This is a genomic window from Allokutzneria multivorans, from assembly GCF_039537405.1.
Taxonomy (GTDB): Bacteria; Actinomycetota; Actinomycetes; order Mycobacteriales; family Pseudonocardiaceae; genus Allokutzneria; species Allokutzneria multivorans.
In genome coordinates this window covers 57672-113382 of record NZ_BAABAL010000019.1, presented here as the reverse complement: position 1 = coordinate 113382, position 55711 = coordinate 57672, and the positions used below count along the sequence as shown (strand labels likewise).

Here is a 55711-nt window from a genome sequence, read left to right as displayed (position 1 = left end):
GTGATGTGCGTCAACCTCGACCGGGGCCCGTTCGAGCAGGCCGCCGCGTTGCTCTCCGCCTTCGCCGCCCCCGTGGTGTCCCGGCCGGAGCCGTTGTTCGAGCACGACTGGTTCGACCGCGTGAACACAGTCGTCGGTTCGGCGGTGCGGCATCGCGGACCCGTGCGGCGGTGGGGAAAACCCGAACGGCTCGCAGTTCTGTCCGAATTGGACAGTGCTGGCGTGTTCGCCGTTCGCCGTGCCGCGCCCGAGGTCGCGCGAGCGCTCCAAGTGTCACGCTCAACCGTCTACGCCTTGCTGACCGAACTCCGTGGGGAGAAGTCATGACCGCGCTGCCCGCCTTCAAGCTGGAGGCGTTCTTCTCGCGGTGGGAGTTCACCGCCCGCTTCCACCTCAGCGCCTCCGACGCGCAGACCACGTCGATGGCAGAGCTGGTCGCGATGGCCGATGACGAGGACCGCGTGGCGTGGGAGAGCCTGGACCTCGGCTACACGCAGACCTACGGAGACCCGTTGCTGCGCAAGGCGATCGCAGAAACCTTCGAGCACGCTGACGCGGAGCACGTGATCACCTTCGCCGGAGCGCAGGAGGGCGTGCTGCTTGGCCTTCAAGTGCTCCTGGGGCCAGAGGACCACGCCGTCGTCGTCACGCCGTGCTACCAGTCGGCTGAGACGATCGCGCTGTCGCTGTGCGAGGTCACCGGCGTGGCGCTGCGCCCGGAGCGGGACTGGGTGCTCGACCTCGACGAGCTGACTGCCGCGCTCCGGCCGAACACGCGCGTCCTGTACATCAACTTCCCGAACAATCCCACTGGGAAGATGTTGTCCCACAATGACTTCGCTGCGGTGGCCGAGCTGTGCGACTCGCGCGGGATCGTGCTGTTCAGTGACGAGGTCCACAGGGGACTGGAACTCGACCCCGCGCGAACCTTGACGCAGGCGGCGGATCTGTCGACCAGTGCGATGTCTCTCGGTGTGACGTCGAAGGCGCTCGGCCTCCCAGGGCTTCGAGTCGGCTGGATCGTGTGCCGGGACAAGGAGATCCTCGCCCGGCTCGAACGCGCGAAGCACTACACGACGATCTGCACGAGCGCGCCGAGCGAGGTCCTTGCCCGCATCGCCATCAAGGCGCGCGAGCAGCTGCTGTCCAGAAATCGTGAGCTGGTCGCGAAGAACCTCCAGATCTTCGGCGACTTCTTCGCGGGCTTCGACGACCTCTTCGAGTGGGCCGCGCCGGAGGGCGGGTGTGTCGCTTTCCCGCGTTACCTTGGTGGACAAGGGATCGAGGAGTTCTGCGGTCGGCTCGTCGAGGAAACCGGTGTGCTGCTCGTACCGTCGACGATCTTCACATCGGAGCTGACCCCGGTCCCGGTCGACCGCTTCCGCATCGGCGTCGGCAGGTCGGACCCCGAGCCCGCGCTGGCCGCGTTCTCCGGCTGGCTGCGCCACGAGTAGCGCTGTGCGCTGTCCCCCGCGGGCGTGAACCTCGGTCGGGTGAGCCCGGTTGCCGTGCTCCCCGGCGCCCTCCAGGCTTCCCGCCATGATCAAGAAGATGAGCCGGACCCTGCTGGCCGGGGCGCTCGGACTCGCCCTCGCCGGTGCCGCCGCGCCGGTCGCCGCCGCGAACCCGCCCGCCTCGATCGAGGTGAACAAGGAAGCCAAGCTGGTCAAGAACGGTGCCGCCGCGATGATCGAGGGCACTTACGACTGCGCGGGCGGCCCGGTCGACCTGCTGGTCGACGTCGACCAGAAGGGGAACGCCCAGGGCAAGGGCAAGAGCGGCAAGCTGGAGTGCTCCAAGGCCGAGCGCGCCGCTGGCAAGGCCAAGAAGTGGAAGGTCACCGTGCCGGTGCAGAGCCGCGGCGGCCTGTTCCTGGCGGCCTCCGCCTACGTCTCGGTGCGCCTGTGCGGGACCGGCACGCTGAACGTCTTCGCCAGCCTCAACCTCTGGGTCAACCTTCGCCTCTGAGCGCGAGCGGCTCCGCCGGGTTGCTGAGATAAGCCCGGCGGAGCAAGGAGTTCAGCTCATCGTCCACAGTGAACTCCACCTCGTCGACCGACGAGATGGGTTGCGTGGCGATGGCCTCGTTGGTGGCGAAGGCGGACCGGAACGACGGCAGGTCCGCCAACGTCAGCCTGCGCATCTCCACGGGGATGCCCATGCGGCGCAAACCCTTGCAAGTCAAGTGGATCGTCACTCCCGGCAGCGCGGGCGCCGTCGGAAGCACGACGCGCGAGCCGTCGTAGAAGCCGACGTTCCACACGGTGCCCTCGGAGATGTGACCGGAGCGGTTGACGAACAGTGCGTCGTCGTAGCCCGCGAGCCGCGCCAACCTCCGCTGCAACAACAACCCGAAGGTGCCGACGTGTTTCACCTGCGGCAGATCTCGTTCGTACACAACGGATCTGACGTGCATCGCCGAGTCCGGCCACGGCGCCGCAGGGCGAACCGTGACCAACGTCGTCGGTGTCACGATGTTGTCCAAAGTGGACATCGAGACCTCGGGTGAGAACACGTTCACCCTGACGTTCATCGCTTCCGTGCGCTCGCCCAGCTCCGCCCGGATCGCGGCCTTCACCGCCTCCGCGTCCACGCCCTCTCCGAACACCAGCCGCGCGTCGCGGTCCAGCCGCTCCAGGTGCAGCCCCAGCCCGCGAACCCGGCCGTCCTCCGCGCGCATCGCCGTGAAGTGGCCGTAGTTGAAGACCGCGACCGTCCGCGCCGCATCCACGTCGCCGAAGATCAGTACAGCTTGGAGAGGTCGACCGACACGGCGAACGGGGCCGCGACGCCCAAGTTGCCCACGTGCGCCCCGGTCGACTGGTACGTCCTGGTCGTCAGGTCGAGTTGATAGGTGAACACCGTCAGCGCGCTCCGGTGATACTCGAGGCGCCAGAAGTGCTCGATCCCCGATGCCGCGTACTCAGCGGGCTTGTCGATCTGGTCGGCGGTCACCGAGCCCGGAGACATGATCTCGACGAGCAACAGGCAGTGCTCAGGTCGCAGCACCACGTCGTAGGGCAGGTGGGCGTCGTAGACCACGATGTCGGGGCGTCGATTGAGCAGTGGAACATCTCGTAGGCGCAGGTCCACGTCAGTGTCCACCGCACAGGTCTCGCCACACGCCTCTTCCAGCAGGTTCGCCAGGCGGCGGGCGATCGTTTGGTGCGGGCGGCGAGGGGCGGGGTTCACGACGATGGCTCCGTCAACGATCTCGATCCGGCGGCAGACCTCCTCAGGGAGCGCCTCGTAGTCGGCAACGGTCAGCCCATCGGAGTGCTGGACCAACCAGTCGGACAGCGCGGTCATCGAGACCCCCTCTCACGGAGCACCACCCAGCGTAGCGGAGCCGCCTTCGCACGATATCGCCCCGAGCAGCGAAAAGCCCGGTCCGAACGGGCGGACCGGGCTTTCGCGCGGGGGACGAGACGGGGACTACACCGGGACGCTGGCCACGCCGGGGGCGAGGAAGCGCGATCCGGTGACCTTCTCCGAAATGCCGGAGCGGTCCAGGTACGGCGTGATGCCGCCGAGCCAGAACGGCCAGCCGGCGCCGAGGATCATGCACAGGTCGATGTCCTGCGCCTCGGCGACGACGCCCTCGTCGAGCATGATCTTGATTTCCTCGGCGAGCGCCTCCAGCGCACGGGCCTTGACCTGCTCGCCGGTGAGCGGGCTGTCACCGAGCTTCCACAGCGCGGCGACCTCGGGGTCCACGCTCTGCTTGCCCTGCGCGTCCCACTGCCACACGGCGGTCTTGCCCGCGGCCACGAACGCCTTCATGTTCTCGCTGACGGTGAAGCGGTCGGGGAACGCGGCGTGCATCGTCTCCGACACGTGCAGCGCCACCGCGGAACCGACCAGCTGCAACAGGATCAGCGGGCTCATCGGCAGGCCGAGCGGCTCGGTGGAGCGGTCGGCTACCTCGAACGGGGTGCCCTCGTCGACGGAGGCGAGCACCTCGCCCATGAAGCGGGTGAGCAGCCGGTTGACCACGAACGACGGCGCGTCCTTGACCAGCACGCAGGACTTCTTCAGCTGCTTGCCGGTGGCGAAGGCCGTGGCGAGCGTGGCGTCGTCGGTCTGGTCGGCGCGCACGATCTCCAGCAGCGGCATCACCGCGACGGGGTTGAAGAAGTGGAAACCCACGACCCGCTCGGGGTGCGCCAGCTTCGAGGCCATCTCGGTGATCGACAGCGAGGAGGTGTTGGTCGCCAGCACGCACTCGGCGGAGACGTGTTCCTCCAGCTCGGCGAACACCTGCTGCTTCACGCCGAGGTCCTCGAACACGGCCTCGATCACGAAGTCCGCGTCGGCGAAGGCCGCCTTGTCCAGCGAGCCGCTGACCAGCGCCTTGAGCCGGTTGGCCTCGTCGGGCGACACGCGGCCCTTGCCGAGCAGCTTGTCCACCTCGCCGTGCACGTAGCCGACGCCCTTGTCCAGGCGCGCCTGGTCGATGTCGGTGAGCACAACGGGCACGTGCAGGCGGCGGGCGAACAGCAGCGCCATCTGCCCGGCCATCAGGCCCGCGCCGACGACGCCGACCTTGGTGACCTTGCGGGCCAGCGCCTTGTCCGGCGCGCCGACCGGGCGCTTGGCCCGCTTCTGCACGAGGTTGAACGAGTACAGCCCGGCGCGCAGCTCATCGCTGAGCAGCAGGTCGGCCAGCGCCTCGTCCTCGGCGGCGAAACCGCGGTCGAGGTCGTTCTCGCGAGCCAGCTCCAGCAGCTCCAGCGCCTTGCGCGGGCCGGGAGCGGCACCCCGGGTCTTGCCGTCCACGATCGCCCTGCCGCGCGCCAGAGCGGCGTCCCAGCCCGCGCCGCGGTCGATCTCCGCGCGCTCGGGCGTGACGGTTCCGGACGCCACGCGGGCCGCCCAGAGCAGCGACTGCTCCAGGTAGTCGGCGGAGTCGAACAGCTCGTCGAAGATGCCGAGGTCCTTGGCCTGCTTCGGCTTGAGCATCCGGTTCTGGTTGAGCGCGTTCTCCAGGATCACCGTCACGGCCTTGTCCGGGCCGATCAGGTTGGGCAGCAGCTGCGTGCCGCCCCATGCCGGGACCAGCCCGAGGAAGCACTCGGGCAGCGAGATCGCCGCCGCGTTGGAGGACACGGTCCGGTAGTGGCAGTGCAGCGCCACCTCGAGACCGCCGCCCATGGCCGCGCCGTTGACGAAGGCGAAGGTCGGCACCGAGGACTCGCGCAGGCGGCGGAACACCGCGTGCCCGAGCTGCCCGACGCCGAGCGCCTGCTCGCGACCCTCGACCTTCACGACGCCCGTCAGGTCCGCGCCGACGGCGAAGACGAAGGGCTTGCCGGTGATCGCGATCGCGGCGGGCGAGCCCGCGAACGCCGCGTCCAGCGCCTCGTTCAGGCTGGCCAGCCCGCCGGGGCCGAACGTGGACGGCTTGGTGTGGTCGAAGCCGTTGTCCAGGGTGATCAGCGCCAGCCTGCCGTCGAGGCCCGGCACGTCGACGAACTGGGTGACCGCCTTCGTCACGACCTCGTTCGGGTCGGCGACCGCCGTGACCCCGGCCGCGGTGACCGTGGTTGCCTCGCTCACTTCGACTCCCCCTGCCAGTGCGGGTTCTCCCAGATGACGGTCCCGCCCATGCCGATGCCGATGCACATGGTGGTGATGCCGTAGCGCACGTCGGGGCGCTCGGCGAAGTGCCGCGAGAGCTGCGTCATCAACCGCACGCCCGAGGACGCCAGCGGGTGGCCGCAGGCGATCGCGCCGCCCCACGGGTTGACCCTGGGGTCGTCGTCGGCGATGCCGAAGTGGTCGAGGAAGGCCAGCACCTGGACCGCGAACGCCTCGTTGACCTCGAACAGGCCGATGTCGGAGATGGACAGCCCGGTGCGCTCCAGCGCCTTCTCCGTCGCCGGGACCGGCCCGACGCCCATGACCTCGGGGTCCACGCCCGCGAAGGCGTAGCCCACCAGGCGCATGCCGACCGGCAGTCCCAGCTCGCGCGCGGTGGCCTCGTCGGCCAGCACGCACGCGGTCGCCCCGTCGTTGAGCCCGGCCGCGTTGCCCGCGGTCACGCGCCCGTGCGGGCGGAACGGGGTCTTGAGCGCGGCCAGGGTCTCCACGGTGGTGCCGGGGCGCGGCGGCTCGTCGGCGCCCGCGAGGCCCCAACCCCGCTCGGCGGAGCGCGTGGCGACCGGGACCAGGTTCTCCGCGATCTTGCCCGCCTTGTGCGCCTCGTCGTAGCGCGCCTGCGACAGGGCTGCGTAGCGGTCGGCCCGCGCCTTGTCGATGTGCGGGAAGCGGTCGTGCAGGTTCTCCGCGGTCTGGCCCATGACCAGCGCGGAGGTGTCCACGATCTTGTCGGCCAGGAAGCGCGGGTTCGGGTCGACGCCCTCGCCCATCGGGTGGCGGCCCATGTGCTCGACGCCGCCCGCGATCGCCACGTCGTAGGCGCCGAAGGCGATGCCACCGGCGACCGAGGTCACGGCGGTCATGGCGCCCGCGCACATGCGGTCGATCGAGTAGCCCGGCACCGAGCGCGGCAGCCCGGCGAGCAGCGCGGCGGTGCGGCCCAGCGTCAGGCCCTGGTCGCCGATCTGCGTGGTGGCGGCGATGGCCACCTCGTCGACGCGCTCCGGCGGCAGCTCCGGGTGCCGCCGCAGCAGTTCGCGAATGACCTTGACGACGAGGTCGTCGGCGCGGGTCTCGGCGTACATGCCCTTCGGACCGGCCTTGCCGAACGGCGTGCGCACGCCGTCGACGAAGACCACGTCCCGAACGGCGCGCCCCGCGGTGGCAGGTGCAGCCACGGCGTGCTCCTCACTCGGTGTGGAACTTCGGAGAAACTCTTCGGAAGACTGCCAGGCCGTATTACCGGCCGGTAACCACCACTCTAGCGGGCGCTACCGACCGGTAACCACTGGTGTGCGCCTGTCTGCTCGATCACAGCTCAGGAGCTGGCGGGCGTGGCCTGCAACGCGGTCACGAGCAGGCCCGAGGTCAGCCCGATCTGCCAGTTCCGCGCGCCGCCCTTGGCCAGCGCCTCGCGCACCGCGTCCTCGGTCGCGTCCGCGGGCGGCTGCCAGCACAGCCTGCGCACCAGCTCGGGCTGGAGCATGTTCTCCACCGGCATCCGCAGTTCCTTGGAGCGTTCGGTCAGCGCCCCGCGCGCCGCCTGCAACCGCGCCGCCGCGGCCGGGTCGCGCTCGGCCCAGCGGTTGGGCGGGGGCGGGCCGTCGTGCGGGGGAGAGGGGTCGGGCAGCTCGCTCTTGGGCAGCTCGCGTGCTTCACGCAGCGCGCCCGCCCAGATGTCCACCTGGCGCCGCTGGGCGCGTCCCCGGAACACGGGCAGCCCCAACAGCTCCCGCTCGCTCGGCGGGTCGTTCAGGGCCGCTTCCACGATCGCGGCGTCCGGCAGCACACGGCCCGGGGCGATGTCGCGCTGCCGCGCCAGTCCGTCGCGCGCCTGCCACAGCGACCTCGCCGCCGCGTACTGCCGGGGCGAGCGCAGCTTGTGGATGCCGGAGGTGCGGCGCCACGGCTCGGCGCGCGGACCGGGTGGGGGCGCCGTGCGCACCGCCTCGAACTCCTCCAGCGCCCAGTCCAGCTTGTCCTGGGCGATGAGCTCCTTCTCCAGACGATTGCGCAGCTCGACGAGCAGCTCCACGTCCAGCGCCGCGTAGGAGAGCCACTCCTCCGGCAGCGGTCGGCGCGACCAGTCCGCCGCGCCGTGGCCCTTCTCCAGCCGGTAGCCCAGCAGCCGCTCGACCAGCGCGCCCAGCGCGACCCGCTCGAAGCCGCACAGCCGTCCGGCCAGCTCGGTGTCGAAGAGCCCGCCGGGGCGCAGGTCCAGCTCGGCCAGGCAGGGCAGGTCCTGCGAGGCGGCGTGCAGCACCCAGTCGGCGCCGTTGATCAGCTCGCCCAGCAGGTCGATGTCCTTGCCCAGCGGGATGGGGTCCACCAGGACCGACCCGGCGCCCTCGCGTCGCAGCTGCACCAGGTACGCCCGTTGGGAGTAGCGGTAGCCGGAGGCGCGTTCGGTGTCCACGGCGTACGGGCCGTGCCCGGCGGCGAGCTTGGCGACCGCCGCACGCAGCGCGGGCAGCGTTTCGACCACCGGGGGCACCCCCTCCGCCGGCCGGGTCAACGGCACCGGTTCGGCGGCGGGCGATGCGGGGTCTGAGGAGAGCGCGGGTGAGCCTGAATCCACGCCGTAAGACCTTATGCGCCCGACCGGTCGGTCAGCAGCGGGAGACTCAAAGCTCTGAGGTGTTTCCGGGCAGGAATCATCCACAGATGTCCTTCACCCCGGTCACCCCGGCGGGTTCCGGACCCCGCCGGGGGTGTGCGGCCCCCGTGCGGAGTTACCCGAAAACCCCAGGTGAAGTGGTGCGGGCATGACGAAGAGCGGGACCTCGCACGCACCGCGCGTACGGTACGAGGTCACGCCGTCGTCCGACCTGTACCGGGCACGTGAAGATCGGTGAATCACGTGCCCGGCCAGGCGTGTCTTGCCCTCCCCCTCACCGAGGGGTTCAGCGGATCACGCCGGCCCGCATGGCCAGCGCAACCATCTGTGCTCTGTCACCGGTGCCCAGCTTGCGCCCTATCCGCGACAGGTGAGACTTCACCGTGAGCGCCGACAGGTTGAGTGCCTCGCCGATCTCCTTGTTCGATCGGCCATCGGCGACCAGCTGGAGAACCTCGACCTCACGCGCGGAGAGTTCCCGCGGCGTGTTGTCCGTACCGGGAACCCGGGTTCCGGCCGCGAGGACCGGAGCCACACTGGGATCGGCGTAGACGCCGCCCTCGAGGACCCTGCGCACCCCGTCGGTGACCACCATCGGCGAGGCCGACTTCAGCAGGTAGGCCTGTGCGCCTGCCTGGAAGGCGGCCCGTACCGCGTACGGGTCGTCGGAGGATGCCAGGACCACGATTCGAGGCCAGCCCTGGGCACGGAGCTCCGTGACCAGGTCGATGCCACTCCCGTCCGGGAGTCCGAGGTCGAGGATCGCGAGGTCGCACGGACCCGTGGCGAGAGCGCGCGCCCTCGCCTCGGCCACCGATGCGGCCTCGTGCACCGTGCCGGCTCCCATCTGCATGAGTCGGGCCGCGATGGCCTCCCTCAGCAGTGGGTGGTCATCGACCACCAGCACCGAAAACAGCTCTTCCCGCGGGTGCGGGACCATGTTCGCCGGCATGGTGCCGGCTGGCGTGGTACGAACGGCCTGTCCTAAGCCGACGGCAGCCACGTCACTACCTCCCTGGAGTCGGTCGTGCCCCCCGACCGGCACCGGGACTTTCGACCGATCGGCCGCGCCACCGATCCACCGAAAGTGGTGTCGTCGGAGGCAGCGTAGCCGCCCGAGAGGGTAAGCGGGACGATCAATTGGGTATCTGTCCCGATCGGGGTGTGACTTTGCTGCACTCTGATCACACGATCGGGGGTTCCCGGCGGGGGTGGTTAACGTCTCGCCGCGATCGAGCGAATACAAGGAGTTGTGGTGCTAGCAGAGCAGGCCCTGACCACGTCCAGAGAGCTCCTGCGGGCCGCTCCGGTCCTCGACGGGCACAACGATCTCCCCTGGGCCCTGCGCAAGATCGCCGACGGCGACACGATCGCCGCGGCGGCGGTCCTGGACCTCTCGGCGGAGCAGACCGCGACTCACACTGATCTTGTGCGGCTGCGCCGAGGAGGCGTCGGCGGGCAGTTCTGGTCGGTCTACGTCCCGTGCGGCTACACAGGTCACAGTGCGGTCACGGCCGTGCTGGAACAGATCGAACTCGTGCACGACCTCGCCGGCCGCTACCCGGAGGACCTCCGCCTCGCGCTCACCGCCCACGAGGTGGAGACGGCGATGGCCGACGGGAAGGTTGCATCCCTTCTCGGCGCGGAGGGCGGGCACTGCATCGCCGAGTCCCTCGGGGCGCTGCGCGCGCTGTACCGCCTGGGCGTTCGCTACATGACGCTCACCCACAACGACAACGTCCCGTGGGCCGACTCGGCCACCGACGAGCCCGCGGTGGGCGGGCTGAGCGACTTCGGCCGCGAGGTGGTCCGCGAGATGAACCGCCTCGGCATGCTCGTCGACCTCTCCCACGTGGCGCCGTCGACCATGCGCGACGCCCTGGACACCTCGGTCGCCCCGGTGATCTTCAGCCACTCCTCCTGCCGCGCGGTCGCCGACCACGTGCGCAACGTGCCCGACGACGTGCTGTCCCGGCTCGCGGGCAACGGCGGCCTCTGCATGGTGACCTTCGTGCCGAAGTTCGTCTCCGAGGAGCGGGCCGCCTGGGACGACGCCCTGCGCGAGGAGCTGTCGGCGGCGGGACAGGACCCGGCCGACGACGCGGTCTGGGCGTCCGGCCTGCGCTCGCGCGCTGCCCGCGTGCCCCGGCCCGAGGTCACCATCGACACGATCGTCAAGCACGTCGAGCACGCCCGCGAGGTCGCTGGCATCGACCACATCGGTCTCGGTGGCGACTACGACGGCGTCAGCGAACTGCCCGTCGGCCTTGAGGACGTTTCCGGTTACCCGGCACTGATCGCCGCACTGCTCGAACGCGGCTGGAGCACCCAGGACTGCGCCAAGCTCACCTCCGGCAACGCCCTCCGCGTCCTCCGCGACGCCGAACACATCGCCGCCAAGCTCTGACCCACCGCCCCGCCAATGCCCCGTTCAGTCCGTTGAAGGAGCTGAATGACTCATTGAGGTACTTGAGCGCCCTCAATGACTCATTCAGCACCCTCAACCACATGAACGGGTCATTGGCGCGCGTGGTGGGGAGCCCTGAACGACCCGTTTGGTGCGTTGAGCGCGCTGAACGGGTCGTTTGGTGCGTTAGGAGCCCTGAACGGGTCGTTTGGTGCACTGGGGGCGCTGAACGGGTCGTTTGGTGCGGTGGAGGACCTGAAGGGGTCGTTCGGGGCTTGAGGGGCTTGAGGGCGGGTCAGCAGTTGGCCTTGCGTTGGCCGAAGAGGGTCACGCCTGCTGGGGGGAGGCCGGCGGCGCTGGCGAGGAGCTCGCAGAAGGCTTGGCCGTGGGAGGCCAGGCGGGTGTCGAGCGCGGTCCACGAACCGCGCAGCTCCAGGTCGTGGGTGTGCGTGGGCCCGGCGATGTCGCCGAAGCGGGCGGAGGAGGTCTGGGTGACCGTGCCGCCGAGCGCGGTCCACTCCGCGCCGGAGGTCTCCAGGGCGTCGGTCAGCCAGGACCAGCCGACTTCGGGGAGCAGGGGATCGCCCGCGAGCTCGGTGTCGAGCTCCGCGCGGACCAGCACCACGAGCCGGAGGACCCCGTCCCACGCCTGGGCGCCGTCGGGGTCGTGCAGCAGCACCAGCCTGCCGGTCGCCAGCTCGCCAGCGGGACCGTCCACCTCGGCGCTGAGCGCGTACGCCCAGGGAGCCAGGCGTTGCGGCGCCTTGACCTCGCTGACGTCCATCTCGGGCCGCGGCTGCACCGACCGCAGTGCGGCCACCGCCTCCCGGAAAACCTCGGGCTCCGCCGATATCCCGGTCACGAGATCGACTCTAGGGCGAGAGCGAGCACGACGGCCGTAGGCCACGCCGGGGACCGGGCGTGGGACCATAACGGGGCGATGACAACTCCCAGTGCGGTCTCCGCCCGCCGAGACCTTTCCCAGGCCCCACTCCTGGTCGCCGCGCGTGGCGGCGCGCCGGCGCACACGCCCGTCTGGTTCATGCGCCAGGCCGGCCGCTCACTCCCGGAGTACCGCGAGGTCCGCAAGGGCACCGCGATGCTGGAGGCGTGCATGACGCCGGACCTGGTCTGCGAGATCACCATGCAGCCGATCCGCAGGCACGGCGTCGACGCGGCGATCCTGTTCAGCGACATCGTTGTGCCGCTCGCGGCTGCGGGCATCGGCGTGGAGATCGTCGCCGGGGTCGGCCCGGTCGTGGCTGACCCGGTGCGCACGGTCGCCGACGTCGCGGCGCTGCCGAAGCTCGCGCTCGACCAGGTCGCGCCGGTCGCGGACGCGGTGCGCCTGCTGACCGCCGAGCTGGGCGAGACGCCGTTGATCGGCTTCTCCGGCGCGCCGTTCACGCTGGCCTCCTACCTCATCGAGGGCGGGCCGAGCCGCAACCACGAGCGCACCAAGGCCCTGATGCACTCCGACCCCGAGACCTGGCACGCGCTGCTGGGCGCGCTGGCGGACATCGCGGCGACCTTCCTGCGCGCGCAGCTGGACGCCGGGGTGGACGCGGTGCAGCTGTTCGACTCGTGGGCGGGCGCGCTGTCGGAGCGGGACTACCGCGAGTTCGTGCTGCCGCACTCGAAGCGCGTGCTCAGCGAGCTGGTCGACGCGGGCGTGCCGCGCGTGCACTTCGGCGTGGGCACCGGCGAGCTGCTGCCCGCGATGCGCGAGGCCGGGGCCGACGTGGTCGGTGTCGACTGGCGCATCCCGCTCGACGAGGCGGTCCGCCGCCTGGTCGCCGCCGCGCCGGAGCAGCCGGCTCCGATCGTGCAGGGCAACCTCGACCCCGCGCTGCTCACCGCCGAGTGGGACGCGCTGGAGCGCGAGGTCCGCCGCATCCACGCCGAGGGCAAGGCGGCGCGCGGGCACATCTTCAACCTGGGCCACGGCGTGCTGCCGGACACCGACCCCACGGTGATCACCCGGGTCGTCGAGCTGATCCACTCGCTGTAGGCCGCAGATGCGCGTCGGGGTTGTCGGAGGTGGCGTTGCGGGGCTGACCGCCGCCTACGAGGTGCGGCGCCAGCTCGGCGACGCGGTGTCGATCACCGTGTTCGAGCAGGCTGACCGCGTCGGCGGCAAGCTGCGCACGGTGGAGCTGGCTGGGCGTCGCGTCGACGTCGGCGCCGAGGCTTTCGTGAGCCGTCGACCGGAGGCGTTCGACCTGGTCGCGGAGCTGGCGCTCGGCGCGGAGCTGGTGCACCCGACGACCGGTGTCGCGCCCGCTGTGCACGCCGGTGGCCGAACGGTCGGGCTCCCGCCAAGGACGTTCCTCGGCGTACCGGCTGATCCGGCGAAGCTGTCTTCGGTGCTCTCGGCCGAAGGAGCCGCCCTGGCCGCCGCCGAGGCCGAGCTGCCGCCGGTGGAGTGGGGTGACGGGGACGCGTCCGTGGGGCGGTTGTTGTCCGAGCGGTTCGGGCGCGAGGTCGTCCAGCGGCTGGTCGAGCCCCTGCTCGGCGGGGTCTACGCGGGCCGCGCTGACGATCTTGGTGTGCGGGCGACGATGACGCCGCTCGCCGACGCGCTCGACCGGGGAGCGACCTCGCTGACCGCCGCGGCGAACGCCGCCGTCGGACCTCCGCCCGCGCCAGGGACGACGCGTCCGCCGGTGTTCGGCACGCTGAGCGGCGGACTTGGCGGGCTGACCGATGCGCTTGCCGCGCACGCCGGCGCTGAGCTCCGCGACCGCACGACTGTGCGCGCGCTGCACCGCACTCCGACCGGCTGGCGCGTGGAGACCGGCCCCGCGCCTTCGCCGGAGTTCTTCGAGTTCGACGCGGTGGTGGTCGCGGTGCCGAGCCCTGCCGCGCGCAAGCTGTTCGAGCCCATCTCGCCTGGAGCCGCAGCGGCCTTCGCGCGGATCGACGTCGCGTCCATGGCGGTGATCTCGCTCGCGCTGCCGCCGGGCACCGAGCTGCCGCAGACCTCCGGGAACCTGATCGCGCTGGGGGAGCGGCACTCCGACGGCACGCCCTTCACCGCGAAGGCGTTCACGTACTCCAGCCGCAAGTGGTCGCACCTCGCGGGCGAGGCGGTGCTCCTGCGGGCCTCGGTCGGGCGCTACGGCGAGGTCGAGACCTTGCAACGGGAGGACTCCGAGCTGGTCACAGCGGTGCTCGCCGATCTTGCCGAGCTGTCCGGCGTCACGGTGAAGCCGGTCGACGTGGTGGTCCAGCGGTGGGGCGGCGGGCTGCCCCAGTACGGCGTCGGGCACCTGGGCGCGGTCGCGGAGATCCGTCGCGCGGTGGCCGAGCTGCCCGGCTTGGCGGTGGCCGGGGCCGCGCTGGCGGGGGTGGGTGTGCCCGCGTGCGTGCTCACCGGCAGGCAAGCCGCGACCCGGGTGGTGGAGCACCTCCGGGCCGGTGCGACCATGGATGCATGGCGCGCCTGAACTACAACGAGCTGAACAACACGATTCGCTACACGATGTGGTCGGTGTTCTCCTTCCCGGCCGGGCAGCTGTCAGGTCACGAGAAGGCAGCCGAGGAAGCGCAGCACTTCTTCGAGGCCCTGGAGGACAAGGGCGACGTGGTGGTGCGCGGCGTCTACGACCTCGCGGGCCTGCGCGCCGACGCGGACTTCATGATCTGGTGGCACGCCGAGGAGATCGAGCCGCTCCAGGCCGCTTACACCGACTTCCGCCGCACCATGGTCGGGCGCGTCGCCAAGCCGGTGTGGAGCAACGTGGCGCTGCACCGCCCCGCGGAGTTCAACAAGAGCCACATCCCGGCCTTCCTCGCCGGTGAGGACCCGCGTCGCTACGTGTGCGTGTACCCGTTCGTCCGCTCCTACGACTGGTACCTGCTGCCGGACGAGGACCGCCGCAAGATGCTCGCCGACCACGGCAAGGCCGCCCGCGACTACCCGGACGTCCGCGCGAACACCGTTGCGTCCTTCGCGCTCGGCGACTACGAGTGGATCTTGGCTTTCGAGGCGGACGAGCTGCACCGCATCGTCGACCTGATGTGGCACATGCGGTCCACCGAGGCTCGCCGCCACGTGCGCGAGGAGATCCCGTTCTACACCGGCACCCGGACGCCGGTGCAGGAGCTCGTCCGCAACCTGCCCTGACGGTGAAGCGCTCCCCGCTCCAACGTGTGCCCGTCGTCGGGCTGGCCCTCGCCGCCCTGACGGGATGGTGCGCCCGTCGCAGCCGCCGCGCCCTGCCGCGCGTGCTGTTATGGGTGCTGAGCGTGGTTTTCTGCTGGTTCGGCGCGGCCGGGCTGGTCGCGTCCTGGTGGGTCCACGAGGCGTCGGAGCTGCGGCGCTGGCGGTGGCTGTCCGAGCTGCTTCCCTTGCGGCTGCGGCGTTATCTCGTCGTCGCGCCACGCGACATGGAGTTCGGCCCCGAGCTGCGCGAGGTCACCGGCAGCGCCCACGTCACCGTCGTGCCACCGGAGTCCGAGCGCGAGTGGACTGTCCACAAAGGACTCGACGCGGTGCTCGTCGTGTTCGCCGCCGATGACCTGCCCGAGCCCGCCGATCGTGAGCGCTTCTTCGAGCAGGCCCGCCGGACGCTGCGCGAGGACGGCCGGATCGTGTTGGTGGAACAGCACCGCGGCCCCGCCACGACCGCCGTCTTCGGCCCCGTCGCGTGGCGCCTGCCCCCGCGCACCGAGTGGGAGCGCGCCGCCACCGCCGCCGGCCTGCGCCTCGTCGCCGCGCGCCGTGTGACCCCCTTCGTCACCGGCCTCGCCTTCACGCCGCTCACCCACCCCCGCCGCTGACGCATCCCTTCGGCTGACGCACCCCTTCGGCCGACCGCGGCACTCCGCCCGCCACCAATGCCGCGTTTGGTCCGTTGTAAGTAGCTGAATGACTTATTGAGGACGCTGAAGTACCTCAATGAGTCATTCAGCGCGCTCAACCACATGAACGGGTCATTGGCGCGCGTGGTGGGGAGCCCTGAACGACCCGTTTGGTGCGTTGAGCGCGCTGAACGGGTCGTTTGGTGCGTTGGGGGCACTGAACGGGTCGTTTGGTGCACTGGGGGCCCTGGACGGGTCGTTTGGTGCGGTGGAGGACCTGAAGGGGTCGTTCAGGGCTTAAGGGGTGCGGGGGGTGGAGAAGGGCCAGCGCCAGCGGGGGCGGCGGGGGGTGCGGGGGAGGTGGTGGTGGGTGTGGAGCCAGGTGGTGAAGGACTCGGAGTCGGCGCGGTAGCCGGTGCCGGTGGGGCGCGGGTTTTCCTTGGCGTACAGGTGGAAGAGGTCGCGGAAGCGCTCGCCGAGGGCCTCGGCCAGGTCGGGGCGGACGGCGGCCATGACGCGGGTTCGCTTGGCGAGCAGTGATCGTGACTGGAGGGCCAGGCGGTCGGGGTCGAAGCCGGAGGGGGCGGTGCCGTCGGCCACGAGTGCGCGCAGGAGTTCGGCCTGGGCCAGCGCGACGCGCTCACGAGGGGAGCCAGGGGAGCCGGGGGAGTGAGCGGGAGTCATCGGGAGGCCTCGACGACGGCGCGGATGCTGGCGAGTTCTCCGGACAGCTCGGCGTCGGTGGGGTAGGCGTCGTCGCGTTCGAGCAGCACGCCGGGCGGGCGCACGCGCGAGCACAGTTCGCCGAGCAGCTCCAGGACGGGCGCGGGCACGGCGTGGGCGTGCGTGTCGTGGTAGACGCCGTGCTCGTCAGCTCCGCCGGCCACGTGCACGTACGCCAAGCGCTCCAAGGGGATCACGTCGAGGAAGGCCTGCGCGTCGGTGCCGAGGTTGAGGGAGTTGGCGTGCAGGTTGGCCACGTCGATGAGCAGCCAGCAGTCGGTGCGCTCGACGAGTTCGGCCAGGAACTCGCCCTCGGTGAGGTCGGCGCCCGGCCACTCCAGGAGCGCGGCGACGTTCTCCAGCGCGAGCGGGACGCTCAACGCCGCCTGGGCCTGCTTCACGTTGGCGCACAACACCTCGAGCGCGTCGCGGGTGCGCGGGACGGGCATCAGGTGCCCGGCCTCCAGGCCGCCCGCGCGGACGAAGGCCACGTGGTCGCTGACCAGCGGCGCTCCGACGATGTCGGCGATCGCGCCGAGGTGTTCGACCCTGGACATCTCCAACGGGTCGGCCCCGCCGAGCGACAGCGACACCGCGTGCGGGATCACCGGAGTGCCGCGTTCGCGCAGCAGCCGAAGGGATTCGGGCAGGTCGTGCGCGTGCAGGTTCTCCGCGACGACCTCGACGAAGTCCACGCCGGGCAGTCGCTCCACGGTCAGGTCGATCTCCTCGCGCCAACCGATGCCGACGCCGAGCTCCGGGATCGTGCTCACGAACCGCCTCCTCCGCCACCACAACCGCCGCCACCGCCGCCGCAGGACGAGGACGAACTCCCGCAGGAGGACGACGAGCTCCCGCACGACGACGATGAAGAGCTCCCGCAGGAGCTACCGCAGGAGTATCCACCGGCGACGGCGCACGTGGAGGAGACGAGACCGGCGCCGGACTCCGTCGACGGCACGGAGCCCTTGCGGATCGCGCGCCGCGTCTCGACGACCGGATGCGCTCCGATGCCGCCGTAGATCACGGCGTTGACGGTCAGCGGCTCGACGGCGGGGCTGGAGTGCAACGCGCGCTTACCGGCGGAGGTTCGCAGCGGCAGCTTCCACGACAGCAGGATCATCGACATCGCCAGGCCGAAGAACGGCAGGAAGATCAGGTCGGTCTCGCCGAGGAACAGCATGACGAACGCGAGCAGGTGCACCACGATCGCGGGGTAGACGGCCCGGCGCGCTCGCGCCGACTGGGCGGGGCCGTTGGCGAGCCCTTCCTCGACGAGGCGGTCGCGGACCGCCTTCACCTTGTCGGAGCGGTAGATCCAGTTGCTCAGCCCCCGCAAGGAGATCGCGCTCTTCGAGCGGTCGAGCACCAGCTCTTCGACCGGGTCGGCCCAGAGCGATCCTGAGATCGACTTGAACTGTCCGGTCGTCCTGGGCAGCCTCAGCGCGTTGACCTCGTGCAGGCGAACCACGCACACCTCGACCACCCGACGCGGACCGCCCGCGAGGTAGGCCAGATCCGTCGGCGTCAGCACCCGTTGCGCGTACTGGCTGGTCGAACGGATCTGGATCAGGAAGCGGGTCAGGAAGGCCCAGCCGAGCGATCCGACCAGGACTGTCGACCACAGCATGGCGTCCATCAGTACCCCCCTCCACCGCCGGTGCAGGCGGAGTAGCTCCCGCCGCCGTGACCGGTCGAGCACGTGTGGGTGTCGCGACCCGACTGCTTGCCCCGCCCCTTCGGGCGATCGGGCAGGTGCGGCACCTTGGCCGGACGCAGCTCCTGCGCGTACTGCCGCAGGGTCTCGTCCGGGAAGTGCTGGAATCCTTGCAGAGCAACAGGACCAGCCGCCGGGTGGGTCAGCGCGGAGCCCGCTTCCTGGGCGCGCCGCGCTCCGAGGGCGGTCGCCGTGCCGAGCGGACGGCAGGCCAGCACGAAGATGCCGATCGGTAGCGCTGCCAGCGGGATCGAGACGACGAGCAGCCATGGCTGGAGGAGTACGGCGACCACGCCGAGCGCGGCGAAGGCGAACAGGGGAAGACCTGCGCGGCGCAGCTTCGTCCGGTCCCGCTCGCTGATCGCCAGGCCGCTCGTGATCAGCTCTTCCGCCGAGAAGAGCACCGCATCGCGCTTGAGCACCCGCGTGGTGAACGCGGAGACCGTCACAGCGCTGCTCAGCGGAGCCGCTGCCAGCACTGCCTCTTCGATCTCGTTGTCCCCCAGGGCGTTTTCCACGCGCACGAGGCCGCCGAGCCTGGTCGTGCGGAGTTGCCCGTCGTGCAGCAGCCGAGCGATCGCGGCCTCGGCGACGCGCTGCTGACCGCCCCGCAGATAGGCGACGTCGAAGCAGCTCAGCTCAATGTCCACAGTGGACTTCGCGGGCGCGGGTCGGCGTGCCCACGCCGTCAGGAAGATCAGACCGAGCAAGGAAGAACCGTACGCGACAACGAAAAACGTGCTCATGCTCCGCCCCCAGCTTCCTCAGTGGACACAGCGCCCCACTCGTGGTCTTCCCACGAGTGGGGCGCGTGCTCAGTACGACCGCGGTCGAGTCAGTGGGCGAGTGCCACCCGATATCCACCCCCAGCAGGGGACATCGAGCTCACCCGCCTCCGCCTCCACCGCAGCCGCCCCCGCCACCACAACCGCCCCCGCCGCCTCCGGAGCTGCTGCCACAGCTGCTCCCGCCACCCGCCACGAACACGGCGCCACCCGCCGCGTACGAGCTGTGGTCGGTGTAGCCGGAGGAACGGTTGCGTCCACGGCGGGTCAGACGTTGCGAACCGCCGTTCGGTTCACCCTTGATCGAGGCAGTTCTGACTTCCAGGTCGGGGTGGGCGTCGAACCCGCGCACCGCGACCCTGCCGAGCCGGGGATCGCGCAGCGCCGCCGTGTCCAGTCCTGGCACGTCGACCACCGTCCCTGGCTGCTCGACGTAGCTGTACGCGGCGTCGGCCAGCCGCTTGCCCGCCGAGGTCAGCGGGGGCAGCTTCCACGCGCGCAGCACCACGACGAACAGCGTCGTCAGCGCGAGCAGCGTGGCGAGGTAGCCGACGGGGTAGCCGCCCGCGATCCCGGTGAAGAGGCGCACCACGCCGATCACGCCCAGCACGATCATCGGGACGACACCGGCGCGTGCGCGTGCCGTGGCGGGCGCGTCGGTGACGAGACCGGCCTTGACGAGGCGCTCCCGCACCGCACGGACGCTCTTGTGGCTGTGCAGCGTGCGATTCAACCGCCCGATCGGCGCCGCGGTGCGCGAGGTCGCGTTGAGCACGGCCTTGTCGACCGGGTGCTCGGAGGTCGCGTCCTTCGCCGCCTTCACCCCGCCCGTCGTGCGCGAGGTGTGCAGTTTGCCCGCCAGCAGCAGGCGGGAGGCGGACAGTTCGACGACGCGGTCCTCGGCGCCGGTCAGGTACGCGACCTCGTCCAGCCCCAGCGGCGCGCTCGCCCAGTCCTTCGCCCGGCGCGCGCGGCCGCGGGCCAGCAGCGCCCAGAGGAGGGTGATCGCGAGCGCGGTGCCGTACAGCGCTAGGAAACCCGGCCCGGAGATGCCCCACGGTTCGTTCATCGCATCCTCCAACCACGCGAAGGAAGCCATATCGTGGGAGCTGGGTCACACCAGGTCAAAGTCTTTTGAGCAAAGCTTAGGAGAGCTTTAGGGCACTCTTGAGCTTGCTTCAGCTCTCGTCCGGCACCAAGCGCAGGCTGATCGAGTTGATGCAGTAGCGCTGGTCGGTCGGCGTCGCGAAGCCCTCGCCCTCGAAAACGTGCCCGAGGTGGCTGTGGCACCGGGCGCACAGTACCTCCACGCGGACCATGCCCATGGTCCGGTCCTCGCGCAGGATCACCCGGTCCCCGGCGAGCGGGGAGAAGAACGACGGCCACCCGCAGTGCGACTCGAACTTGGTCTCACTGCGGAACAGCTCGGCGCCACAGGCCCGGCAGTCGTAGACGCCCTGGGTCTTGGTGTCGGTGTACTCGCCGCGCCACGCGGGTTCGGTGCCCGCCTGGCGCAGCACCGCGTACTCGGCGGCAGTCAGCTGCTCCCGCCACTCCTGCTCGGACTTGACCACCTCGGGGCGCTCCATGACGCCACGGTAACCCCGTTCCGGCTCAGAGGAGTCCCAGCACGTCGACGAGGGTGATCAACGCGACGACCGCCGCGCTCGCCAGCGCCAGGATCACCGTCCAGCTGATGACGACCGCGGAGAGCCTGCGGTGGCCCTCGCGCCGGTTCGCGGCCTCGGCGAAGTCGCCGAACTGCGTCAGGTAGCCCTCGACGGTGTACGGCTTGGGCACCGACTCGACGCGGTCCAGGTGCGCGGCGAAGGCCTGCGCCTCCGGGTCGTCGGGGTCGAGCCCGACCAGGTCGTCGCCGAAGCGCCCCGGCGGCTGGGCGGGGGCCCCGTCCTTGTCCCCGTCCCCACCACTGTCCTTGTCCCTGTCACGAGCGCGGTCACCGTGCTCCTCGCGGCGCATGCTGCCACGGTAGCGGGCCGCGTCCGCCGGAAGCTTGACACCGCGAAGGGCGCGGGTTGAACTGTCAACAATTGTCGGGTCGGCCAGGAGCGGAGCGCCCAAGGTGACCAATGAGGCCAGCCCGGTGCACGTCAGCCTCGCCGAGCGCACGCTCCAGGTCCTGCGCGAGTTGGTGCTCACCGGTGAGATCCCGCCGGGCGCCCGGGTCAACGAGGTCGAGCTGGCCACCCGCTTCGGCATCAGCCGCGGCCCCGTCCGCGAGGCGATCCGGCACCTGACGAGCGAGGGACTGCTGGTGCTGCGGACCAACCGCGGCGCCTACGTGCCCAAGGCGGACGCCGAGCAGGTGCACGCGCTCTTCGAACTGCGCGTCGCGCTGGAGGGCGAGGCGTCGAGGTTCGCGGCGCTGCGGCGCACTGAAGCCGACGTGCGGGAGCTGCGCAGGCGCAGCGCCAACGCCCGTGCGGGCTTCGAGTCCGGGCGGCGCTTCCCCTACCGGCTCGATCTGGACTTCCACGGCGGGCTGCTCCAGGCCGCGCGCAGTCCGTTGATCACCTCGCAGGTCCACCTCGTGCAGCAGCAGGTGATCCTGCTGCGCACCACGACCCCGGTGGACCCGGCGCACTCCTCGGCCTCGCTGGACGATCACGACCGGCTCGTCGAGGCGATCGAGGCGGGCGACCCGGAGCTGGCCGCCGAGACGATGCGGGTGCACCTGCACCGCGTCCGCGACCAGCTGTTGACCTACCTTGACCTGCCGGAACGTGCGTTCTTGGGCTGAGTGGGTGGTGACGGCCGCTTCGCCGAGCGCACCGGCCACAGTGGACCAACACTGAATCTCCCTGTCCTGGGAGGTCCCCATGCGCCGCCTGGTCGCTCTGCTGTCCGCCTGTGCCGTCGCTCTGCTCGTCCCCGTGCCCGCCGGCGCTGCCGAGCCGCACTGCCAGCCGTTCCAGCGCTCGGTCCCGGTGCTGTTGGGCAAAGCGTTGATGAGCGGGACCCTGTGCCGCCCGGACTTCGCGCACACCGTCGTCGTGCTGATCCCCGGGGGCACCTACAACCGCGCGTACTGGGACTTCCCGCACAAGCCCGAGGTCTACTCCTTCCGCAAGGCGCTCAACGCCGCCGGTTATGCGACGGCGGTCGTCGATCGGCTCGGCGCCGGGGAGAGTTCGCGGCCGCTCGGTTCGCAGGTCACCACGCCGATCCAGGCCTCGGGCGTGCGCGAGATCGTGCGGGCGCTGCGGGCTGCCGAGATCGACGGGACCGCCTTCGACCGCGTGGTCCTCGCCGGGCACGCCCTCGGTGCCACGATCGCGATCAGCGCGGCGGACGTGGCGGACGCGCTGCTCGTCACCGGGCTCGCGCATCAGGCGAACACCCTTGCCATCGCTGAGTTCGTGGCCGGACTGGTGCCCGCGGCGAAGGACGCCGTGCTCGGCCCGCGCGGCTACGACCCGACCTACCTGACCACCAAGCCCGGCGCGCGCGGCCAGCTCTTCCACGAGCCCGGCGCGGTCGACCCCGAGGTCGTGAAGCTGGAGGAGACGACCAAGGACGTCGTCCTGCCGACCGAGGCCGTCGACGCGGTGGGCCTGGCGATCGTCGGCCCGCTGTCCGCTCAGGTGAAGGTGCCCGTGCTGACCGCGCTCGGCGGCTCCGACAAGTTCATGTGCGGGGTGAACTGCCTGGCTCTCGCGGCGGCCGAGAAGCCGTTCTACCCGGCGGCGCCGTGCGTGGAGGGCTACGTGCTGCCCGGCGCCGGGCACGCGATGGCGCTCAGCCCGAAGGCGCCGGAGTTCCAGCGCGCGGCCACGGCGTGGCTCGGCCGGGTTGTCGCGGGTCCGGTGAAGTGCTGATGTCGGTGCTGGTGCTTACCATCGCCCGGTGGCCAAGCAGCAGCCGTGGGAGACGCAGGTAGGCGAACGAGCGGTGCGGGTGTCCAGCCCGGACAAGATGTACTTCCCCGAGCGCGGGATCACCAAGCGCCAGGTCGTCGAGTACTACATCGCGGTGGCGGACCCGCTGCTGAAGGTGCTGCGCGACCGGCCGACGACCTTGAAGCGCTTCCTGGACGGTGTGACCGGGGAATCCTTCTACGCCAAGCGGATTCCCAAGGGCGCGCCCGAGTGGGTGGAGACCGTGCGGATCACCTTCCCCTCGGGGCGGCCCGCCGACGAGGTCTGCCCGACCGAGCCCGCGGTGATCGCGTGGGCGGCGAACCTGGGCACCTTCGACTTCCACCCGTGGCCGGTGCGCAGGCCGCACGTGGACCACCCCGACGAGCTGCGGATCGACCTCGACCCGCAGCCCGGCACCGACTTCGCCGATGCCGTCCGGGTCGCCGGAGTGCTGCGCGAGGTGCTCGCCGACGCCGGGCTGACCGGCTACCCCAAGACCTCCGGCGGGCGCGGGATCCACGTGCTGGTGCGGATTCGGCCGGAGTGGGACTTCATCGACGTCCGGCACGCGGTGATCGCGATCGCGCGCGAGGTCGAGCGGCGGATGCCGGAGCAGGCGACCGTGTCGTGGTGGAAGGAGGAGCGCGGTGAACGCGTGTTCCTCGACTTCAACCAGGCGGCGCGGGACCGGACGGTGGCTTCCGCGTGGTCGGTTCGCGGGACGCCGCGCGCGACGGTGTCCATGCCGCTGCACTGGGACGATCTGTCCACTGTGGACCCCAACGACTTCGACGTGCTGACGGTGCCCGGGATTCTGGCTTCACGCGGGGACGCGCACGCGGCCATCGACGACCAGGCGTTCGGCATCGAGACGGCGTTGGAGTGGTACTCGCGCGACGCCCGTGCTGGGCAGGGGGAGATGCCGTACCCGCCCGACTACCCCAAGATGCCCGGCGAGCCCAAGCGCGTGCAGCCGAGCCGCAAACGCCCGTAGAGCTGGGAAAACAGTGCCTCTTTCCCTTCTGCAAGATCTAGCATAGCGGTCACTGACCGGATAACCTAGGAGGATGGCGGAGCTTCTTCTTGATCTTGCTGCGTCCTTCCGGCGTGAGCTGCGGGCTGCCAACAAGGCTGAACGCACGTTGATCATTTACGGCCAGGCGATCCGGTTTTTCTGCGAGTGGCTGGAGCAGCAGGGGCGCCGTCCTGACGTGGACGCGCTGACGAAGCATGCTGTCGTCGGTTGGCTGGAATCGTTGCGGGACGAGCAAAGTCCGCAGACGGTTCTCACCCGATTCAAGGGCCTCCGCCGCTTCACGCGGTGGCTGGCCGCAGAGGGCGAGATCCCTGCTGATCCAATGCAAGGACTGGAACAGCCGCAGGCCACTGCCGCGCTCGTCCCTGTTTTGACCGACGACGAGGTCGCACGGTTGCTGAAGGCGACCGGCGGAGCTGACTTCGCTAGTCGTCGCGACCACGCGATCATCCGCGTTCTCTTCGATTGCGGAATCCGGATCTCGGAGTGCGCGGGGATTGGCCTTGAGGATCTAGATCTTGACGACCACGAAGTGATCCACATCCTCGGCAAGGGGCGGCGGCCCCGCGTCGTGCCGTTCGGTGCGAAGACTTCGCGCGCGCTCGATCGGTACCTTCGGGCGCGACGGCAGCATCCGCACGCAGATTCGCCAAAATTGTGGCTTGGGCAGCGGGGCGGCATGACAGCCGACGGCCTCGCTGACCGCCTTGAGCAGCGCGCCCGGGAAGTCGGAGTTGAAGGCGTGCACGCACACCGCTTTCGGCACACGTGGGCCCACAGCTGGCTTGCTGCTGGCGGGCAGGAGAGGGATTTGATGCGTCTCGCGGGCTGGTCCAGCGAAGCGATGCTCTCGCGGTACGGCGCGAGCGCAGCCGAGGAACGTGCCCGCGCCGCGCACAAGCGCCTACGCCTCGGCGACCGGCTCTAGTCCATTCGAGTGTTTTCGATGAATGTCGCGCAGATCGCTTCCGGGCGTCGATCTTTGTGCGCGAGTTGCTGAGCTGCATTTTCTAATAGTTGAGCCGTTCTGGTGCTGGCTAGTCAATGCATTTGATTAGCCGCGGTTGTCCTGGCTTATAAAACCTCGTTGCTTGCTTTGCGGCACAGCGTTAATTAGCCTGTGTCCGTCCGCTCGTTACCCAATTTGCGGACCCTGATGGCGATATTGGTCGACAATCTTTATCTGCGAATGAAGGGATGACGCGTGCGAATTTCTTACTGTTCTGAATCATCGCTTCGGGCTTCTCTTGCCGCCCACGCGTCGTGGGCGCGAACTACTGACCCGACCGCGCGAACTGCCGCTGCACGACGCGCCGCGACCGAGCGCTTCGAGCGCGAGGTCGACCCAGACGGCACGCTCGCTCCTGCCGAGCGCGCGCGGCGGGCTGAGCACGCGCGCCAGGCGCACTTTCGGCGGATGGCTCTGCGCTCAGCTCAGGTGCGGCGCGCTCGCGCTTCTCGCTCCGCGAAGGGGGCGGCGTGATGTACGTGGCGGACACCGCAACCCGGCCTGATCTCGAGATCGCCGCGATGATCGCCGCCACCAACCCAGGCGCGCGGCGCGTGGCGGTCGAGGAGGTCGTTGCCGATGCCCTCGGCGCGCGGGCCGCGTTCGCCGTGGACGCCGACGGCGCGGTGCGGGTGGCTTTCGGCGCTGTTGAGGTGGGCGTCCCGACAGTGCCGCTCGTACCCGCAAGGGTGGTCCGGGTCACCGACGCGCTGGACAGTCGCGCCGTTGGCGCGTACCTCGTGAACGCCTCGGAGCTGCGTCAGCAGCTGGGCATCGACCTCGGCAGCGTCGATCTCGCTCGCATCGCCGAGATCCTGCGGCAGCGCGCGCTCGCGCGGCGCGCAGAGTTGGAACGAGCCGCCGCCGATGGTGCCGCCGCGCAGCGCGCGGCGACCGTGAACGAGCTGGCTCGTGCCGAGCGGCGTGCGGCACTTCTGCGTGAACTGTCCACAATGGACAGTGAGTCCCCCGACTCAAGCGCCGAACCGTCGACTCGTCGCGGGTGGTGGTCGCGGTGACGCGGGCTCGCGACGAGGCGGCGCGCGAGGCGTGGCGTATCGCCCGGGGACTGCGTGGCCGCTGGGAGTTCGCCGTCGTCGAGAACGGCGACGTGCTCGTGGTCGTGGCACCCGGAGCGAAGCCGGTGAAGCTCACCAGCGCGATCGTCGCGGCGGGCGCCGTCGAGGAGCGGTTCGCCGGGACTGCGATGGCCTTGCCGGTTTCGGTCGCGCGCGGTGCGGCGGCGCTGTTGGCCGGCTGGGCGCAGCTCGAAGGCGCCGGACTGGAGGTCGCCCGGCAGCCCTGGTAGGCCAGCCCGAGAGGTCCCGCCGGACTTTCCGGCGGGGCTTTTCTATTTCCGCTGGTCAGAATTTTCGCGCCGGGATGAGACCGGCTAATCAATTGGGGAATGATTAGCCGCAGCGAGAGCGGCTAACCTATTTCCGCAGGTCGGGAGCTTGTGGAAGGTGTTCGTGGCGTGTAGCTTTCGATTATCCAGTCGAAAGGAAAAGTCGTGGCGAAGACCTATACGCGACGCTCCAGCCCCGAGCAGATCGCCTCTGCGCGCCGTGTCGCAAATGCTGCGCGCTGGGGGCGTCTCGACGGCGAGCAGCGGCGAGAGGCGACGCGGCCGATGCGCGCGGCAGCGTATGCCCGCGCCGCTCGCGTCCGCGAACTACTGGCCGAAATCGATGGCGACAACGCCGTCTGATTGAAAAACGCAAATCCGCCCCCGGTGTTCCCAACGTTGGCGCGCTGGGCGGGGGCGGACCGAGAACGAACCTGAGCGGGAACGTCTCGAAAGGAAGTCTAGCCGTCGTCATCGAGGCTTGCCATCCCCCGAGGCGTTCCGGAATGGATACCTCGATGCTAGCGCAAGCTCCTGACCAGGAACAACGCGTCCGGTTCGACCCCGCCCGCCCCTTCGAGTCCGCCTACGCGGGCTATTACGCGCGGGGCTGGGACGTCCTGATCCTGCCCGACGGGAAGAAGACCCCGCCCCCGAAGGGCTTTACCGGCTACAACGGCGTGCGCGCATCCTTCGCGGACCTGTTCGCCTGGGCAGAGGACCGGCCTGCCGGGAACATCGCCCTACGGATGCCCGCAGGGGTCGTCGGTGTCGATGTGGATGCTTACGCCAAGGGCGGCAAGCAGAAGATCGGCGACCAGACTCTGGCGCGCTGGGAGGCCGAGGCGGGCGTCCGGTTCCCGCCCACGTACCGCGTGACCTCGCGCGGCCTGAACGACCCGTCCGGCAAGTGCCTCTACCGCGTCCCCGAAGGCGTTCGCCTGCGCACCGCCGAGGGTGACGTGGAGCTGATCCAGCGGCATCACCGGTACTGCGTGACGGCCCCAAGTCGCAACGACGACGACGGCGGCAATGTCGTCCGCCTATTTGCCCCGGACGGCCGCGAGATCACCACCCTGGACGCGATCCCGAGGCCCGAGGATCTGCCCGAGCTGCCCGCCGCGCTGGTGGAGTACCTGCGCGAGGGCAGGGAAGCCGAGCAGGCTCGGTCCCTTGTGGATGGTGAGCACTCCGCGTTTTGGGCTGCCCTACCGGACGGCGAGCCGTGCAAGGCGATGAGGTCCAAGCTGGACGCCGCGCTGGCGGCCACCACCGCCGGGTCGCGGCACGACGCCATGCTGACCGCCGTCGGCGCGATCCTACGGGTAGCGGAGATGGGTCATACAGGCGTACATGAGGCGCTACGTCAGGCCGAAGCCGCGTTCGTCGCGGCGGTCGCGGGAGAGCGGCGCGGAGGCGCTAAGGAGGCGGCCCGCGAGTTCGCCCGCATGGTCAACGGTGACCGGGGCGTGGGCCTGATCCTCGCCAAGCCGACGCCGGAGGACAGAAAGGGATGCCGGTGCGGCGTCTCGTTTAGCGACAACGAGATCCGCGACGTGATCGAGGCCAACCTGGACGACCCCGGCACGCTCGACACCCTTCGTGAAGTCGTCGGAGATGACGCGTTCGAGCGCGTCGCGGCCATCGTGGACGGCTACCGGGCCCTGGCTCCCCGCACGACCGGCGACCGGCCGCCGCTGGCCCTCGTCCCACCCGTCGCGGCCCCGGCCACCAGCCCCGGTGAGGAAGTCACCGTGACTGCCTCCGAGACCACCGGCGCCGAGCAGATCGAGACCACTACCGAGGCCCCGGACTCGCTGGACGGCGCCAAAGTCGATCTGACCGCGTTTTCCCTGGACGATCGGGGTAATGGGCAACGCTTCGTTGCTGTCTTCGGTGATGGGGTGGCGTGGGTGCCCGACACCAGGCTGACGCGCGTGTGGAACGGCCGCGTGTGGGAGACCGACCCCGGTTCGGGGATGCGGTACCTGGCTGAGTTGCTGACCGACCGGATGCTCATGCAGGCCCAACTGCTCGCCGCCGCTGCCGACAAGGCTGAGGGAGAAGCCAGAGCTGCCGTCAAGGCCGCAGGTGACGATGCTGCCAAGGCTGCCGCGAAGGCGGAACTGGAGCGCACCGTGAACAGCAGCAGCGCCGCGCGCGCATTCGCGAAGTGGGCCGGGGCTAGCCGGATGGATGCGCGGTTGCGGGCGTGCGCCACGTCTGCCCAGTCGCACCCCGCGATCAAGGTCAAAAGTGGGCAGTGGGACGTCCGCCCCCGGCTACTCAACGTCACGAACGGCGCGGTTGAGCTGGGCCTGGACGGCGCCGTCGGGTTCCGCGAGCACCGCAAGGCGGATCGGCTCACCCAGATCGCCAGCGTGGAGTACGACCCGGCGGCAACCTGCCCTCGGTTCGACGCCTACCTGAGCCAGTCGCAGCCCAACCCGGCCGTGCGTCGCCTGCTCGCCGCCCTGGTTGGTCTGAGCATCGTCGGCGGCAACGACCGGCACATCCTGCCGGTGATGATCGGCAAGAAGCGCACCGGCAAGACGACGCTGATGGAGATCATCGGCGGACTGCTCGACAACACAGAGGAGTCCCGCACCGGATACGCCGGGAGCTACCCGCTCTCCATGCTGCGGCCGAAGCGGGAGAGCGGGGGAGATCCGCAGCTCTCCCGCCTGATCAGCAAGCGGTTCGCCTGGACCTCCGAGGCTGCTGACGGCATCACGCTCAACGCCGACCAGCTCAAGCGTTTTAGTGGCGGCGACCGGCTGTCGGTGCGGGACAACTACACCCGCGCCGACGCGGTGCAGGATCGCGCCCCGGCGTTCGTGCCATGGATCGCCACCAACCACGCCCCCCAAGTGGAAGGGGCCGATGAGGCACTGAAGGCACGAATCATCGCCGTGCCCTGGACCAACGTCCGTGCCGACGAGGACCAGGACCCCGAGCTGATCAAGAAGATCCTCACCGAGGAGGCGCCAGGCGTCCTGAACTGGATCCTGTGCGGTTACACCGACGCGATGACCAACCCGATGGTCATCCACAACCTGCCCGAGGAGTGCGTCAGGGCTGCACAGGCGATGTACCAGGACATGAGCCTTTACCAAAGGTTCATCGCCGAGATGTGCGAGCTCTGCCCATGCGAGGACCATAAGAGCTGCATCCCGGTCGCTGTTGCCTGGGAGGAGTTCAAGAAGTGGGCCGACCTCCAGCGGGAGAAGTCCGGCGTGCAGCGGGCATTTGGCAACGCAATCGTGGATTCGGGCCACGAGTCCAAGTCGGTCCGCATCATCCCCGGGGGCAAGCCCCGCCGGGTCTACGTAGGGCTGAACCTGAACAAGGAGGCCAGGGCCGAGCAGATCGAGCGCCAGGAGTCGGGCGCGGTCGAGATGTAGAACCCGTGCCCCAAGCCCACAGAGGCGGCCCCCATCGCGGGGGCCGCCTCCTCTGCGTTACAAGCGATTTCGCAGGTCAGCGCCGGTGGTGGTGCGGATGCGTAACGTAGCGAAACGTAACCGCGCTCCTCTGCGTTACACCCGTTTTCCCAGGTCAGAGCGGCTTTCTGCCCCCATGTGTAGCGCTGTAACGCAGAAACTTGGGTAAAGGTCCATAGGGATGTCAGGTGAGGCCGCTGGCATAGTGCTTTACATTTGCGGCGGTTTCCCCCGGCTCTGCGTTACAGCGTCGCAGTCGCGCCGAAACCGTCGCTGACCTGCGCAAACAGGAGTAACGCAGGGGTCCGGCCTGCGTTACGCACTGCGTTACACGCCCTCTGGTCTGCGGCCCCGTCGAATCCGAGGACGGGTGAGGCCACGAGAGCGGCGTGTCGGGGAAGGGGAGAGCGCCGCGCCCATCCCGATAGACAATCCATTGTTGCTCCGGCTCGAAAACCCTTGCGGGACAACGGGTTCGCCATGGACTACCAGTCGCGACCGTTGCGCTGCATCGAGCGCGGAGTAGGCCGACACAGGCCAGCCGTTGGACACACTGCGCCGCGCGGCCACCAGCATCAAGCCGTGGCAGAGGACGCGGTCCGTCGCGGGTGCGCAGGACTCTGGGCCGAACTTGACGTGCGCGGCGCATCAGGTGGAGACGTCTCGTTCGTTCACCGGTCGGCACACATTTCGGTTGCGACGACGGGCGGAGGGGTAAGCGGCGGTAGCGTTCCGTGGACGCTGAACGACAGGTAACCGGCTGAGCAGCCGTAGTCGACTGGTTGATCAAGAGGCGCTGCTGACATGCAGGTGTTGGACTGTCATGATGGCAAGCGTGGATGAGTAGGGGGGAGGCGAGCTATGACGATCATCGAGGATGCCGCTGTGGAGGTGCTCCTCAATGCGGACAGAAACCTGTCGCTATCGGGCTATACGTCGATCTTGACTGAAATTCGCCTTGCTCTCGAAGAGGTGGATCGCCTCGCTATTCCCACTCGTTCTCCCCGCTTGGACTGGGCCGTTCAGAGTCTCAGTGGTAGCCAGAAGCTGAGAATCATCTTGGCCCCACAGGAAATTCCCTCGCACCGGCCGCCCAATACGATCGCGCTTGCTAGCAACGGTTTCGTTGCTGGCATCGGCGAGCTGCATCAAGAGCCAGCGATTCCTCCACTTTTCAGCGCCAGAACCGTTGAACGGGTGCAGAAGGTTGGCGACCATATGGTCAAGGAGCGGCTGAGGGACATCAAGCTTACGCAGTTGGGCAGATGTCAGATGAATGCGATCATCGACACGCAGACCGTGGACAAGGCTAAGCAAGCGGTGCGTCCGGCTCAACGTGCGTGGGGCAGCGTTACTGGCAAAGTTGAGGTATTGGTTGCCCGTAACGAGCAACACCCGAAAGCCCAGATTGTGGTTGAAGGTACTCGCCGTGCGGTAGATATCCGCGGCAACGCTGAGCATCGTGATGCGTTGCGAGACGCTTGGGGTAGGCGAGTGATGGCAGGTGGCGAGCTGACCCGAAACAGCTTGGGACAACCAGTCAGGCTGAGTCTAACCGAGCTGCATGTTCTTCCGGAGAAAGACTCCTCTCTCACCGCCTGGGACATACTGGGGATGGCACCCAGTGCCACAGGAGAGCTAACTACCACTCAGTATATGGACCTGCTGCGCCGTGACTAAGCGCATAACGAAGGTCTACATCGATACGCCGCTGGTCTTCAACGTGATCAAGCGGGAGCGACTTCTGTGGGCCGACTCTCTGAAGGTGTTACGCGCTGCGGAACGCGGCGAGATCAAGTTGGTCGCTTCGACTCTCTTGATGGCTGAGGTCATCGGCTGGCGGGGAGATGTAGAACCTGCTGTCCGAAACGATGCGATCGACCGGTACTTGCAGAATCTTATTGAATGGGTCGAGCTGGACTTATTCGTCATTCGTGAAGCGCTCATGCTTGGAGATCGACTCAGGCTAAGAGGGCCTGACGCTTCTCATCTGGCGACAGCGATTCGCCAGAAGGTTGACTATTTCATGTCACGCGATGGTGCTTTTCCCTACGCGACGACGGTTGACGGAGTAAGCATTGTTGAGCCTTCTATCGTGTGGGAGCCAAGCTTCGATGACTGGGAGATCGACCGTCAGGCAGAAGAAGAGGAAGAGAGGCTTCAAGCTGCTGAGGTCGAGGAGCGTGCTGCTCAGGTAAGCGGCTTGGTCCGTGGTCGTGACATCTCTAGCGGGCGGGACCTTCGCGAGAGCGAGCAACCAGGCGCGAGGAACGGGACCGCGAAGTCCAACTCTGTCAGTTCGGTGGGCGACGCGTAGGTACGGCGTTGATCGCGCGGGCTACCGAGTCCAGGATTGGCTAGCCGACTCCACTCCGGCTCGAAAACCCTTGCGCCGCAACGACTTCGGCGCGCCTCCCGTGCTCATGTCGCCCAGCAGCGCACGCTGTCCGCATGTCCCCAACCGGCGCTACGCGCGCACCCGCAGAGCCCTCGCTCCGCTCGGCGCCCGGCGCTTCGCGCGCGCGAGGTGCACGCCCGGGCGCGGTCCCCGACGACGAGCGCGCCGTGCTTCGCCGGACGTTCGGTGCGCTGTTGTGGCGCGAGCGCTTGGCGCAGGGCCTGCGCCAGGTCGACCTCGCCGCGCTGGCGGGCTTGGATCGTCGCACTGTGGAGCGTTTGGAGGCGGGTTCGGTGCGCCCGTCGACCAGCTCGACGCGGAAGCTGGCCGTTGCGCTGCGCCGTGGGCGGGACGAACTTGCGGTAGCCGTGCTGGATCTTGATCTTCAGGAGGCCGCGGGCTCTTCGCTGCGAACGTGGAACCGTCGCCGCCCGCTCCGTGCGCGCACACTGCGCGTCTACGAGCAGGCGCGCGAGCTGCGCTGTGCCGAAGCGCAGCGCCGCGCGGCGGAGGCCCTCGCCGAGGCCGAGGAGCTTGAGGCGTGGGCGGCGGCGCTGGTCGAAGCTGTCGACCAGCCTGCGCCGCAACAGGATCAGCTCGCACGCCGCCCACAGGTGCGTCGGTGATGGCGGCCCGCAGACGCGGCTCCGCGCCCTCGGACGTCGCCCTGGAAGCGCTTGCGCGGCGCGAGCTTCTTCGCCGTGCCCGACATCGGCGTGAGGTCGAACTGGAGGCATCCATGCTGGAGGCTGCGAGCGCGTTGCTGGTGCGCGGGTGTGAGTCGTGACGGCGCGGCAACTCTCCGGCAACAAACCCTTGTCGCACAATGCTTTTCATGAACTCTGATCGCGAAACAGCAGGCAGGACTCGGTGGTTGCCGCCCGAGACCGTGCCGCACTCGGTGGCCGACGCGTGGCCGGAGCCGCGACTGAAGCTCGTGCCCGCCACCCCAACCGTGGGGTTGTTCAGGCTGGTGCCAGCGGATCGGGCCGACGATGAGTAGCCCTACGGCGTGGGCGGCGGCTGGCGCGGTGCGTGCGACCAAGTCCGGCGCACCGCGCGGATACGAGGTCAAAGTTGCTGGTGGCCCCCCGCGACTCGTCTCCGTGCTGTGCGCGCTGTGCGCTCAGCCCGCCGGGCTCGCGGAGCGGGGTGACGCGATCATCTGCGCTCGGTGCGCGGAGGTGGCGCAGTCGGTCTGCGATGAGCAGCCATGAACCCTGCGACTGACGAGCTGCGTTCCCTGGCCACCGACACGGCCGCCCGGTTGCGCGCGGTGCTGGCCGAGGTCGCCACGGGAGTACTGGCGTGCCCGGCGGGTGCTCGAAACCGGCTGGAGGGTGCGGCGTTGGCGCTGGACGCGTTGGGCTCCGGGGAGCCTGCCACCGCGCTCGCGACGCGTCTCATAAACGATCGTTTGCGGGACGATCCGGCGTAGTGCTCGGCCGCCATCGTTACCGCAGGACCCGCGTTCTCAAAACTCGTGTCCGAAATCTATGTCTCACAAGTGCGCGCAAGTACCGTTTATGAGACACTAGTGACGTGACCATGATCGGCTACGCGCGCGTGTCCACCCGTGATCAGCACGACGAGTCCCAGGTGGACTTGCTGGAGGCTGCGGGCTGCGAACGGATCTTCACCGACAAGGTGTCCGGCAAGCTCGCCAGCCGCCCGCAGTGGGACAAGTGCCTGGACTACCTGCGCCCCGGCGACACGCTGGTGGTGACTCGCTTGTCCCGCATCGCCCGCTCGGTGCGCAACCTGACCGAGGTGACCGCATGGCTCGCCGACCGCGAGATCGACCTGGTGGTGCTTAAGCAGCACATCGACACCCGCACCCCCGCAGGGCGACTGACCTTCCACATCCTCGGCGCCGTCGATGAGTTCACCGCCGACCTGATCAGCGAGGGCACCGTGGAAGGACTGGAGGCCGCACGCGCCCGAGGCCGTAAAGGTGGGCGACCAGCGAAGATCACGGCCGCCAAGTTGGCCACCGCGCGGAAGCTGTATGCCGAGACCGACGACGACGGCAAGCGGGCGCACACCGTGGCTGAGATTGCTGAGGTGATCGGCGTCAGCCGAGCGACGCTCTATCGGCACCTCACGGCACCGACCTTGGCGGAGCCATCCGTCGGTTCACCGGACAGCGACAAGCCGCAGTGCGCCGAGTGCGGCAAGGGGACCAAGGCGCGCCGTGAGCATCCCGTGCGCGGTGAGGGCTGGTTCTGCGCGACGTGCGTCAGCAAGGCCAAGGATCGGCAGTACAAGGCGGAAGCGCACAAGCGGAAGCTCGACCGTATGACGCCGGAGGAGCGCGCCCAGTACGACAAGTACCGCGCGGCTGCCGAGCAGGATGCCCAACGCAAGCGCGCCGGGTGGGAGGCACTTAGGGCAATGCAGGCTGATGGCAAGAGCGTGAGGCTGTGACTCAGTACTAGTGTCCGGCTCCCAGCGGCACGGAGGCGACATTCGCCAGATTGTGGCCAAGTACCAAGCAATCACCAGGCCGAACCACTCCTGATGCCACTTTCCGCGCCGACGAACTTCGACATGATCGGCGCGGTTGGGTTGTGCTGCAGAGGGAGCCAGGTGTGAGTGGTCAGGCGCGCGAGGAAGACCGGACGTACCACGGGATTGATCACCCGGATGGGCAAGCGGCGGCCCGCATCTTCGTCGAGGTCTCCCAGTACGGCCCGACCGAGCGGGAACTGGCACATCAGGACGGGCGGCTGCGCCTGCGGGAGTTGCACGCGTTCGACGAGGATCGCGGGGGCGGCTTTGGCTGGGGCTACAACGGCGGCGGCCCTTCCCGCGCTGCTTCGGCGGTCCTCGCCGACGCCTTGGATGAACCGCAGGAGCGGTATGACTTCCCTACCTCCGTCGATCGCGTGGCCGACAGGCTGCGGAAGGACTTCTGCGAGGACGTCTTGTCCCAACTGTGTGGTGAATGGCGATTGCGGCGAGGCGCGGTGCTGAGGTGGGCTCGGGGTTGGTACGCCCAGCAGGGCATCACCCCGCTTCCCTCGGCCTTAGCTGCCTTGCCGCCTATCGGTCACCGGCGCATGCGGTAGGCCGACGCTTCCGCTGTCCCGTCTTGGAAAGTGCTACGTACCCGGTCAGGGGTGCTTGGTGACAGGTGCGTAGCGATCCAGGCACGGTATGTTGCGCCGCCTACTGGCGAATGCGAAACGTGACCTGACCGTCGTAGTACTAGCTACTGCACGTGGATGCAGACCGGTCGGCGGCTGGGGGGTTGGTGTTCCCAAACAGATCATCCTTCGCGTTCAACGGCGGTGGCAACTGGCGCTGGTACGAGCCGAACGGCATCAACCTGCCGATGAGGGAGGCCAGGCAGTGTGCGGCTCTGATCGAAGCAACTCAGGGGCAGGTAGCTCGCGATGACTTCATTTCGGCGATCATGACCAAGATCAAGAAGGCTGAACGGGGAGAGTTGGAGTATCCGGACGACGCCAAGGCTGGGATGGCGCGAAGCCCTGATATCAATGAACTGAAGTGGCGCCTTGAGGACGATGAGTGGCGCCTCTACTACAGCGAACCGATCAAGCTCCATGCACAGCGGGGGATGCTCGGGCTGCACTTCGACGTCAAGCCTGACCTCGACCATCAGGATCGGAGCATCGATGAGGCTGCCCGGCGGAACAAGGACTGGCATGAGACTGTTGACACCGAGTATCGGCAATAGCCGATACTGGCCTCGGGAGGTGTCACATGGATGATCTTGGTGCTCTGCTCGGGTTCGATGAGCGCGACCCCCAGCAGCGGCTTGCAAGCGAACTGAACGAGGCCGACTACGCGTGGGTAGAAGCTCTCGTCGCACTTCGGAAGAAGCGCGGACTGAGCCAGACGCAGCTCGGAGAGCTGATGGGCCGCTCGCAGAGCGTGGTCTCGGACATCGAGTCGATGAGTACCGACCCCCGGCTCTCGACGCTTCGCCGCTACGCGATCGCGGTCCAAGCCTCTGTCGAGCATCAGGTTCAGGACTCCGTCCGGATCGTGAACGTCCCGGTGGAGCTGTCGCAGGCTTCCACCGTTGAGCAAGCCTGGACGCAGCGACTACGGATCAAGAGTTCACCTACCTCTACGGGATTTCGGAATCTAGGGAACGCGGTCAAGGTGGCCAATCGTGTCTAAGCCAACTGCCTGGCCTCAGTACGTCCGCTGCGTGTCCTTCCAGGCCACGGTTGAACCTCTTGAAGAACCGTTGCCGGAAACGCCTTTTCTCCTACAGTTCCAGTACCGCGTTGAAGATGAGGCCGGGGTCTTTCGCGTGGCGTCTCAGGTCTATGACGAGGGCCTGTTGGTTCTTATGGCCCACATCGCGCGTTTTGCTGTGGCGCCCTTCCCCGACGCTGAGGACCAGAGTGAAGTCAACCGGTTCGTTGATAAGTCCGTCATGCCCGCAGTCTTCCCCTACATCCAGGAAGGCGCTGCCTCCGCTGCCGCGAGAGTGCGCCCCAAGCGCCCACTGCTGATCAACTGGAACTACAACGAACCACTTGAGTTGAAAAGGGACTGAGACAGCACCGAAATGGTGCAGAAACTACCCATTAAAACGCCAACCAAGACCACGGACGGGAAACCTCACCGCGCAGGCACGCGGTCCGGTGCTGAGCCTCACGCGCGGCTTCTTGACTCGTGGCCGCCTTGTCCAGGGTGAACCCGGCCCACCGCAGCTCGCGAATCGTGGCCAGGGTGCGATAGCCGCGCCATGCGGTGACGTCGTAGCCGCCGTAGGAGTTCACGAAGTCCCGGTAGTCCGAGCTGCTGATGCGGTCGAAGTCGGTGTGATCCACGGCCAGCGAGACCAGGTCCCACTCGGGGCGACCAAGGCCGATGTCTTCGAGGTCGAGCAGGACTGGCGAGCCGTTCGACACCGCGACGTTGCCCTGCCAGGCGTCGCCGTGGACAACCGACAGCGGTAAGCCGGACGGAAGGTCAGCGTGCTCGACTCGGAGCCGTTCGACCTCTTCGTACAACCAGGTGCGGTCCTCATCCGGCAGCCAGGCGGCAGCGCCGATCCGATCGGTGAGCCCGTCGAACGGATCGACCTGTGGAAGTGCGAGTTCGTGAGGGATCGGCAGTGCGTGCAGTTCGCGCAGCACTGCGCCTAGCTCGGCCGGGGTGGCGTTGCGGTGCTCGGGAAGTCGTACCCACCACGTCACGCCTCGGTCGCCGACCTCGGTCGGCTGATCAACCTCGGGGAGTGTGCGAACGACCGGGATGCCGTTGTCGGCGAGCCACCGGGACGCGCGAACTTCTCGTTCGGCAACAGCCAGGCGGCCTGGGCGACCGACTCGCGCGATCACGTTGCCGGGCAGGGCGAACAGAGTGTTCGAGCCGTCCCGGATCAGGGTGGCGTCCGCTGTGCGCACTCCGGCTTTCGTCCCCGCTGCGGTGAGTACGTCGTGTGGGTTCGTTCCGTCGCCCGGCATGGTCAGGTGCCGTTCGCTGCGGTGGCCAGTTCGTGGACCAGGTCCCCGACGTCGGGGATCGCGGAGTGGACTTGAGCGGCCTTGCGCAGGGCCTTCAGCTCGTCGCCCATCCGCTTCGAGTGCAAGGACGCAGCGTCATTGAGCGCCTGGCGCCCGATGGTGACGGCCGCGTGCGGGTCGCCGACGCGCATCGTCAGCGTGGCCAGGCGGGCGCGGGAGAACGCGCGCGAGCGCGGGTAGGCGTCGCTGTGCAGCTGGATCGCGGTCGTCAGCCGGTCCGCGGCCTCACCGAGCTGCCGCTGTTCGAGAGCGAGCGGGGTCAACGCGCGGGCCGTACTGCCCGCGTGCTCAGCAGCGTCGTAGTAGGTCATCCACGGTGGTGCTGTCATCGGGTCGTGCTCGGCGAAGTACGCGTCGGCACGCGCGACTTCGGCGCGAGCATCACCGTGGCGGCCAAGCAGCGCGAGTAGCCGTGCGCGCACCATGCTCACCATCGCCTGTGTCGTCGCGGTGAGCCGGTCCATGCGGACCTGGGCGTGCTCGATCAACGTCAGGGCGCTGTCGAGATCGCCGACGTAGACCGCTTGGCGGGCCATGTCAGCGAGCGTGGCCGCGCGCAGTTCCCACGATCCACCCTGTTCGGCGCACCAGAGGCCGAAGCGGAAGCAGTTGTTGGCGGCCGTGTGGTCGCCGATGTCGAAGGCGGCGAACGCGACGACTCCGGCGAGGTTACCGACAGCCTCGAAGATGCCAGCCCGCGTGCGGTTGTCGGCGCGAGCGTCGAGCAGCCGCGTGGCCCAGCGCAGTTGAGCGGAGGCGGCTTCGGCGGCCAGGCCACCGCCGTGCAGGTTCTCCGACATAGCCAGAGCGCGGGTGGTGGCGCGCACCTGCTCGACCTCCGTCGAGCCGATGCGCGCGGGGGCTGGCGTTTCGAGGTTGATGCGGGCGACGAACTCGGTCGGGCTGACGCCGAGATCTGTGCCGTTGATGCTCGGCGCAACTGCGACTGGCGGCAGTGGAACTGGCCGGCCGCGGCTCGCTGGTCGAAAGCCCAACGCCGTGTCACTGTTCACGCCGAGCACATGGCGCAAGGCGCTGCGGTACTGGGCCTGAGGCCAGCGCACGGCGCCGCGTTCCCACCGGGCGACGGCGTGCGCGTCGAGTTCGTAACGCCGACCGGTCGTGGTCCACAGCCACTCGTTGACGGCTTGCGCGAGTTCCTGGCGGCTCATCGGCTCGCCGGGCGCGAGACGGGAGGGGCGGCGTTCGCGGGCGGCGCGCAACAGATCGTTGGGCTGCGCCACGGCCACCACCTCGTCCGACTGGGTCTGCTCAAAGGCTAGCCGGGCCATGCCCGGCTAGTGAACGTTCTGCCCCGGCATGCCCCCGAATGCCACGTTCGATGCCCTTCGCCGGAGCGGCTGGCGCGCCGACCCTCGGAACATGAGCGCAACCCTGATCCTCGTCGCGCACGGCCTGGTCGTGATCAGCCTCGTGATGTGGCTCGTCATCGTGATCCGCCGAGAACTGCGCGCACCAAGCGAGCCCTCCGAGCACACCGCCGTCCTGCCGAAGATCACCGTCACCGAGCTGCGCGAGCGCCAGCACGCCGAAGAGATGCGACCCCATTCGAAGTCGTCGGCCGAGCCGAGGCGTGCAGTCCCCCGCCCCGGCTCGGCTGCCTCCAAGCGCGGCGGTGTCGCATGACCACCGAGGCCGAGCGCGCCGCCATAGCCGCCTTCCCGGAGTTGCGGAAGCTGCTCGATCTGCGAGATGCGGGCTGGGCTTTCCACCGCACCGAGGCGGAAGTCCGAGGCGTCCGCACGTGGCCGGGCGGATGGGCTGACGCCCTCGCAGCCCGCTATGTCAGCGACGCCTTCGCGGTGCGTGTCGATCCGGATGGGGCAATCGTGTGGCGCCGCGAAGGCGGACTGGTCGACGTGGTGTATGAGCTACTCATGCTGCCCGCACCCGAGTGTCGATTCGCGTCCCGACTGGGACTCGACAACTCCTAGAAGTTGTGGCCCTGGAACGCATTCCCAAGGTTAAGTTGAGTGCTTACGGGCCAGCTCAGCAAAAGCCATTATCTGCTCAGCAAGCACGTTGGCGGCTTCCTGCACGCGCTCGGGCACTTCGGTCGCGCTAAACTCGCCACTATTCGATTCCTGCAGGAGTTCATATAGGGAATTGTCCGATTTATTTACTTCCAGGGCTTTGTTGGCCAGCCCGTCTGGTCCATGAAGCCGAAGCAGCATGACCGACTTCCTGAGCTGGTCTCGGACTTGGTTGTACTCTTTTACTAGATTCATTTCGGGCTCGAGGGCTAGACTTTCGCCAGCCATGCGGGCCCGGTAGGCATAGTTCAAATTCAGGGCAATATGCCCTGAGTCCGACGCGCACTGAATGATTATCGCCGATTGCTCATTGCGCTGCTGCCGATTTCGCGATTTTGCCGCAAATACCGCCTTGAGGGGCTCCAGGAGGACTCCGACAATCAGGCCCGAAAGTGTAAAGATGCCGGTAACTATGTTGCTCAACATGTCTCTGTATCGGGTCGGATGATGTCGATGTTCCGCTGGTGCCCAAACCGCACCCCATTTGATACCGGATAAGTGCCACCCTGTGGCCTCAACAACGCAGTGCCCCGCCTTCCCACAGGACGACGGGGCGCTGGCGCGGCGAGAGGGTCAGCGTGCGCAGACCGAGGCGGGCGCCTGCGGTGAGACGACGACGTTCGCAGTGATCAAACCGAGAATGTAGGCCACGCAGACGGCGATGAACGCGGCGCGTAGCCAGCGGCCGGGGCGGAACTCGTGGGTGTGGTTGATGGACGACGGCACGGTGGGCTCCTGGGTTGGGAGGCGAAACAGGGGCTGAGATGCGCGCTGTGCCGACGTTCGGGGCGGTGGTCGGCACAGTCGGAACGGCCGGAACACGAGGCTGTCCGCCCAGCTCAGCGCGCTCTGAGAAGCCGGTGGGCGGGTTGGAACACCAGGGCGAGGGGTCGGAACACCGTTCCGGCCCTGTTCCGACCCGCTCACCGCCGCGCCGCGCTGTCGATCAAGGCACGGACGGCGTCCAGATCGACTACCGCGACCGGGTTCGGATGTCCCGGCATCCGACGCTTCGCCGGGACGGCAGCGGCCACGCCCGCAGCGCGCAGCGCCTCGCCGAACGCCTTGGCGGACATGCCTATCCGGGCCGCCAGGTCGCCGGTCGCGACGACCCCCGACTCGTCTGTGCCGAGTTCGTCGGCGAGCAGCGCTAGGACCTCGGGCAGCTCGGCGGACTCGTCCACCAGGTCGGCGTCCACCGGTTCCGAATCGGTCGCGGTGGTCACCTCGTCGGCCAGGCGCGCGGCGACGGTCGGGTCCAGCTCGGCGAGGTGGTTCTCCCCGGCGGCGTCGCCGGACAGAGTCCCCGCCTGCTCGCGCAGTGCGCGGCCCCGCTCGCAGGCGGCGCGGATGGCGGCGATGTGCAGCAGGTGGGTCCGCACCGTGACCGCGTCCCCAGCGGACAGCTCGGTCTCGCCGTCCGCGCCCAGCAGCAGACCGACACCCTTGTGGCTGGTCAGCAGCTTGGAGGCGTCCATCCCGGCCTTGTAGGTCCCGGCGCCGAGGATCGTCTCCGACGCTTGGTAGGTCATGACCTTCAGCGCGAAGCGGGTGCCGAGCTGACCGCGCAGCCCGTCCGGGATGACCTGCGCGTCCGGCTTCTGCGTGGCCAAGATCAACGAGTACCCGGCGGCTGGGCCGGTCTTCGCGATGTACGTGAGCAGCTCGCAGATGCGCCCGCCGACCTTCTTGCCCTTGGGGTTGTCGGGGTCCAACGGCACGTCCATGCCCAAGAAGTTCTGCACCTCGTCGATGCCGATCACGGTCAGCGGCATACCGAGGGCCGGGTCACGGGTGATCTCCGGCGTCACCTTCGACTCCGGGCACAGCTCGTCGTCCATCTCCGCCAGGCGGTCGAAGCGGTCGGCGACGTCGGCGGCGCACTCCTCCAGCACGAGGATCAGGCGCCGGGCGTCGGCTTCCCGCGAGCCCCGGATGAACCGGTGCGCCACCTGCTCGAACGGTCGGAAGTCCTTGCCGCCCTTGCCGTCGGCGATGATCAACCGCACATGCGGGTCCAACGCGGCGGCCGTCAGCGGCAGGCGCGCGACGAACGTCTTGCCCTGGCGGGGGATCGCGCCGATCAGCAGCGAGGTCCACACCACGGGCAGGTTCACGGCCACGCCGCGCGCGGTGGTGCCGAAAGGCACCGGCTGCCACAGGTCCCAGCGCTCTGCCGTGGCCAGTGGGCTGGGCACGGGCTCGGCCGCGTAGGGGTCGGCGTCGCCCACCCACAGCGCGAGGCGCCCGGCGTGCCCGTTGTCGCCGCGCACGCGCTCCACGATCAGCCGCACTTCGTCGACCGCCAGCGCCGAGGCCAGTGCCTCCCGCTTGGTGATCACCTCGGACGCCTTGCGCGACGGCGGCAGGTCGATGGTCAGCGCCCACCCCTTGCCGTCGTGGCGCGGGGACTTGACCAGCATCAACATGTCGTCCTTGCCGATCAGTTTGGCGTCGCGGAAGGCGGTCACCAGGTGGTCGCCGTTCATCAGCCAAGCCAGGGAACGGGGTCCGGGAAGGGCGGCCCTCCGGCCCGGGGCGCCGTCCTTGCGACGGCCGAGCACCGCCAGGCCCAGCGCGGTGGCGGCGCCGAGCACCAGGACCCCGCTGCCTCCGGCAAGGAGCACCACGCCGCCGGTGACGACAGCCCCGCCGAGCGTGACGCCGCCGGTGACCTTCCAGCGCAGAATCGACAGCTCGCGGACCTCGTCGAACTTCGCGACGACGGTCGCCGCACCGGCTTCACGGGCGGCGTCGCGCAGCTCAGCGACCCGAACCCACCGCCACCACGCGCGCCCGGTGACTGCCATGCCTCGGGCGACCGCGCCGCCCAGGTGCAGCGGGGCGGTCGCGGCGCGGACGGCGAGCCTGCCCCCAGTGCTCTGGGGGTGGGTCCACGCGGCGGGCAGTGACCAGCGGGCCTTGGCCTGCCGGTACTGCTCCTCGGTGAGGAGTTCGCCGTCCAGGACCGGTGTCGCCTTCTCCAACGCTCCGCGCTCGGAGTCCAGCTCGGTGACTGCGGCGTTCGGGAAGGCGATCAACTCGCCCATCTCCTTGTCGCTCTTCCGGTTCGAAGCAGCCATCACGCCACCGCCTCCGCCTTGAGCGCAGCGGCCACCTTCGGCGACAGCCCGCGCGAGCAGCCGGTGACCTCACGCACCCACGCCGGGGTCACCGGGATGTCGGCGCTGAGGTGTTCACGAGCGGCGGCGACGTAGTCCGCGAGCACCTTGCGCGTGCCCTTCGGTGAACGCGTCGCGGTGGACTTGCGTGCGGGTGCGCGGCGTTCACGAGCGGCCCGCGCGGGGCGTTCATGAACGGTCATCTCGTCGTTCTCGTGAACGCCTGCCGGGGTGTTCACGGCGTGCAGGTGGGGGCGTTCATGAACGCTGTCGGAACCGTCGTCGTGAACGGTCGCGGAGGTGTTCACGGGAGCTTCATCGCAGGCGTTCACGGGCTCGTGTTCTGCCTGCTCAGCAGCCTCGTGGGCGCGTTCGTGAACGCTGCGGCCAAGCCGTTCATGAACGGCGCCCTCGACGTCTTCGTGAACGGGGTTCGAGGTGTTCACGGACGAGGCGACTGGGTGTTCATGAACGGCACCAGACTCGACATCGTGAGCCGTCCCCGGCGAGGACTCGTGAACGGTCTCCAGGGTGTTCACGACCAGCGGGCGCAGGCGTTCATGAACGCGACCCGAGGCGGCACCGTGAACGGCCGGGACGGCGGCGGCGTAGGCGCGGTGAACGGTCTCGGTGATCTTGTCGCGAAGGTCGGTGACCGCCTCGGCGGCGACGAAGACCACCAGCGGCGGCACCGAGTGCAAGACGACCTCGGCCCAGGTGCCCTCGTCCCACGCCGACCACGTGTTCATGACGTAGGTCGCGGTGAGCGTGAACCACTTCGCGCGCCGCACCCACGCCCCCGTGGTGATCTGGTAGCGGGCGGTGATCTGCTCGGCGCGCAGGACCGCGATCAGCACCAGGGAGACCATCGGGTCGAGCAACCATGCCGCCCACCAGGTGAGCGTGAACTTCGGGGCGCTTCCGGCGGCGAAGTGCTGGACGTTGGTCATCGTGAACGCCAAGCCCAAGACGATGCCGGTCCACATCAGACGGTCCACCTGGGTACGGACGCGTTCGACCTGGAGGGCGATGACGTCCGGGTTCACCTGGTGCGCGCGGACGGCGGCGGCATTGTTGGCCTGCGCCAACAACTTCTCAGCCTTGCTGCGGCTCATCGGGCCACCTCCGCCTTCACCGAACAGCGCGGGCACGGCGTCGAGCGCTCGCGCTCGCTGTCGAGCCAGATCACGCGGGCGGACACCGGGTCGCCGGGGCGGGCATCGCAGGAGCCGCACTCCGCTGGAAGCGCGGTGGTCACTGCGCGGGCGCGGTCACGCGCAGGCCCGCGCTTGGTTCCTGGGAGGTTCAAGGACGGTTCGGGTGCAGTGCTTGCACCCCGTGGGCGCACGGACTGCACCCCGTCCGGCGAGGAGTGCACCCCGTGCAGGTCAGCGGGGTGCGAGGACTGCACCCCGCTGTGGACAGCCAGATCCCAGCCCTTCGGCCGCCGGTCAGCGCGCTTGATGTACGCGGCCACGATGTCCGGGTCGGACGGGCTGATCAGCCCCAGCTCTTCGAGCCGGTCGAGCGAGGTGCGCACCGTGCGCTCGGATAGCCGTGAGTACCGCGTCAGCGTGGCGACCGAAGGGAAAGCGTTGCGGCCGTTGGGGTCCGCGTGGTTCGCGAGTCCAATGAGGACGATTGCCAGGGACGAGGAGTCCTTGCGGTCGCAGGGGATCGGGGCGTGGTTCAGCGCCCACGCGATGGCCTCGATGCTCATCGGGCGCCGCCACAGGCTGCGCTCGGTGCGGCGGTACCGCATGTGGTGGTGATGGCAGGATGTGCCACGGGTCCAGCCCCTTTGCGTCAGGGGCGGGATCAAGGCCCGTCAGGTGCTGGAACACCTTGGCGGGCCGCTTGATCTCGCCGGATAACCTGGCGCAGTAGGTTCAGAGGCGACCTGCGTTTTCCCCAGTCAGCACAGCGTTCTCGCGGTGGACACCCCCAAGATGCCCGGCGAGCCCAAGCGCGTGCAGCCGTCCAAGGCCCGCGACCACGACTGAGCTCGGGTGTTGGAACGTTTACTTGACGCGTCGCTTGCTCGTGCGCAAACTAGCTGACGGAAGGCTTTTGAAAGGTTTCATTTCTGCGTTGAGGGAGTCCGGGGATGACCCAGGTGATCGGTGAGCCGGACGTGACGCTGGCGCACGAGGACCTGGTGCTGCTGCGCTTGCTGGCCTCCGGACTGCCCATCGACTCCGTGGGACGGCGGATGGAGCTGTCCGGGCGCACCGTGCGCAGGCGGACCAGGGCCGTGTGCGACCACCTCGGCGTCTCCACCCCCATCGAGGCCGTCGTCTGGGCCGCCCGCCGCCGCCTCATCTGACGCCTTCTTGGTTCCGCTCGCCTCCTGCTCCGCCGCACTTCTGCTCTGCCGCGCGACCCCAACGACCCGTTCAGTGCGTTGAACGCACTGAACGACCCGTTCAGTGCGTTGGGAGCCCTCAACGGGTCGTTTGGTGCATTCAAGCGGTGAGGGGCGGAGCACGTCGCCGGCCCAAGCCTGCGGGTTCGCCTGGCCCACGCCTGCGGGTTCGCCGATCTTCAAGACGCCCGAACCTCCGCGTCGCCGTGACCGGGAGCCCCCGCGCGACGCCAATGCCTCGTTCGGTGCGTTGAGGGTCCTGAATGAGTCATTGAGGGCGCTCAAGTACCTCAATGAGTCATTCAGCGCGTTCGGGTGGGGGTCAGAGGTCGGGGAGGGGGTCGGGGGGCATGGCGTAGTCACCGGAGAGTTCGGCGTCGGCGGCGCACACGACGGCCACGTACTCGTCGTCGAACTCCAGCGCGAGATCGCCCAGCGTGATCATCGGCCCCGATCCTGACTCCACCGGGCCGAGTTCGGTGGCCCTGGGGTGCTCCGCCCACACCGACTCCGGGCGGTCGTGGCTGAACGGGCTGCACGCGAGCACGACGACCTTGCCCTCGGTCACCGCGACGATCACCCCGAACGAACCGCCGTAGCGGTCGGCTGAGGCCATCGCCGGGAAGAGGTAGTGCAGCGCCTCGTTCTGGGGCAGGAAAGCCCGGCAGCGCTGGCGCACGGCGGAGGACAACGGCATGGGTGCACCTGTCCGGGTCGAAGGGGCCTGGGCCGCAGTCTCTCCGCTCCGCGCGCGAACCACAAGGACCGCACGTTCGAGTCGTTCTCCGGCGCCGGGGGTTTGTCGCCGCCGCGCGCTGCCGATGCGAACGAGTAGTCGAGGAGGTCGCCATGCGCCGCATCGCCGCCGTGCTGCTCGCCGTGCTCAACCTGGCCGTGTCCACCCTGCCAGCGCCCAACCCGCCTGCGCCGAACCTGGCCGTGCCCAACGTGTCTGCGCCCAGCCTGGCCGCGCCGAACCTGCCAGCGCCCACTGTGTCTGCGCCGAACCTGACCATGCCCAGCCTGCCTGCGCTGGACATGGCTGCGCTGAACACGCCGGTCCCGGCTCCGGCTTCGCCACCGTCCACTCCGGACATCGTCGGCGGAACACCCGCCAGCGCGGAGGCGCATCCCTGGCTCGTCGGGCTGCTCGACGTGAACGGGACCTTCTTCTGCGGCGGCACGCTCGCCAGCCCGATGAAGGTGATCACCGCCGCGCACTGCATCGGCCGCAAGCAGCCCGCCGACCTCAAGGTGGTGCAGGGGCGGACGCAGATGGCGGGCAGTGCGGGCCGCGTGCTCAAGGTGGCCTCGGCGTGGGTGCACCCGGCCTTCCGCACGGTGATCGAGGGCGACGACATCGCGGTGCTCACGCTCGCCGAACCCGCGTTCGTGCTGCCGTTGACGGTGGCGAGCCCGCAGGACTTCCTCGCCTACTGGCCGGGTCTGCCCGCGACGGTGTTCGGCTGGGGGCGGGTCTTCGACTCCGGGCCGGTGTCCACGGTCCTGCTCAGCGTCGCGGTTCCGCTCGTCGACGACCTCACCTGCAAGGCCGCCTACCCCTCCTACAACCCGCAGAAGATGGTGTGCGCCGGGCGAGCGCAGGGCGGGGCCGACGCGTGCCAGGGCGACTCCGGCGGGCCGCTCGTGGTGGGGGACCGGCTGATCGGCGTGGTGTCGTGGGGCGAGGGCTGCGGGATGCCGGGCAAGCCGGGGGTGTACTCGCGGGTCTCGACCTACCAGCCGCTTATTCGGCAGCAGCTCGGCTTGAGCTGATCTATGTTCGCGGCGTGTCCTCCCGTGAACTCGTCGTGCTGGGAACCGCCAGCCAGGTGCCGACCCGTCAGCGCGCGCAGAACGGCTACCTGCTGCGGTGGGACGGCGAGGGCCTGCTGTTCGACCCGGGCGAGGGCACGCAGCGGCAGATGCTGCTCGCGGGCGTGGCGGCCAGCGAGGTCACGCGGATCTGCCTGACGCACTTCCACGGCGACCACTGCCTTGGCGTGCCGGGCATCGTGCAGCGGCTGTCGCTCGATCGCGTGGCGCACCCCGTGCACGCGCACTTCCCGGCCTCCGGCCACGAGTACTTCCGGCGGCTGCGCAACGCGACCGCCTTCTACGAGGTGGCCGACCTCCGCGAAGAGCCCGTGCAGGACGACGGAATCGTTGCGGCGGGCGACTTCGGCGCGCTGACGGCGCGGCGGCTGGAGCACTCCGTGGAGTCCTTCGGCTACCGGCTCACCGAACCCGACGGCCTGCGGATGCTGCCGGAGCGCCTCGCCGATGCGGGGATCTCCGGGCGGCTCGTGCGCGAGGTGCGGCGCGAGGGCTCGGTCACCGTCGACGGCAGGCAGGTGCTGCTGGAGCAGGTGAGCGAGCCGCGCCCGGGGCAGAGCTTCGCCTTCGTCATGGACACCAGGCTCTGCGACGGCGTGTTCGCGTTGGCCGAGGGCGTGGACATGCTCGTGATCGAGTCGACCTTCCTGGCCTCCGAGGCGGAGCTGGCCCGGCACGTCGGCCACCTCACGGCGGGCGAGGCCGGACGGGTGGCGCGGGAGTGCGGCGTGCGGACGCTGGTGCTGACCCATTTCTCCCAGCGCTACCCCGACCCCCGCCGTTTTCACGACGAGGCGGCCGGGGCGTTCGGCGGGGAAATCGTCGTAGCGGAGGACCTGATGACCGTTCCGGTGCCGAAGCGTCGCTGAGCCGCCCTTCTTTGTTTCGGTCCCGCCCGTACAGCCTTGCCTTTTCGGTTCGTTATCGCTGGCTTATCCGAGATCTGCCCCGAGGGGGTGGGCCGGAGGTGTTCCCGGCGATATCCAGACGAAATTGACCGGCCTTAGCGTCGCGCCCCACAGGTGTGCTGGCTGGACCGGGGGACGACGACGTGACCGTGAACCGGCGAACGAGGTGCGGTGCCCTCGCTCTTGTCCTGGGAGGCGTGGTGTGGGGGTTCGGGCGCGTGCTCGCGGCATGGCGCGGCGGTGACCAGGAGTTGGTGGAGAGTCGCAGGCTGGCGGAGCGCCAGGCCGTCGCCGCCGACCGGCTCGGCAGGGAGCTCGCCGAGATCAACTCCCACGTCGCGGCCATTCAGAGACTCTTGGAGGACTCTGTCTAGATCGAACTATCCGAAGCCGTGGGCACTGCTTTTCGGCCGTGGCCGTAGGGTCGGCGGCGGTCGACGGGGTGTACACCCATCGATGGGCAGGACAAACAGCATCGTCGATGCCCACGGGATATTGGAAGTCGCGCAGCGTCGAATTCCGGCCCCCGTTGGTGTGATATCGATGGGGCGAAGGCGTGAAATGACGTTGTCGCGAGGGGCGACGCGATGACGTCGTCAACGCAGAGTGATCATGTGATTCGGTCGCGCGTGTGCGCGGCGTCGTTACCACTCGTGTGTATGGGTTTCCCTGGAATCTGGGGGTTCAATGGGCACCCGCTTCGTGTTCAGCATGCTCGGGCCACTGGAAGTGCGCGCGGGCGAAGCTGAGACCAGAACTGAGAACGCCGTCGCGGTCAACGGCCAGCGGCAGCGCACGGTGCTCGCCGTGCTGCTGCTCGCTCCCGGCCGGGTCGTCTCGGTCGAGAGCCTCGTCAGCGCGGTCTGGGAGGGCACGCCACCGGCCACCGGGCGCACGCAGATCGCCATCTGCGTCGCGGGGCTGCGCAAGGCCTTCCGCGCGGCGGGCTGCGCCGATGACGTGATCATCACCAGCTCACCCGGCTACAAGCTGCTCGCCGACGACCACGTGATCGACGCGGTGCGGTTCGAGCAGGAGTGCGCGGCCGCCGAGCAGGCCGCCCGCGAGGGCCGGACCGAGCAGGCGGCGGCGGGGGTGCGAGCTGCTCTGGCGCTCTGGCGCGGCCAGGTGCTCGCCGGGATCTCCGGGCAGGTGGTGGAGTCCGAGGCCGCGCGGCTGGAGGAACTGCGGCTGACCGCGACCGAACGGCTCGCCGCGCTGCGGCTGGAGCTGGGCCAGCACCGCGAGCTGATCGGCGAGCTGACCGCGCTGGTGCGCGACCACCCGTTGCGGGAGCAGGCGCGCGTCCAGCTGATGCTGGCGCAGTACCGCTGCGGGCGGCGGGCCGAGGCGCTGGAGACCTTCCGCGCGGGGAGGCGGCAGTTCATCGACGAGTTCGGGACGGAGCCGGGGCCCGCGTTGCAGGGCCTGCACCGGGCGATCCTCAACGACGACGCCGATCTGGCGCTGACCGAGGCCGCTCCGCCGCGCCGGGAACCGGTGGCGCGCGGGGTGCCCGCCCAGCTGCCGGCCTCGTGCGCGCGGTTCACCGGCCGCGCCACCGAACTGTCCACTTTGGACGGACTGCTCGACGGATCCGGTCCGGCCGTCGCGTTCGTCACCGGAGCGGCCGGGATCGGCAAGACCGAGTTGGCGCTGCGCTGGGGGCGTCGCGTCGCCGAGCGGTTCCCGGACGGTCAGCTCTTCGTCGACCTGCGCGGCTACGACCGCGACGCAGAACCGGCGGGGCCGCAGGAGGCCCTCGCTGGTTTCCTGCGCGCCTACGGTGTCGCCGAAGCGCAGATCCCGGCCGATCCCGGCGAGCGCTCGGCGCTCTACCGCAGCCTGCTCGACGGCAAGCGGACGTTGGTCGTGCTGGACAACGCCAGTTCCTTCGCGCAGGTGCGCCCGCTGCTGCCGGGCAGCGGTGACAACGTCGTGCTGGTGACCGGTCGGGACCAGATCGGTGAGCTGATCGGCGGGCACTGCGCGCTGCGACTGCGGTTGACCGCGCTCAGCCAGGCCGAATCGGTGGCGTTGCTGGGCGCGACTGACGCGGCTGCTGCCGGGCGGCTGAGCGAACTGTGCGGCGGGCTGCCCCTCGCGCTGAGCGTGGCCGCGGCGAGGGTGGAGGCCAAGCCGCACTGGAGCTTGGTGCGCCTCGCCCGGCTGGCCGAGGACGAGGACCGGCGGCTGGACGAGTTCGGGGTGCGGGCCAGCTTCGACGCGAGCTACCGGCGGCTCTCGCCCGCGACGGCGACCTTGTACGCGCGGCTGGGTGTGCTGGACGTGCCGGACTTCGCGGCGTGGGTCGGCGCGGCGGTGCTCGACTGCGGGCTGGAGGAGGCGGAGTCGTTGGCGGAGGAGCTGGTCGACTCGCAGCTGTTGGAGGTCTCCTCGGCGGCCGACGGCTCGACGCGCTACCACTTCCAGCCGCTCTTGCGTTGCCACGCAAGGGAAAAGGCGGGGCGCACGGAGTCTTCCACCGCGTGCAGGCGTGCCTTCGACGCGTGGGTCGCGCTCGCGGCGGTGGCGGTGGACCACCAGCCGAGGGCGGTTCCCAGCGGGCTCGACCCGCGTGAGCTGGTCGGCGATCCGGTCACCTGGTTCGAGACCGAGCGGGCCTCGGTGCTCGCCGCGATCGAGCAGGCGCTGCGGATGGGCTTGGTGCTGCAGGCTTTGGACCTCGCGACGGCGGCGTGGCGGCTCGGGCACCGGGAAGCCGACGCCGTGCTGCCGACGGCGTCCATCGAGCGGCGGCGGATCACCACGCTGATGGGCGAACTGGCAAGCTGATATGGACCCGATAAGGCGGGTTCCTACCGTGGCCGCATGCGCGTGTTGTTCTTGCCGATTCCCGGAATCGGACACTCCTTCCCCACCGTCCCCCTGGCATGGGCGCTGCGCGCTGCCGGGCACGAGGTGCTCTTCGGCACGGCCTACGCGGGCGTCGCCGTCGAGCGGGCCGGGCTGCCGGTCGTCGACATCGGCCTCGGTGCCGACCAGCCGGAGGTGTTCGCCGAGCTGGAGCGCCGGTATCCCGAGCTGAACGCGAAGATGCGCGGCGACAACGGCGCCGGGCTCACCGACATGCTCGAAGCGGTCCCGGTGTTCGCCGGGATCACCGAGCAGATCACGCTTCCGGTGACGGATCTGGCCGAAGCGTGGCGGCCGGACGTCATCGTGCACGGCGCGCTGCACGGGGCCGCGTTGATCGCGGCGGCCAAGCTGGGCGTGCCGTCGGTGGACCTCGGCGACGGCTTCGGCCGGACCGGTGAGGTGCCGGAAGCCATGTACGACAGGCTTTCCCCCGTCTTCGCCGAGCACGGCGCACCCGGCCTGCCCGAGGTGCGGATCAAGATCGACGTGGCGCCGCCGAGCATGGTCGGCGGCTCCTCGGAGGGCTGGCCCATGCGCTACGTGCCGTTCAACGGCGGTGCCGTGGTGCCGGACTGGTTGCCGCCCAACGCTGCTGGGCCGGAGCGGCCCCGGATCGGTGTCACGCTCGGATCGGTCTCGGTGCACCTCGGCGGGCTCGGTCCGGTCGCGGCGGTGCTGGACGCGGCGGGTGATCTGGACGCGGAGTTCGTGCTGGCACTGGGAGAGGTGGACACCGAGTCGCTCGGTCCCATCCCGCCGAACGTGCGCATCGCGGGCTGGGTCCCGTTGTCGTCGCTGCTGCCGACCTGCACCGCCCTGGTCCACCACGGCGGCGGGGGAACCACGTTGACCGCGCTGCACAACGGGATCACGCAGATCGTGCTGCCGGGCGGCGGTGACGGCAACATCAACGGCGAGGCGGTGGACAAGCGCGGCGCCGGGCTGTTCGTCAGCCCTGAGGCCGTGGACACCGCGATGCTGGAGCGCGTGGTCACCGACGAGAAGATGCGCTCGGCCGCCGAGGAGGTCCGCGCGGAGATCGCCACCATGCCGACCCCGGCCGACATCGTCGCGCGGCTGGAATCCCTGTGATATCGGGTAAATAAAGGGCGTTTCTACGCTCGAAGGGTGACTTCAGCCATCCGTGCGGACGTGTCGGTGTCGAGGACTGCTCGGACCGCTCGGCACGTTGTGGCGCTCAGCCGCCGGAATCTGTTGCAGCTGCGCGCGGAACCGCTGCGGCTGGTGGACGCCACGGTCATGCCGATGGTGCTGTCGCTGATCTTCCTGTACCTCTTCGGCGGCGCGATCAGCAAGGGGCAGGGCGAGTACGTGCTCTACCTGATGCCGGGCATGATGGTGGAGGCCATCGCCTTCGCCTCGCGGGCCACCGGGATCGGGCTGAACCTCGACTTCGCCACCGGCATCATGGACCGCTTCCACGCCATGCCGATCGCGCGCTCCGCCGTGCTGGGCGGGCGGATCACCGCCGACGTGGTGCGGATGGCCGTCGCGCTGGCGGTGATGTTCGCCTTCGCCCTGGTGGTCGGGTTCCGCGTGCAGACCGGGCCGGTCGAGGTGCTCGCCGCGGTCCTGCTGCTGCTGGCCTTCGGGTCGGCGCTGTGCTGGGTGTCGGCCTACGTCGGGCTGCTCGTGCGCAGTCCGCAGGCCGTCGGCAGCGTGGGCTTCCTGTGGATGATCCCGTTGCAGTTCGGCAGTTCCATGTTCGTGCCGCCGGTGACGATGCCCGGCTGGCTCCAGGCCTTCGCCGCGATCAACCCCGTCACCTCCGTGTGCGACGCGGCGCGCGGCCTGCTCACCGGTGGTCCCGTCGCGCAGCCCGTGCTGCTGTCGCTGGCCTGGATCGTCGGCCTCACCGCGGTGTTCGCGCCGCTGGCCGTGCGCAGGTACACGCGCAGGAGCTGAACCCTGTTTCACACCGCCCCCTGTGGAGTCCATTGTGGAGAGTGGGAATCGATGAGCAGTCCTTTGGTGGTCGTCCTCGGCGCGTCCGGCTTCGTCGGTACCGCGCTCACCCGTCAGTTCGCCGGCCGCGACGTGCGGCTGCGCCTGGTCTCTCGCCGCCGCATCGTCGCGCCCACCGGCTGCCGGGCCGAAGTGGAGACGCTGGCCAGCGATCTCACCCAGTCCGGTGCGGTGGCTGAAGCCGTCGCCGGGGCGGACGTGGTGATCCACCTCGCCGCGCACATCGCGGGATCGTCGACCTGGCGCGTCGCTGAGGGCGACACCTCGGCGAAGCGGGTCAACCTCGGCGTGATGCACGAGGTCATCTCCGCGCTGAGCGGGCGTCGGACGCCGCCCGTCGTGGTGTTCGCCGGCTCCATCTCGCAACTGGGCGAGCCCAGTGGGCTGATCACCGGTGGTGAGCTCGACTCGCCGGTGACGGAGTACGACCGGCACAAGCTCGCCGCTGAGCGCGCGTTGAACGAGGCCACCGCCGACGGCCTCGTTCGCGGCGTCACGCTTCGGCTGCCCACCTTGTACGGTCAGGGAATCGGACCGTCCTCTTTGGAGCGTGGTGTGCTCGCGGCGATGATGCGGCGGGCTTTCTCCGGGCAGCCGCTGACGATGTGGCACGACGGTTCCGTTGCTCGGGACCTGCTGTGCGTCGACGACGCCGCGCGGGCGTTCGTGGCCGCTCTTGATCACGCGGACGCTCTTGCTGGGCGTGCTTGGCTGATCGGGACGTGTGTGGCGACGCCGATGGGTTCGGCGTTCCACTCGGTTGCTTCCCTCGTCGCGTCGGTCACGGGCGAGCCCGCCGTGCCGGTCGTCCAGGTGGAGCCGGAGCACGCGGTCACCACCGATCTGCTCGATTTCGTTGTGGGTACAAAGGAGTTCGGCAACGTGACGGGGTGGGCGCCGCGCGTCGAGCTCTCGTCGGCGTTGCGCGGCGCTGCGGAGACCATGCACGCCGAGCGCACGCCTGCGCCTGTCGCGGTGCGCTAGCGGTTCGCGCGTCTTCACCCCGCTCGCGTTGTCCGCAACCGCGCTGGGGTTTGCGGCCGTTTGCGACGCGCCGGGTGGGGGTTTGTGGGTCTTGAAGACTGCTGAACCCGCCGGTGTTGTGTACCCAATGTGGCATTTGTTACGTCTGGCGAAACAAATGCCACATTGGGTACGTAGGCGCGGGGGTGGGTGGGGCGGTGATACGGGGGTAATAACGCGGCCTCGTAGGTTGCGAATGGCAGAGCCAGGACGCGCTAGGAGCCAGCGGGATGGATGAACAGCTGTCGGCGGAACAGCGGCACCGGATGCTCGTCGAGTGGAACGATACGGCCCGTGACGAGCCGGTGGAGTCGTTGACCCGCTTGGTCGAGCGGCACGCACGGCAGAGTCCGGACCGGCCCGCTGTTGTGTGCGGTGAGGTTCGGCTGACTTACGGCGAGTTGAACGCCAGCGCGAATCGGTTGGCTCGGCATCTCGCGGGGTTGGGCGTTGGGCCGGAGTCGTTGGTGGCGATCGCGCTGCCGCGCTCCGAGCGGACGGTGGTGGCGATCCTCGCGGTGCTCAAGGCGGGAGCGGCTTACCTGCCGATCGACCCGGGGTATCCCAGGGACCGCGTGGCGTTCATGGTGTCGGACGCTCGCCCGGAGATCGTGATCACGGACAGCGTCGAAGACCTGCTTGCAGGGTCGAGCATCGGCACAGCGGAGCTTCTCCCCGAAAACGTGCTGCTGTTGGACTCGCCAGGGGTTGAGCGGGCCATTTCTGCTTGCGCCGCAACGGATCTCGTCGTGGACGTCGACCCGGCGAACCCCGCTTACGTCATCTACACCTCGGGCTCGACCGGGACGCCGAAGGCGGCGGTGATCGAGCGGCGCTCGCTGGACGACCACTTGCTCACCGCCTGCGCCGAACACCCTGCTGTACAAGGCGTTTCCATCTGGCACACCTCGGTTTCGTTCGCGCACACGGTGCAGCAGCTGTTCCCGCCGCTGGCGATGGGTGGTTGCGTGCGGATCGCGAGCTTGGAGCCGGGAGCCGCCGACGCGGACATCACGTGCACGTTCCTCAAGGCCACGCCGAGCCACCTGCCGTTGCTGGATGAGCTGCCGAGGAACTTCTCGCCGACGCAGGAGCTGATGCTGTGCGGTGAAGCTCTGCTGAGCGAAGCGGTCGATCAGTGGCGACGCGCGCACCCGGAGATCAGGGTGGTCGGCGGCTACGGGCCGACCGAGGTCACCCTGCACTGCGCCGAGTTCGTGATGCAGCCCGGGGACGAGACGCCGTCCGGGGTGGTGCCGCTGGGCCGCGTGATGCCGAACTCCCAGGTCTACGTGCTGGACGAGCAGTTGCAGCCGGTTCCGCCCGGAGTCTCCGGGGAGCTGTACCTCAGCGGATCGGGCGTGGCGCGCGGCTACTACCGGCGGCCGGGGTTGTCGTCGGAACGCTTTGTGGCCAACCCTTTCGGCGCTCCGGGCAGCCGCATGTACCGCACCGGCGACCTGGCGCGCTGGCGGGCGGACGGCATCCTGGAGTTCGGCGGGCGGGTGGACAACCAGGCCAGCGTGCGTGGTTTCCGGATCGAGCTGGACGAGGTCGCGGCTGCGGCGGTCTCCCACCCGGACGTGGCCTACGCGGTTGCGGTCGTGCGGGAGGACCAGCCCGGTGACAAGCGGATCGTCTGCTACGTCGTCGCGGCGGGCGCGCAGGTCGACCGGCGGGTGTTGCGTGAGCACATGGGCGAGTGGCTGCCGGAGTTCATGCGGCCGTCGCTGATCGTCGAGCTGGACGCGCTCCCGTTGAACCCCAACGGGAAGGTCGACCGTCGAGCGTTGCCAGCTCCGGAGTTCTCGGCCGACGGTCGCGCGCCGGAGACCGACGACGAGAAGGTCCTTTGTGGACTGGTCGCGGACGTCCTCGGGCTGCCGTCGGTCGGCGTGGACGACGACTTCTTCGAGCTGGGCGGGCATTCCCTGCTGGCGGTCCGATTGCTCGGCCGGATCAGGTCGGCGTTCGGCGTCGAGCTGGCGCTGAGCACGGTCTTCGAGTCGCCGACGGTCGAGAAGCTGCTGTGGTGCTTCGACACCGCCGCGAGCGCGCGGCCCCCGCTGGTCGCCGTCGAGCGCCCGAAGCTGGTCCCGCTGTCATCGGTGCAGCGGCGGCTGTGGTTCATCGACCAGTTCGAGGGGCCGAGCCCGAACTACAACGTCGTCTGGGCGACCAAGCTCTCCGGGCGGATCAACCGCGACGCGCTCGACGCCGCCTTCGTCGACGTCGTCCAGCGGCACGAGGCAC

General features: G+C 69.2%; 60 protein-coding genes (2 of these 60 only partly in view). 38 read left to right on the top strand and 22 right to left on the bottom strand.

The genetic code is table 11. The features are described from left to right. The 3 genes from ABD798_RS28380 to ABD798_RS28370 all read left to right on the top strand — a co-directional run. Nucleotides 1-327, top strand: the 3' portion of a protein-coding gene (locus tag ABD798_RS28380; RefSeq protein ID WP_344881291.1) for a helix-turn-helix transcriptional regulator. Its footprint begins 276 nt before the window's first position; 327 of the gene's 603 nt are visible here — the last part of the coding sequence; its start codon lies beyond the left edge, outside the window; the stop codon is at nucleotides 325-327. Continuing rightward, on the top strand, nucleotides 324-1454 hold the full coding sequence (locus tag ABD798_RS28375; protein WP_344881288.1) for an aminotransferase class I/II-fold pyridoxal phosphate-dependent enzyme: 1131 nt from the start codon (nucleotides 324-326) through the stop codon (nucleotides 1452-1454). The genes ABD798_RS28380 and ABD798_RS28375 overlap by 4 nt, the downstream gene beginning before the upstream one ends. 85 nt (nucleotides 1455-1539) lie before the next feature. Beyond that, nucleotides 1540-1968 carry a hypothetical protein gene (locus tag ABD798_RS28370; protein ID WP_344881285.1) on the top strand — a complete coding sequence of 143 codons (429 nt, stop codon included), beginning with the start codon at nucleotides 1540-1542 and terminating at the stop codon, nucleotides 1966-1968. Here the strand turns inward: ABD798_RS28370 and ABD798_RS28365 are convergent. From ABD798_RS28365 to ABD798_RS28340, 6 genes are all read right to left on the bottom strand, one after another. Beyond that, nucleotides 1952-2731, bottom strand: coding sequence for an aminotransferase class IV (locus tag ABD798_RS28365; RefSeq protein ID WP_344881282.1), 780 nt, complete (start codon nucleotides 2729-2731; stop codon nucleotides 1952-1954). The two genes, ABD798_RS28370 and ABD798_RS28365, sit on opposite strands and share 17 nt — an antisense overlap. 11 nt (nucleotides 2732-2742) lie before the next feature. Next, a complete protein-coding gene (locus ABD798_RS28360; RefSeq protein WP_344881279.1) occupies nucleotides 2743-3309 on the bottom strand; it encodes a Uma2 family endonuclease in 567 nt (188 codons plus the stop codon). A gap of 126 nt (nucleotides 3310-3435) precedes the next feature. After that, entirely contained in the window at nucleotides 3436-5559 is a 2124-nt protein-coding gene (locus ABD798_RS28355; protein ID WP_344881276.1) for a 3-hydroxyacyl-CoA dehydrogenase NAD-binding domain-containing protein, read from the bottom strand. After that, complete coding sequence (locus ABD798_RS28350; RefSeq protein WP_344881273.1) at nucleotides 5556-6779, bottom strand: thiolase family protein; 1224 nt, start codon at nucleotides 6777-6779, stop codon at nucleotides 5556-5558. The genes ABD798_RS28355 and ABD798_RS28350 overlap by 4 nt, the downstream gene beginning before the upstream one ends. Nucleotides 6780-6919: 140 nt before the next feature. Continuing rightward, complete coding sequence (locus ABD798_RS28345; RefSeq protein ID WP_425549279.1) at nucleotides 6920-8179, bottom strand: HRDC domain-containing protein; 1260 nt, start codon at nucleotides 8177-8179, stop codon at nucleotides 6920-6922. A 325-nt stretch (nucleotides 8180-8504) separates the two neighbouring features. Then, on the bottom strand, nucleotides 8505-9170 hold the full coding sequence (locus ABD798_RS28340; RefSeq protein WP_172806562.1) for a response regulator: 666 nt from the start codon (nucleotides 9168-9170) through the stop codon (nucleotides 8505-8507). Nucleotides 9171-9473: 303 nt separating this feature from the next. Between ABD798_RS28340 and ABD798_RS28335 the strand changes: the two genes are divergently transcribed. Beyond that, nucleotides 9474-10625 (top strand): dipeptidase, encoded by a 1152-nt coding sequence (locus ABD798_RS28335; protein WP_344881267.1) that lies wholly within the window; start codon nucleotides 9474-9476, stop codon nucleotides 10623-10625. Between the two features lie 295 nt (nucleotides 10626-10920). Here the strand turns inward: ABD798_RS28335 and ABD798_RS28330 are convergent, their stop codons facing one another. Next, nucleotides 10921-11487, bottom strand: a complete 567-nt coding sequence (locus ABD798_RS28330; protein WP_344881264.1) for a DUF3000 domain-containing protein — start codon at nucleotides 11485-11487, stop codon at nucleotides 10921-10923. Between the two features lie 78 nt (nucleotides 11488-11565). Between ABD798_RS28330 and hemE the strand changes: the two genes are divergently transcribed. Genes hemE through ABD798_RS28310 form a run of 4 tightly spaced genes read left to right on the top strand, consistent with a single transcriptional unit; the run spans nucleotide 11566 to nucleotide 15410 of the window. After that, nucleotides 11566-12636, top strand: a complete 1071-nt coding sequence (gene hemE / locus ABD798_RS28325; protein WP_344881261.1) for a uroporphyrinogen decarboxylase — start codon at nucleotides 11566-11568, stop codon at nucleotides 12634-12636. A 7-nt stretch (nucleotides 12637-12643) separates the two neighbouring features. Further along, nucleotides 12644-14074, top strand: a complete 1431-nt coding sequence (gene hemG, locus ABD798_RS28320) for a protoporphyrinogen oxidase (protein ID WP_344881257.1) — start codon at nucleotides 12644-12646, stop codon at nucleotides 14072-14074. Next, complete coding sequence (gene hemQ / locus ABD798_RS28315; RefSeq protein ID WP_344881254.1) at nucleotides 14062-14754, top strand: hydrogen peroxide-dependent heme synthase; 693 nt, start codon at nucleotides 14062-14064, stop codon at nucleotides 14752-14754. The genes hemG and hemQ overlap by 13 nt, the downstream gene beginning before the upstream one ends. 2 nt (nucleotides 14755-14756) lie before the next feature. After that, nucleotides 14757-15410 (top strand): class I SAM-dependent methyltransferase, encoded by a 654-nt coding sequence (locus ABD798_RS28310; RefSeq protein WP_344881251.1) that lies wholly within the window; start codon nucleotides 14757-14759, stop codon nucleotides 15408-15410. A 318-nt stretch (nucleotides 15411-15728) separates the two neighbouring features. On the opposite strand, the gene ABD798_RS28305 is transcribed toward ABD798_RS28310, so the two are convergent. The 7 genes from ABD798_RS28305 to ABD798_RS28275 form a co-directional block, all read right to left on the bottom strand. Beyond that, nucleotides 15729-16115, bottom strand: coding sequence for an SCO6045 C-terminal-like domain-containing protein (locus tag ABD798_RS28305; protein WP_344881249.1), 387 nt, complete (start codon nucleotides 16113-16115; stop codon nucleotides 15729-15731). After that, entirely contained in the window at nucleotides 16112-16918 is an 807-nt protein-coding gene (locus ABD798_RS28300; protein ID WP_344883594.1) for an MbnB/TglH/ChrH family RiPP precursor modification enzyme, read from the bottom strand. The genes ABD798_RS28305 and ABD798_RS28300 overlap by 4 nt, the downstream gene beginning before the upstream one ends. Nucleotides 16919-16923: 5 nt before the next feature. Then, nucleotides 16924-17793 carry a TIGR04222 domain-containing membrane protein gene (locus ABD798_RS28295; protein WP_344881246.1) on the bottom strand — a complete coding sequence of 290 codons (870 nt, stop codon included), beginning with the start codon at nucleotides 17791-17793 and terminating at the stop codon, nucleotides 16924-16926. Then, on the bottom strand, nucleotides 17793-18617 hold the full coding sequence (locus ABD798_RS28290; protein WP_344881243.1) for a TIGR04222 domain-containing membrane protein: 825 nt from the start codon (nucleotides 18615-18617) through the stop codon (nucleotides 17793-17795). The genes ABD798_RS28295 and ABD798_RS28290 overlap by 1 nt, the downstream gene beginning before the upstream one ends. A 139-nt stretch (nucleotides 18618-18756) precedes the next feature. Continuing rightward, on the bottom strand, nucleotides 18757-19725 hold the full coding sequence (locus ABD798_RS28285; protein ID WP_344881240.1) for a TIGR04222 domain-containing membrane protein: 969 nt from the start codon (nucleotides 19723-19725) through the stop codon (nucleotides 18757-18759). 109 nt (nucleotides 19726-19834) lie between these two features. Then, nucleotides 19835-20245 carry a peptide-methionine (R)-S-oxide reductase MsrB gene (gene msrB, locus ABD798_RS28280; RefSeq protein ID WP_344881237.1) on the bottom strand — a complete coding sequence of 137 codons (411 nt, stop codon included), beginning with the start codon at nucleotides 20243-20245 and terminating at the stop codon, nucleotides 19835-19837. Between the two features lie 25 nt (nucleotides 20246-20270). Next, nucleotides 20271-20636 (bottom strand): hypothetical protein, encoded by a 366-nt coding sequence (locus ABD798_RS28275; protein WP_344881235.1) that lies wholly within the window; start codon nucleotides 20634-20636, stop codon nucleotides 20271-20273. A gap of 103 nt (nucleotides 20637-20739) precedes the next feature. Between ABD798_RS28275 and ABD798_RS28270 the strand changes: the two genes are divergently transcribed. The 19 genes from ABD798_RS28270 to ABD798_RS28180 all read left to right on the top strand — a co-directional run bounded on the left by ABD798_RS28270 (nucleotide 20740) and on the right by ABD798_RS28180 (nucleotide 36308). Beyond that, on the top strand, nucleotides 20740-21417 hold the full coding sequence (locus ABD798_RS28270) for a GntR family transcriptional regulator (RefSeq protein ID WP_344881232.1): 678 nt from the start codon (nucleotides 20740-20742) through the stop codon (nucleotides 21415-21417). Between the two features lie 79 nt (nucleotides 21418-21496). Then, nucleotides 21497-22495, top strand: coding sequence for an alpha/beta hydrolase (locus ABD798_RS28265; protein WP_344881229.1), 999 nt, complete (start codon nucleotides 21497-21499; stop codon nucleotides 22493-22495). 28 nt (nucleotides 22496-22523) lie between these two features. Next, nucleotides 22524-23531 carry a non-homologous end-joining DNA ligase gene (gene ligD, locus ABD798_RS28260; RefSeq protein WP_344881226.1) on the top strand — a complete coding sequence of 336 codons (1008 nt, stop codon included), beginning with the start codon at nucleotides 22524-22526 and terminating at the stop codon, nucleotides 23529-23531. 73 nt (nucleotides 23532-23604) lie between these two features. Next, nucleotides 23605-24501, top strand: a complete 897-nt coding sequence (locus tag ABD798_RS28255; RefSeq protein WP_344881223.1) for a tyrosine-type recombinase/integrase — start codon at nucleotides 23605-23607, stop codon at nucleotides 24499-24501. Nucleotides 24502-25052: 551 nt separating this feature from the next. Then, nucleotides 25053-25601: a hypothetical protein gene (locus ABD798_RS28250; RefSeq protein ID WP_344881220.1), complete on the top strand. Its 549-nt coding sequence runs from the start codon at nucleotides 25053-25055 to the stop codon at nucleotides 25599-25601. Beyond that, nucleotides 25598-25891: a hypothetical protein gene (locus ABD798_RS28245; RefSeq protein WP_344881217.1), complete on the top strand. Its 294-nt coding sequence runs from the start codon at nucleotides 25598-25600 to the stop codon at nucleotides 25889-25891. Before ABD798_RS28250 ends, ABD798_RS28245 begins: the two co-directional genes overlap by 4 nt. A 204-nt stretch (nucleotides 25892-26095) precedes the next feature. Continuing rightward, entirely contained in the window at nucleotides 26096-26293 is a 198-nt protein-coding gene (locus tag ABD798_RS28240) for a hypothetical protein (protein WP_344881214.1), read from the top strand. A 155-nt stretch (nucleotides 26294-26448) separates the two neighbouring features. Beyond that, nucleotides 26449-29334, top strand: a complete 2886-nt coding sequence (locus ABD798_RS28235) for a phage/plasmid primase, P4 family (protein WP_344881212.1) — start codon at nucleotides 26449-26451, stop codon at nucleotides 29332-29334. Between the two features lie 900 nt (nucleotides 29335-30234). Beyond that, complete coding sequence (locus ABD798_RS28230; RefSeq protein ID WP_344881208.1) at nucleotides 30235-31053, top strand: hypothetical protein; 819 nt, start codon at nucleotides 30235-30237, stop codon at nucleotides 31051-31053. After that, nucleotides 31046-31690: a type II toxin-antitoxin system VapC family toxin gene (locus ABD798_RS28225; protein WP_344881205.1), complete on the top strand. Its 645-nt coding sequence runs from the start codon at nucleotides 31046-31048 to the stop codon at nucleotides 31688-31690. Before ABD798_RS28230 ends, ABD798_RS28225 begins: the two co-directional genes overlap by 8 nt. A gap of 134 nt (nucleotides 31691-31824) precedes the next feature. Continuing rightward, complete coding sequence (locus ABD798_RS28220; protein ID WP_344881202.1) at nucleotides 31825-32397, top strand: helix-turn-helix domain-containing protein; 573 nt, start codon at nucleotides 31825-31827, stop codon at nucleotides 32395-32397. Between the two features lie 209 nt (nucleotides 32398-32606). Next, nucleotides 32607-32774 carry a hypothetical protein gene (locus ABD798_RS28215; protein ID WP_344881199.1) on the top strand — a complete coding sequence of 56 codons (168 nt, stop codon included), beginning with the start codon at nucleotides 32607-32609 and terminating at the stop codon, nucleotides 32772-32774. Beyond that, nucleotides 32767-32988: a hypothetical protein gene (locus ABD798_RS28210; protein ID WP_344881196.1), complete on the top strand. Its 222-nt coding sequence runs from the start codon at nucleotides 32767-32769 to the stop codon at nucleotides 32986-32988. Before ABD798_RS28215 ends, ABD798_RS28210 begins: the two co-directional genes overlap by 8 nt. Next, a complete protein-coding gene (locus tag ABD798_RS28205; RefSeq protein WP_344881194.1) occupies nucleotides 32985-33209 on the top strand; it encodes a hypothetical protein in 225 nt (74 codons plus the stop codon). Before ABD798_RS28210 ends, ABD798_RS28205 begins: the two co-directional genes overlap by 4 nt. 110 nt (nucleotides 33210-33319) lie before the next feature. Next, nucleotides 33320-34198: a recombinase family protein gene (locus ABD798_RS28200; RefSeq protein ID WP_344883591.1), complete on the top strand. Its 879-nt coding sequence runs from the start codon at nucleotides 33320-33322 to the stop codon at nucleotides 34196-34198. Between the two features lie 164 nt (nucleotides 34199-34362). Continuing rightward, nucleotides 34363-34842 (top strand): DUF6166 domain-containing protein, encoded by a 480-nt coding sequence (locus tag ABD798_RS28195; protein WP_344881191.1) that lies wholly within the window; start codon nucleotides 34363-34365, stop codon nucleotides 34840-34842. 152 nt (nucleotides 34843-34994) lie between these two features. Further along, nucleotides 34995-35474 (top strand): hypothetical protein, encoded by a 480-nt coding sequence (locus ABD798_RS28190; protein ID WP_344881188.1) that lies wholly within the window; start codon nucleotides 34995-34997, stop codon nucleotides 35472-35474. A gap of 26 nt (nucleotides 35475-35500) precedes the next feature. After that, nucleotides 35501-35923 (top strand): helix-turn-helix domain-containing protein, encoded by a 423-nt coding sequence (locus tag ABD798_RS28185; protein WP_344881185.1) that lies wholly within the window; start codon nucleotides 35501-35503, stop codon nucleotides 35921-35923. A gap of 31 nt (nucleotides 35924-35954) precedes the next feature. Next, nucleotides 35955-36308 carry a hypothetical protein gene (locus ABD798_RS28180; protein WP_344881183.1) on the top strand — a complete coding sequence of 118 codons (354 nt, stop codon included), beginning with the start codon at nucleotides 35955-35957 and terminating at the stop codon, nucleotides 36306-36308. A gap of 31 nt (nucleotides 36309-36339) precedes the next feature. Here ABD798_RS28180 and ABD798_RS28175 read toward each other — a convergent pair whose 3' ends face one another. Then, on the bottom strand, nucleotides 36340-37164 hold the full coding sequence (locus ABD798_RS28175) for a phosphotransferase (RefSeq protein WP_344881181.1): 825 nt from the start codon (nucleotides 37162-37164) through the stop codon (nucleotides 36340-36342). 62 nt (nucleotides 37165-37226) lie between these two features. After that, the gene (locus ABD798_RS28170) at nucleotides 37227-38576 is read right to left on the bottom strand and encodes a helix-turn-helix domain-containing protein (RefSeq protein WP_344881178.1); all 1350 of its coding nucleotides are present in this window, start codon (nucleotides 38574-38576) and stop codon (nucleotides 37227-37229) included. 91 nt (nucleotides 38577-38667) lie between these two features. Between ABD798_RS28170 and ABD798_RS28165 the strand changes: the two genes are divergently transcribed. Continuing rightward, the gene (locus ABD798_RS28165) at nucleotides 38668-38931 is read left to right on the top strand and encodes a hypothetical protein (RefSeq protein WP_344881175.1); all 264 of its coding nucleotides are present in this window, start codon (nucleotides 38668-38670) and stop codon (nucleotides 38929-38931) included. Beyond that, nucleotides 38928-39239, top strand: a complete 312-nt coding sequence (locus ABD798_RS28160) for a hypothetical protein (RefSeq protein ID WP_344881172.1) — start codon at nucleotides 38928-38930, stop codon at nucleotides 39237-39239. The genes ABD798_RS28165 and ABD798_RS28160 overlap by 4 nt, the downstream gene beginning before the upstream one ends. Before the next feature lie 30 nt (nucleotides 39240-39269). On the opposite strand, the gene ABD798_RS28155 is transcribed toward ABD798_RS28160, so the two are convergent. From ABD798_RS28155 to ABD798_RS28135, 5 genes are all read right to left on the bottom strand, one after another. Continuing rightward, entirely contained in the window at nucleotides 39270-39761 is a 492-nt protein-coding gene (locus ABD798_RS28155) for a hypothetical protein (protein ID WP_344881169.1), read from the bottom strand. 150 nt (nucleotides 39762-39911) lie between these two features. Beyond that, a complete protein-coding gene (locus ABD798_RS28150) occupies nucleotides 39912-40064 on the bottom strand; it encodes a hypothetical protein (protein WP_344881166.1) in 153 nt (50 codons plus the stop codon). Between the two features lie 197 nt (nucleotides 40065-40261). After that, nucleotides 40262-42421 (bottom strand): cell division protein FtsK, encoded by a 2160-nt coding sequence (locus ABD798_RS28145; RefSeq protein WP_344881163.1) that lies wholly within the window; start codon nucleotides 42419-42421, stop codon nucleotides 40262-40264. Next, complete coding sequence (locus tag ABD798_RS37275) at nucleotides 42421-43575, bottom strand: hypothetical protein (RefSeq protein WP_425549278.1); 1155 nt, start codon at nucleotides 43573-43575, stop codon at nucleotides 42421-42423. Before ABD798_RS37275 ends, ABD798_RS28145 begins: the two co-directional genes overlap by 1 nt. After that, nucleotides 43572-44222: a helix-turn-helix domain-containing protein gene (locus tag ABD798_RS28135; RefSeq protein ID WP_344881160.1), complete on the bottom strand. Its 651-nt coding sequence runs from the start codon at nucleotides 44220-44222 to the stop codon at nucleotides 43572-43574. The genes ABD798_RS37275 and ABD798_RS28135 overlap by 4 nt, the downstream gene beginning before the upstream one ends. Nucleotides 44223-44567: 345 nt before the next feature. Between ABD798_RS28135 and ABD798_RS28130 the strand changes: the two genes are divergently transcribed. Next, a complete protein-coding gene (locus tag ABD798_RS28130; RefSeq protein WP_344881157.1) occupies nucleotides 44568-44786 on the top strand; it encodes a helix-turn-helix transcriptional regulator in 219 nt (72 codons plus the stop codon). Between the two features lie 361 nt (nucleotides 44787-45147). Here the strand turns inward: ABD798_RS28130 and ABD798_RS28125 are convergent, their stop codons facing one another. Next, entirely contained in the window at nucleotides 45148-45522 is a 375-nt protein-coding gene (locus ABD798_RS28125) for a hypothetical protein (RefSeq protein ID WP_344881154.1), read from the bottom strand. 152 nt (nucleotides 45523-45674) lie between these two features. Here ABD798_RS28125 and ABD798_RS28120 point away from each other — a divergent pair, with 152 nt between their 5' ends. From ABD798_RS28120 to ABD798_RS28085, 8 genes are all read left to right on the top strand, one after another. Then, nucleotides 45675-46601 (top strand): S1 family peptidase, encoded by a 927-nt coding sequence (locus ABD798_RS28120; protein WP_344881151.1) that lies wholly within the window; start codon nucleotides 45675-45677, stop codon nucleotides 46599-46601. Between the two features lie 14 nt (nucleotides 46602-46615). Next, entirely contained in the window at nucleotides 46616-47530 is a 915-nt protein-coding gene (locus ABD798_RS28115) for a ribonuclease Z (RefSeq protein WP_344881148.1), read from the top strand. A 239-nt stretch (nucleotides 47531-47769) separates the two neighbouring features. Further along, nucleotides 47770-47943 carry a hypothetical protein gene (locus ABD798_RS28110; protein WP_344881145.1) on the top strand — a complete coding sequence of 58 codons (174 nt, stop codon included), beginning with the start codon at nucleotides 47770-47772 and terminating at the stop codon, nucleotides 47941-47943. A 313-nt stretch (nucleotides 47944-48256) separates the two neighbouring features. Continuing rightward, nucleotides 48257-50365: an AfsR/SARP family transcriptional regulator gene (locus ABD798_RS28105; RefSeq protein WP_344881142.1), complete on the top strand. Its 2109-nt coding sequence runs from the start codon at nucleotides 48257-48259 to the stop codon at nucleotides 50363-50365. 36 nt (nucleotides 50366-50401) lie between these two features. Continuing rightward, nucleotides 50402-51541: a nucleotide disphospho-sugar-binding domain-containing protein gene (locus ABD798_RS28100; protein ID WP_344881139.1), complete on the top strand. Its 1140-nt coding sequence runs from the start codon at nucleotides 50402-50404 to the stop codon at nucleotides 51539-51541. A gap of 36 nt (nucleotides 51542-51577) precedes the next feature. Beyond that, entirely contained in the window at nucleotides 51578-52375 is a 798-nt protein-coding gene (locus tag ABD798_RS28095; protein ID WP_344881136.1) for an ABC transporter permease, read from the top strand. Nucleotides 52376-52426: 51 nt separating this feature from the next. Continuing rightward, a complete protein-coding gene (locus tag ABD798_RS28090) occupies nucleotides 52427-53419 on the top strand; it encodes an SDR family oxidoreductase (protein WP_344881134.1) in 993 nt (330 codons plus the stop codon). A gap of 269 nt (nucleotides 53420-53688) precedes the next feature. Continuing rightward, nucleotides 53689-55711 carry the 5' portion of an amino acid adenylation domain-containing protein gene (locus tag ABD798_RS28085; protein WP_344881131.1) on the top strand. It continues 2957 nt past the right edge of the window, so only the first 2023 of its 4980 coding nucleotides appear in the window; it begins with the start codon at nucleotides 53689-53691; its stop codon lies off the right edge, out of view.

What these genes read in the sequence shown, in the direction of transcription:
- ABD798_RS28375 (WP_344881288.1), top strand. Translation starts at nt 324, where the DNA reads ATGACCGCGCTGCCCGCCTTCAAGCTGGAGGCGTTCTTCTCGCGGTGG.
- ABD798_RS28370 (WP_344881285.1), top strand. Translation starts at nt 1,540, where the DNA reads ATGATCAAGAAGATGAGCCGGACCCTGCTGGCCGGGGCGCTCGGACTC.
- ABD798_RS28360 (WP_344881279.1), bottom strand. Translation starts at nt 3,309, where the DNA reads ATGACCGCGCTGTCCGACTGGTTGGTCCAGCACTCCGATGGGCTGACC.
- ABD798_RS28340 (WP_172806562.1), bottom strand. Translation starts at nt 9,170, where the DNA reads ATGCCGGCGAACATGGTCCCGCACCCGCGGGAAGAGCTGTTTTCGGTG.
- hemE (WP_344881261.1), top strand. Translation starts at nt 11,566, where the DNA reads ATGACAACTCCCAGTGCGGTCTCCGCCCGCCGAGACCTTTCCCAGGCC.
- hemG (WP_344881257.1), top strand. Translation starts at nt 12,644, where the DNA reads ATGCGCGTCGGGGTTGTCGGAGGTGGCGTTGCGGGGCTGACCGCCGCC.
- hemQ (WP_344881254.1), top strand. Translation starts at nt 14,062, where the DNA reads ATGGCGCGCCTGAACTACAACGAGCTGAACAACACGATTCGCTACACG.
- ABD798_RS28305 (WP_344881249.1), bottom strand. Translation starts at nt 16,115, where the DNA reads ATGACTCCCGCTCACTCCCCCGGCTCCCCTGGCTCCCCTCGTGAGCGC.
- ABD798_RS28295 (WP_344881246.1), bottom strand. Translation starts at nt 17,793, where the DNA reads ATGGACGCCATGCTGTGGTCGACAGTCCTGGTCGGATCGCTCGGCTGG.
- ABD798_RS28290 (WP_344881243.1), bottom strand. Translation starts at nt 18,617, where the DNA reads ATGAGCACGTTTTTCGTTGTCGCGTACGGTTCTTCCTTGCTCGGTCTG.
- ABD798_RS28285 (WP_344881240.1), bottom strand. Translation starts at nt 19,725, where the DNA reads ATGAACGAACCGTGGGGCATCTCCGGGCCGGGTTTCCTAGCGCTGTAC.
- msrB (WP_344881237.1), bottom strand. Translation starts at nt 20,245, where the DNA reads ATGGAGCGCCCCGAGGTGGTCAAGTCCGAGCAGGAGTGGCGGGAGCAG.
- ABD798_RS28275 (WP_344881235.1), bottom strand. Translation starts at nt 20,636, where the DNA reads ATGCGCCGCGAGGAGCACGGTGACCGCGCTCGTGACAGGGACAAGGAC.
- ABD798_RS28265 (WP_344881229.1), top strand. Translation starts at nt 21,497, where the DNA reads ATGCGCCGCCTGGTCGCTCTGCTGTCCGCCTGTGCCGTCGCTCTGCTC.
- ABD798_RS28255 (WP_344881223.1), top strand. Translation starts at nt 23,605, where the DNA reads ATGGCGGAGCTTCTTCTTGATCTTGCTGCGTCCTTCCGGCGTGAGCTG.
- ABD798_RS28235 (WP_344881212.1), top strand. Translation starts at nt 26,449, where the DNA reads ATGCTAGCGCAAGCTCCTGACCAGGAACAACGCGTCCGGTTCGACCCC.
- ABD798_RS28230 (WP_344881208.1), top strand. Translation starts at nt 30,235, where the DNA reads ATGACGATCATCGAGGATGCCGCTGTGGAGGTGCTCCTCAATGCGGAC.
- ABD798_RS28220 (WP_344881202.1), top strand. Translation starts at nt 31,825, where the DNA reads ATGTCCCCAACCGGCGCTACGCGCGCACCCGCAGAGCCCTCGCTCCGC.
- ABD798_RS28215 (WP_344881199.1), top strand. Translation starts at nt 32,607, where the DNA reads ATGAACTCTGATCGCGAAACAGCAGGCAGGACTCGGTGGTTGCCGCCC.
- ABD798_RS28210 (WP_344881196.1), top strand. Translation starts at nt 32,767, where the DNA reads ATGAGTAGCCCTACGGCGTGGGCGGCGGCTGGCGCGGTGCGTGCGACC.
- ABD798_RS28205 (WP_344881194.1), top strand. Translation starts at nt 32,985, where the DNA reads ATGAACCCTGCGACTGACGAGCTGCGTTCCCTGGCCACCGACACGGCC.
- ABD798_RS28200 (WP_344883591.1), top strand. Translation starts at nt 33,320, where the DNA reads ATGATCGGCTACGCGCGCGTGTCCACCCGTGATCAGCACGACGAGTCC.
- ABD798_RS28185 (WP_344881185.1), top strand. Translation starts at nt 35,501, where the DNA reads ATGGATGATCTTGGTGCTCTGCTCGGGTTCGATGAGCGCGACCCCCAG.
- ABD798_RS28170 (WP_344881178.1), bottom strand. Translation starts at nt 38,576, where the DNA reads ATGGCCCGGCTAGCCTTTGAGCAGACCCAGTCGGACGAGGTGGTGGCC.
- ABD798_RS28165 (WP_344881175.1), top strand. Translation starts at nt 38,668, where the DNA reads ATGAGCGCAACCCTGATCCTCGTCGCGCACGGCCTGGTCGTGATCAGC.
- ABD798_RS28160 (WP_344881172.1), top strand. Translation starts at nt 38,928, where the DNA reads ATGACCACCGAGGCCGAGCGCGCCGCCATAGCCGCCTTCCCGGAGTTG.
- ABD798_RS28145 (WP_344881163.1), bottom strand. Translation starts at nt 42,421, where the DNA reads ATGGCTGCTTCGAACCGGAAGAGCGACAAGGAGATGGGCGAGTTGATC.
- ABD798_RS37275 (WP_425549278.1), bottom strand. Translation starts at nt 43,575, where the DNA reads ATGAGCCGCAGCAAGGCTGAGAAGTTGTTGGCGCAGGCCAACAATGCC.
- ABD798_RS28135 (WP_344881160.1), bottom strand. Translation starts at nt 44,222, where the DNA reads ATGCGGTACCGCCGCACCGAGCGCAGCCTGTGGCGGCGCCCGATGAGC.
- ABD798_RS28130 (WP_344881157.1), top strand. Translation starts at nt 44,568, where the DNA reads ATGACCCAGGTGATCGGTGAGCCGGACGTGACGCTGGCGCACGAGGAC.
- ABD798_RS28125 (WP_344881154.1), bottom strand. Translation starts at nt 45,522, where the DNA reads ATGCCGTTGTCCTCCGCCGTGCGCCAGCGCTGCCGGGCTTTCCTGCCC.
- ABD798_RS28120 (WP_344881151.1), top strand. Translation starts at nt 45,675, where the DNA reads ATGCGCCGCATCGCCGCCGTGCTGCTCGCCGTGCTCAACCTGGCCGTG.
- ABD798_RS28105 (WP_344881142.1), top strand. Translation starts at nt 48,257, where the DNA reads ATGGGCACCCGCTTCGTGTTCAGCATGCTCGGGCCACTGGAAGTGCGC.
- ABD798_RS28100 (WP_344881139.1), top strand. Translation starts at nt 50,402, where the DNA reads ATGCGCGTGTTGTTCTTGCCGATTCCCGGAATCGGACACTCCTTCCCC.
- ABD798_RS28090 (WP_344881134.1), top strand. Translation starts at nt 52,427, where the DNA reads ATGAGCAGTCCTTTGGTGGTCGTCCTCGGCGCGTCCGGCTTCGTCGGT.